Annotated in this window: 44 protein-coding genes and 1 pseudogene; 26 read left to right on the forward strand and 19 right to left on the reverse strand. The window is 56.4% G+C overall.

Annotated features, from left to right (window positions below):
* On the forward strand, positions 1-192 hold a 192-nt coding region (locus P3T17_RS36820; protein ID WP_429411878.1), incomplete at its 5' end, for an NAD(P)(+) transhydrogenase (Re/Si-specific) subunit beta.
* 13 nt (positions 193-205) lie between these two features.
* The gene (locus tag P3T17_RS36825; protein WP_429411880.1) at positions 206-406 is read left to right on the forward strand and encodes a hypothetical protein; all 201 of its coding nucleotides are present in this window, start codon (positions 206-208) and stop codon (positions 404-406) included.
* 457 nt (positions 407-863) lie between these two features.
* Here P3T17_RS36825 and P3T17_RS36830 read toward each other — a convergent pair whose 3' ends face one another.
* Complete coding sequence (locus P3T17_RS36830) at positions 864-2,024, reverse strand: porin (RefSeq protein WP_083611622.1); 1,161 nt, start codon at positions 2,022-2,024, stop codon at positions 864-866.
* Positions 2,025-3,029: 1,005 nt separating this feature from the next.
* Positions 3,030-3,869, reverse strand: coding sequence for an IclR family transcriptional regulator (locus tag P3T17_RS36835; protein WP_167379437.1), 840 nt, complete (start codon positions 3,867-3,869; stop codon positions 3,030-3,032).
* Positions 3,870-4,315: 446 nt separating this feature from the next.
* Between P3T17_RS36835 and P3T17_RS36840 the strand changes: the two genes are divergently transcribed.
* The 7 genes from P3T17_RS36840 to P3T17_RS36870 all read left to right on the forward strand — a co-directional run bounded on the left by P3T17_RS36840 (position 4,316) and on the right by P3T17_RS36870 (position 12,292).
* Entirely contained in the window at positions 4,316-5,182 is an 867-nt protein-coding gene (locus P3T17_RS36840) for an NmrA family NAD(P)-binding protein (protein WP_074296373.1), read from the forward strand.
* 456 nt (positions 5,183-5,638) lie between these two features.
* Complete coding sequence (locus P3T17_RS36845; protein ID WP_074267523.1) at positions 5,639-6,409, forward strand: SDR family NAD(P)-dependent oxidoreductase; 771 nt, start codon at positions 5,639-5,641, stop codon at positions 6,407-6,409.
* An 82-nt stretch (positions 6,410-6,491) separates the two neighbouring features.
* Positions 6,492-8,180: a thiamine pyrophosphate-binding protein gene (locus P3T17_RS36850; RefSeq protein WP_074296372.1), complete on the forward strand. Its 1,689-nt coding sequence runs from the start codon at positions 6,492-6,494 to the stop codon at positions 8,178-8,180.
* 206 nt (positions 8,181-8,386) lie between these two features.
* Positions 8,387-8,743 carry an AraC family ligand binding domain-containing protein gene (locus P3T17_RS36855; RefSeq protein WP_074267524.1) on the forward strand — a complete coding sequence of 119 codons (357 nt, stop codon included), beginning with the start codon at positions 8,387-8,389 and terminating at the stop codon, positions 8,741-8,743.
* 250 nt (positions 8,744-8,993) lie between these two features.
* Positions 8,994-9,125, forward strand: coding sequence for a hypothetical protein (locus P3T17_RS36860; protein WP_253190147.1), 132 nt, complete (start codon positions 8,994-8,996; stop codon positions 9,123-9,125).
* A 462-nt stretch (positions 9,126-9,587) separates the two neighbouring features.
* Positions 9,588-10,757: a branched-chain amino acid ABC transporter substrate-binding protein gene (locus tag P3T17_RS36865; protein ID WP_074267525.1), complete on the forward strand. Its 1,170-nt coding sequence runs from the start codon at positions 9,588-9,590 to the stop codon at positions 10,755-10,757.
* A 335-nt stretch (positions 10,758-11,092) separates the two neighbouring features.
* The gene (locus P3T17_RS36870) at positions 11,093-12,292 is read left to right on the forward strand and encodes a PLP-dependent aminotransferase family protein (RefSeq protein WP_429411895.1); all 1,200 of its coding nucleotides are present in this window, start codon (positions 11,093-11,095) and stop codon (positions 12,290-12,292) included.
* Positions 12,293-12,413: 121 nt separating this feature from the next.
* Here P3T17_RS36870 and P3T17_RS36875 read toward each other — a convergent pair whose 3' ends face one another.
* The 5 genes from P3T17_RS36875 to frmR all read right to left on the reverse strand — a co-directional run bounded on the left by P3T17_RS36875 (position 12,414) and on the right by frmR (position 16,687).
* Entirely contained in the window at positions 12,414-13,328 is a 915-nt protein-coding gene (locus P3T17_RS36875) for a LysR family transcriptional regulator (RefSeq protein ID WP_074267527.1), read from the reverse strand.
* Between the two features lie 367 nt (positions 13,329-13,695).
* Complete coding sequence (gene fghA / locus P3T17_RS36880) at positions 13,696-14,526, reverse strand: S-formylglutathione hydrolase (RefSeq protein WP_074267528.1); 831 nt, start codon at positions 14,524-14,526, stop codon at positions 13,696-13,698.
* A gap of 57 nt (positions 14,527-14,583) precedes the next feature.
* A complete protein-coding gene (gene gfa, locus P3T17_RS36885; protein WP_074267529.1) occupies positions 14,584-15,159 on the reverse strand; it encodes an S-(hydroxymethyl)glutathione synthase in 576 nt (191 codons plus the stop codon).
* A gap of 74 nt (positions 15,160-15,233) precedes the next feature.
* Positions 15,234-16,343 carry an S-(hydroxymethyl)glutathione dehydrogenase/class III alcohol dehydrogenase gene (locus P3T17_RS36890; RefSeq protein ID WP_074267530.1) on the reverse strand — a complete coding sequence of 370 codons (1,110 nt, stop codon included), beginning with the start codon at positions 16,341-16,343 and terminating at the stop codon, positions 15,234-15,236.
* A gap of 68 nt (positions 16,344-16,411) precedes the next feature.
* Positions 16,412-16,687 (reverse strand): formaldehyde-responsive transcriptional repressor FrmR, encoded by a 276-nt coding sequence (gene frmR, locus P3T17_RS36895; RefSeq protein WP_074267531.1) that lies wholly within the window; start codon positions 16,685-16,687, stop codon positions 16,412-16,414.
* A gap of 329 nt (positions 16,688-17,016) precedes the next feature.
* On the opposite strand from frmR, the gene P3T17_RS36900 reads away from it, so the two are divergent.
* Positions 17,017-18,150: an aromatic ring-hydroxylating dioxygenase subunit alpha gene (locus tag P3T17_RS36900; RefSeq protein ID WP_167379438.1), complete on the forward strand. Its 1,134-nt coding sequence runs from the start codon at positions 17,017-17,019 to the stop codon at positions 18,148-18,150.
* On the forward strand, positions 18,147-19,115 hold the full coding sequence (locus P3T17_RS36905; RefSeq protein ID WP_429411882.1) for a PDR/VanB family oxidoreductase: 969 nt from the start codon (positions 18,147-18,149) through the stop codon (positions 19,113-19,115). Before P3T17_RS36900 ends, P3T17_RS36905 begins: the two co-directional genes overlap by 4 nt.
* A 146-nt stretch (positions 19,116-19,261) precedes the next feature.
* Here P3T17_RS36905 and P3T17_RS36910 read toward each other — a convergent pair whose 3' ends face one another.
* Complete coding sequence (locus P3T17_RS36910; RefSeq protein WP_429411884.1) at positions 19,262-20,185, reverse strand: LysR substrate-binding domain-containing protein; 924 nt, start codon at positions 20,183-20,185, stop codon at positions 19,262-19,264.
* Positions 20,186-20,221: 36 nt separating this feature from the next.
* Entirely contained in the window at positions 20,222-21,127 is a 906-nt protein-coding gene (locus tag P3T17_RS36915; RefSeq protein WP_429411886.1) for an amidohydrolase family protein, read from the reverse strand.
* Between the two features lie 147 nt (positions 21,128-21,274).
* Between P3T17_RS36915 and P3T17_RS36920 the strand changes: the two genes are divergently transcribed.
* Both P3T17_RS36920 and P3T17_RS36925 read left to right on the forward strand, forming a co-directional pair.
* Positions 21,275-21,943 carry a glutathione S-transferase family protein gene (locus P3T17_RS36920; RefSeq protein ID WP_074267535.1) on the forward strand — a complete coding sequence of 223 codons (669 nt, stop codon included), beginning with the start codon at positions 21,275-21,277 and terminating at the stop codon, positions 21,941-21,943.
* Between the two features lie 134 nt (positions 21,944-22,077).
* Positions 22,078-22,995: a DMT family transporter gene (locus P3T17_RS36925; RefSeq protein WP_074267536.1), complete on the forward strand. Its 918-nt coding sequence runs from the start codon at positions 22,078-22,080 to the stop codon at positions 22,993-22,995.
* Positions 22,996-23,059: 64 nt separating this feature from the next.
* On the opposite strand, the gene P3T17_RS36930 is transcribed toward P3T17_RS36925, so the two are convergent.
* Positions 23,060-23,938, reverse strand: a complete 879-nt coding sequence (locus tag P3T17_RS36930) for a LysR family transcriptional regulator (protein ID WP_429411888.1) — start codon at positions 23,936-23,938, stop codon at positions 23,060-23,062.
* A gap of 281 nt (positions 23,939-24,219) precedes the next feature.
* Here P3T17_RS36930 and P3T17_RS36935 point away from each other — a divergent pair, with 281 nt between their 5' ends.
* Positions 24,220-29,778 carry a trifunctional serine/threonine-protein kinase/ATP-binding protein/sensor histidine kinase gene (locus tag P3T17_RS36935; protein WP_083611626.1) on the forward strand — a complete coding sequence of 1,853 codons (5,559 nt, stop codon included), beginning with the start codon at positions 24,220-24,222 and terminating at the stop codon, positions 29,776-29,778.
* An 84-nt stretch (positions 29,779-29,862) separates the two neighbouring features.
* Positions 29,863-30,543 (forward strand): response regulator transcription factor, encoded by a 681-nt coding sequence (locus P3T17_RS36940; RefSeq protein WP_074267538.1) that lies wholly within the window; start codon positions 29,863-29,865, stop codon positions 30,541-30,543.
* A 49-nt stretch (positions 30,544-30,592) separates the two neighbouring features.
* Here P3T17_RS36940 and P3T17_RS36945 read toward each other — a convergent pair whose 3' ends face one another.
* Positions 30,593-31,018: a response regulator transcription factor gene (locus P3T17_RS36945; protein WP_429411890.1), complete on the reverse strand. Its 426-nt coding sequence runs from the start codon at positions 31,016-31,018 to the stop codon at positions 30,593-30,595.
* Between the two features lie 580 nt (positions 31,019-31,598).
* On the opposite strand from P3T17_RS36945, the gene P3T17_RS36950 reads away from it, so the two are divergent.
* The 8 genes from P3T17_RS36950 (at position 31,599) to P3T17_RS36985 (ending at position 42,754) form a co-directional block, all read left to right on the forward strand.
* A complete protein-coding gene (locus P3T17_RS36950; protein ID WP_083640394.1) occupies positions 31,599-31,988 on the forward strand; it encodes a DUF3331 domain-containing protein in 390 nt (129 codons plus the stop codon).
* Between the two features lie 100 nt (positions 31,989-32,088).
* Complete coding sequence (locus tag P3T17_RS36955) at positions 32,089-32,295, forward strand: hypothetical protein (RefSeq protein WP_074296368.1); 207 nt, start codon at positions 32,089-32,091, stop codon at positions 32,293-32,295.
* Between the two features lie 1,326 nt (positions 32,296-33,621).
* Entirely contained in the window at positions 33,622-34,806 is a 1,185-nt protein-coding gene (locus tag P3T17_RS36960) for an efflux RND transporter periplasmic adaptor subunit (protein ID WP_074267542.1), read from the forward strand.
* A 22-nt stretch (positions 34,807-34,828) separates the two neighbouring features.
* The gene (locus P3T17_RS36965) at positions 34,829-38,014 is read left to right on the forward strand and encodes an efflux RND transporter permease subunit (RefSeq protein ID WP_074267543.1); all 3,186 of its coding nucleotides are present in this window, start codon (positions 34,829-34,831) and stop codon (positions 38,012-38,014) included.
* Position 38,015: 1 nt separating this feature from the next.
* A complete protein-coding gene (locus P3T17_RS36970) occupies positions 38,016-39,485 on the forward strand; it encodes an efflux transporter outer membrane subunit (RefSeq protein WP_429411892.1) in 1,470 nt (489 codons plus the stop codon).
* Positions 39,486-40,262: 777 nt separating this feature from the next.
* Positions 40,263-40,982: an SDR family oxidoreductase gene (locus tag P3T17_RS36975; RefSeq protein WP_074267545.1), complete on the forward strand. Its 720-nt coding sequence runs from the start codon at positions 40,263-40,265 to the stop codon at positions 40,980-40,982.
* A gap of 359 nt (positions 40,983-41,341) precedes the next feature.
* Complete coding sequence (locus P3T17_RS36980) at positions 41,342-41,665, forward strand: NIPSNAP family protein (protein WP_074267546.1); 324 nt, start codon at positions 41,342-41,344, stop codon at positions 41,663-41,665.
* A gap of 303 nt (positions 41,666-41,968) precedes the next feature.
* On the forward strand, positions 41,969-42,754 hold the full coding sequence (locus P3T17_RS36985; protein WP_074296366.1) for an SDR family NAD(P)-dependent oxidoreductase: 786 nt from the start codon (positions 41,969-41,971) through the stop codon (positions 42,752-42,754).
* A gap of 205 nt (positions 42,755-42,959) precedes the next feature.
* Here the strand turns inward: P3T17_RS36985 and P3T17_RS36990 are convergent, their stop codons facing one another.
* The 5 genes from P3T17_RS36990 to P3T17_RS37010 form a co-directional block, all read right to left on the reverse strand.
* On the reverse strand, positions 42,960-44,054 hold the full coding sequence (locus P3T17_RS36990; RefSeq protein WP_074296365.1) for a porin: 1,095 nt from the start codon (positions 44,052-44,054) through the stop codon (positions 42,960-42,962).
* Positions 44,055-44,187: 133 nt separating this feature from the next.
* Positions 44,188-45,162: an ABC transporter permease gene (locus tag P3T17_RS36995; protein ID WP_074267548.1), complete on the reverse strand. Its 975-nt coding sequence runs from the start codon at positions 45,160-45,162 to the stop codon at positions 44,188-44,190.
* A 4-nt stretch (positions 45,163-45,166) separates the two neighbouring features.
* Positions 45,167-46,096: an ABC transporter permease gene (locus P3T17_RS37000; RefSeq protein WP_074267549.1), complete on the reverse strand. Its 930-nt coding sequence runs from the start codon at positions 46,094-46,096 to the stop codon at positions 45,167-45,169.
* Positions 46,093-47,655: a sugar ABC transporter ATP-binding protein gene (locus P3T17_RS37005; RefSeq protein ID WP_074267550.1), complete on the reverse strand. Its 1,563-nt coding sequence runs from the start codon at positions 47,653-47,655 to the stop codon at positions 46,093-46,095. The genes P3T17_RS37000 and P3T17_RS37005 overlap by 4 nt, the downstream gene beginning before the upstream one ends.
* Positions 47,656-47,715: 60 nt before the next feature.
* Positions 47,716-48,792: an ABC transporter substrate-binding protein gene (locus P3T17_RS37010; protein WP_083611630.1), complete on the reverse strand. Its 1,077-nt coding sequence runs from the start codon at positions 48,790-48,792 to the stop codon at positions 47,716-47,718.
* A gap of 1,133 nt (positions 48,793-49,925) precedes the next feature.
* Between P3T17_RS37010 and P3T17_RS37015 the strand changes: the two genes are divergently transcribed.
* Entirely contained in the window at positions 49,926-50,174 is a 249-nt protein-coding gene (locus P3T17_RS37015; protein ID WP_074267552.1) for a hypothetical protein, read from the forward strand.
* Positions 50,175-51,441: 1,267 nt separating this feature from the next.
* On the opposite strand, the gene P3T17_RS37020 is transcribed toward P3T17_RS37015, so the two are convergent.
* Both P3T17_RS37020 and P3T17_RS37025 read right to left on the reverse strand, forming a co-directional pair.
* Positions 51,442-52,416: a quinone oxidoreductase family protein gene (locus P3T17_RS37020; protein WP_074267554.1), complete on the reverse strand. Its 975-nt coding sequence runs from the start codon at positions 52,414-52,416 to the stop codon at positions 51,442-51,444.
* Positions 52,417-52,703: 287 nt separating this feature from the next.
* Positions 52,704-53,522: pseudogene (locus P3T17_RS37025) on the reverse strand (EAL domain-containing protein); the annotation flags it as partial.
* Between the two features lie 1,016 nt (positions 53,523-54,538).
* Here P3T17_RS37025 and P3T17_RS37030 point away from each other — a divergent pair.
* The gene (locus P3T17_RS37030) at positions 54,539-54,769 is read left to right on the forward strand and encodes a hypothetical protein (protein ID WP_143787664.1); all 231 of its coding nucleotides are present in this window, start codon (positions 54,539-54,541) and stop codon (positions 54,767-54,769) included.
* A 249-nt stretch (positions 54,770-55,018) separates the two neighbouring features.
* Here P3T17_RS37030 and P3T17_RS37035 read toward each other — a convergent pair whose 3' ends face one another.
* A complete protein-coding gene (locus P3T17_RS37035) occupies positions 55,019-55,681 on the reverse strand; it encodes a FadR/GntR family transcriptional regulator (protein ID WP_074267555.1) in 663 nt (220 codons plus the stop codon).
* Between the two features lie 694 nt (positions 55,682-56,375).
* On the opposite strand from P3T17_RS37035, the gene P3T17_RS37040 reads away from it, so the two are divergent.
* A partial coding sequence (locus P3T17_RS37040) for an alpha/beta fold hydrolase (RefSeq protein WP_429289447.1) occupies positions 56,376-56,608 on the forward strand: 233 nt, incomplete at its 3' end.

Here is a 56,608-nt window from a genome sequence, read left to right on the forward strand (position 1 = left end):
GATCCGAAGTCGCCGATTGCGGGCATGCCGATTATCGAGGCGTACAAGGCGCGCACGGTGATCGTCAACAAGCGTTCGATGGCGGCCGGTTATGCAGGTCTCGACAACGATCTCTTCTACATGGACAAGACCATGATGGTCTTCGGCGATGCGAAGAAGGTGATCGAGGATATGGTGAAGAGTGCTGCTTAAAAGGAGTCCGGCTATGAATGAGAAGTCAATGACAATGCCGGTAAAGAATCTTGGTGAAAGCCGAGCGGGGTTAGGGGCAGATGAGCAACTGAGCGGAGAAGGGGATGTAGCTATGCCGGCTACCAAGGAATATTGTTCGACGTGGGCATGGGTCAATACAACGGGATGGTATGACTGGATGGACTGGCATCACCCGCATCTGCTAACTGAATGACCACTATCTTCGCATCTGTTTTGCGGTTTTACCGCTGCTGATTTCGAGTCCTGTTAGCGATTTCGACGGCGTGCTTCAGCGTTATCGCTCGCGATCCCGATCGACCGGGTGGCCTACCGGCCATTGAGCCGCGATGAGATTGTCGGAACCGAGATGATCTGTCAGTTGCTGTACGGTCTCGTGATGGTCCTCATCACGCAGTACCGCTCGGACGGCACATGTTTTGGTATCCATAATAAAGTTAGTCAAACGTGCAGGGTTTGATGGATCAGCTCGCCCACCGGTGTGCCCAATCTACCTGTTTAAACACAGCTGTGAACCGCGTTACAGACAACGGTTGGTTCTCCATCGCGACCCTGCTTTAAAGGGACTCGCGTCGAAACGCCGGCGTCGCTTCTGCTCGGGCTAAAGCAGATCCGCGACGTCGGTGCTGGGTTCAAGTTGAGAAATTTGTCTGTTAGAACAGGTGATAAATGCCGATTCGGACCACCGATTGGTGGTTGTTAGTTGATGCATCGCCAACTGCACCGTCGAGGATATCAGCCACGCCGGCGCCGCCAACTGCCTTCTGCCATACGGCCATCGCGTAGAGAGATGTGCTTTTCGAAAGTGCGTAAGACGTCGCAAGCCCGACTGATTGATAGATTGGAACCTGTCCGCTGTAGTTGACCTTGCCGTGGGTGTACGTATAGGCGCCACCAACAGAAAACGCCGGGCTGATCGCGTAGCGTACAAACGCTTCGTAATTGTCGAAGCGCACTGAGCTCGTCGTGCCGTTCGCATCTTTAAAATTCGTATCGCTGAAATCCAGGCCGAGCGTTGTGTTACCGATCAGATAGGACACCCCAGCGCCCACGATTTGTTGACTGGCCGGCTGTCCGACGTAGCTGAAGGGGCCGGTCGCACCGATCCCCGCCCCCGTTGTATTCGGTACGTAGTCACCGTCCGTGAGGAGGGCGCCTGGATCCTTGATGTATTCGTAAGCGCCGCCAAAATTAAATTGACCGAAAGAGTAGCTCGCTCCAAGGCCCCAGAGTCCGGTCGTGCTCCGCCCGACGGCATTGGTGTTTGAGAACGAATACATCCCGCCAAACGTTACGCCAGCGATCTTCGGGCTAGCATATTTGATTGCGTTGTCTACACGGAACGAGTTGTCCGTATTGTCGATATCGCCCGAATGGACGAACGGGCCGCCAAATTGGCCACCTGCTGTCATAGGCTGGAGGAAATCGACAACGGGATCGTACTGGCGCCCGAACGTAAGCGTGCCGTATTTGTCGTCTGACAATCCGACGTAAGCCTGCCGTCCGAATTCCAGTCCCCCCTGTCGCATCTGGCCATTTTCGACGCTGAAACCTGCCTCCAGCTTGAAAATGGCGCTGAGCCCTCCGCCGAGGTCTTCGCTCCCCTTCAGTCCCCATCGGCTGCCGTACACGCCATCGTATGTGCCGTCTCGCATGCGCCAAAGAGAATGCCCTCCGCTGTTGGTTACGTAGTCGAGACCTTCGTCGAGTGCGCCATAGAGAGTTACTGTGGACTGTGCCTGCGCACTGAGTGTGAAGAATGCGCACGAGAGCGCAATTGCAGAGATCTTTAAGTTGACTGAAGAATTACTCACAGCGGTCTCCTATTCCATGGTTGGTTTTCACTCAAACGACGATTTAATTTGTATAACTAATCAAAACTCTGACTGGACAGTGACTTCAATGCCCCGTGTCGGCATCTGTTCGTCAAGCCCGGTGCCTCCTGTCCATGTCGTCGATTCTGCATATCAATAGACCTCACCGGGTAACCAATTGTGAGGAGCGGCTTGCAATGCGGGAAACTCCGGACATTTTGCAAATCCTTCGCACGTCAATCCATGAACGGGAACCGTGACTTGAGCATTTAGCAAGGTGGCCTGTTCCTGGAGCCTCGATTTCATGGTCCGATATCAGAACACGCGTTCCATAGGAGACCTTGACTTGATTATAGCCATCGGTTTTTTGTGAAAACAAATAATTTCGTCGAACTGATCGCAAACCCTGATGCCGGTGTCTCTTATATGCAGCTTCGCGTGGGGCCATATGTGGTGATGAGCACAATCTCGGCACCCATCTCGCGCGCAATGCGCACTGACTGGATTGCCGGGTCGACCGGGGTTAGGGCGATTGGTATGAGCGTGAAGGTAGAGATGGCAGTGCTCGAACCGATCTTCGAAGAGCATCTTCTACCTGCGCAGTGCGCTTTAAATTTGGGCCGGGCTGCTCAGCGGGCGTCAATCAAGGTGGAGGAACGGCTGTACGGAGGGAAAACGGGACGTTGTTGACGCTGATATAGCGGACTACTTAGTAAGTGATCGGCCCGACGTGATGTTGTCGCTGACTAATGTGCTATCACGCCTGGAGATTGATCGGCTTTCTGGCGGGGGCGTAAAGGAGGCAGATGGTCACCAATGCGCTAAAACGGAGTCGGGTGCCCTTGGTCGGGCCGAGAGGTCTCGCATCCAAGCAAAATTCGCCCGCGGGCGACGTGGCTCGAATTTCTTAAAAAGTCGACTCTAAAGGGACACTGGACCCATCTGACTCAATCTGGATTGCAGGTTTACTTAAATGCCTCGAAGCTTTCCGGCGCAAGGGGCGACTTAAGCGTCAAGGCCGCGACGGCCAAGAAGCTCGGAAATTTCGTTCGCGGACTGGACTAACAGATTGGTGATGTTCTGTATGTCGGCAAGCATTCGAGCGTTTGGACCACCGACGACCAGCGCCGCCAAAACCTCACCACTTGACTCAAGGATCGGCGCAGCGATCCCATATACATCGTTGGCGGAGCCGAGGTCTGCTGTATCGAGTCCGGACTCAATAACCTTAGCGAGTAAGTCCTTTAGCATGGACTTGCTTGTAACCAATTTCGAGGCGGGGTCGATCCGGACAGTCTTTACGTAAGCGTCCTGCTCAACCCGAGCCATATTTGCCAGGAGCAATCGCCCCGCAGAGGACGAATAAAGTGGTCTTCTATCCCCAACCGACACCATAAATCGCACTTCCTTAGGGCTATCGGCCTTGGCGATATAAACAATGTGTTGCCGGTCTTGCGTGAAATGAGCGATCAGCACAGTCTCACCTGAAGCAGCGGCAAGCGCTTCAATTGTCGATTGAGCAACCTCGGGAAAGCGGCGGTGAGCGACAACCGCTGATGCAAGCTTGAACGCTTCCAAACCTAAAGTGTACGTTCCCTGGACGTTTTTTACGTAGCCGCTTTCGGTAAGAGCCCGCAACAGCGTCAGAAGGCTTGTCTTGGGGGTGGAAGTAAGTTCGCATAACTTACTTAAATTTGCACCTTCGCGCAAATCGGCCAAGAGTCGCAGGACGTGGACTATCCGCGCGGCAGCTCGCGGTGACGGGCGACGCTCCTTCACCGAGGTACTTCCAGTTGCTTTACTCATGCTGATAAATGAATTTTGACTTGGTGTGGATACTGGCATTGCACTCTGAAACCGATCGGGAGGCATACCGCTAAAGTCGCGTTTCCTCAAGGAAGCGAAGACGTCTTGTCGTTCAACGCCCCGCGCCGCTTCCCGTGCCCCTCTAAAGCTTCTGGATGCCTCAAGACTGGTTGAGTCTTATGACGAGATCCGAATGTTTCGGTTTCCATATAGCACATCTCTATCCGCTAAATGACCAATGCAATCCTTCCTCGCGTTGACATCAAAAGAATGCAGCAATAGAATTGTCCCAATTCAGACTATAGGTCACATATCGGACCTTGTCAACAAAAACGAACCAGGTATTTCACCTCGGACACTACGCTTCCAGCCCTCCAGATCTTTGCACGGTTCACTTCGGGGAGCCACGTCGGCGCGAAGGAACACCGGACGGCTTGTACTTCAGTGCGGCTCCATCATGATTATCCACGCGAGGAGGATGAGCAGTGTATGCAATCACGGGAATCACCGGTAAGGTCGGTAGCGCGCTGGCCCTCGAACTTATAGCGGCAGGTCTCCCCGTGCGAGGGATCGTGCGTGACATCGCACGAGCCGCTTCGTGGACGGAGCGCGGTTGCGAGCTTGCCACTGCCCGCATGGACGACGCTACCGCGCTCGCCGCCGCGTTCGATGGCGCGGTTGGCGTTTTCATCCTGCCCCCTTCGGAATTCGACCCCACACCGGGGTTCCCCGAGGCGCGCGCAGTTAGCGACGCCGTATCCGCCTCGATTCTGAAGGCGCGGCCCGAAAAAGTGGTTTGTCTGTCAACGATCGGTGCGCAAGCTAGTGAGAGCAATCTGCTCACACAACACACGATGATGGAGCAGGCGTTGCGCACCATGCCTGTGCCGGTAGCATTCCTGCGACCGTGCTGGTTCATGGAAAACGCCGCGCGGGATGTCGCGTCTGCTCGTGACGATGGCGTCATCGCCAGTTACCTGCAGCCGCTGGACAAGCCCTTGCCGATGGTCTCCATCAGAGATGTAGGCCGCGTTGCGGCTGAACTGCTCCAGCAAACATGGAGCGGCGTGCGTATCGTCGAACTCGAAGGTCCACGCCGAGTGAGCCCTAACGACCTCGCCTTGGCCTTTGCCCGCGTGCTTCACCGCCCGGTACGCGCCGAAGCCATCGGCCGGGACACCTGGGACGCGCTGTTCCGCTCGCAAGGCATGAAGCATCCGCTGTCACGGATACGCATGTTCGATGGACTCAACGAAGACTGGATTGATTTCGAAAATCACCCCGATGAAATCATCCGCGGTCAGATTGAACTGGATGCGGTTCTCGGCGCGCTTGTGCCACGTCCGGCGTGACTGAAACCAGCTGAGCGGCAAGGGTCGCGACACATTCCCCGTCAAAGCCACTTCTCGATAAGTGTTGCAAACGAACGTGAACGAGGTTGCACTGCACTCCAACCCGCTCAACACGAGTTCCGCCTTGGGTCTGCTTCCCTCTTCCCTCATTAACACCTCCTGAAATACCTGCCGTTCATCTCACGGTATTAGGTGACTTGAATAACCCAACGAAACCTGGACGCCCACCTCGCACGACTACCGTGGGCTGGCCAATCCCCACAGCCAGGTTTCGTTGACATCAAAGAGTTGGAACAATAGAATGGTCTTCATACGGACGTAATGTCCCATATCGGACCAATGCAGGGCGGCGTAGCGGAACGTAGGCTGCGGTCACTTTAGTATTGGTGGGCTTGCATCTTAAGTAGCGTCCGCGCGTAGGGTGCCAGCACTTCTCACGAATCGGGGAGTACGCAAATGAAACAGCTCGAAGGCAAGAAGGCACTCGTAGTTGCAGGTGCGAATGGCATCGCGCGAGCGTGCGTAGAGCGATTTGCTTTGGCAGGCGCTGAAGTCTGCTTTTCAGATATCAACGAGAATTCTGGTGAGGCTCTCGCAAACGAATTGCAGCGACAAGGTTTCAAGGCGACGTTTTTCCCCTCCGATGCGGGTGATGCGAAGCAGGTGCGGGCCTTGGTGCAGTCGTCGATAGATACCATGGGCGTAGTTGACATCTTGCTCAACAGCGCAGGGGTAGCAACACCGCAGGATCTGCTCGAAATCACCGAAGAGGTATTCGACCGCACCCTGAACATCAATCTCAAATCGGCGTTCATCGCGAGTCAGGAAGTGGCGCGCCACCTGCTTTCAAGAGAAAGCCCTGGTGTCATCATCAATATGTCATCAGTCAATTCCGTGATGACGATTCCTTCGTTACTTGCTTATAACGTTTCGAAGGGCGGAATTAACCAGTTGACCAGAAATATGGCGGTTACGCTCGCGTCTCACGGCATCCGCGTGAATGCGATTGGCCCTGGCACGATTGAAACTGAGCTGGTGCGAAACACGGTGCTGTCGTCCCCGGACGCCGCGGCAAAAATCATGTCTCGCACACCGATGGGCCGCCTTGGCAAGCCAGAGGAAATTGCATCTATTGCTCTATTTCTTGCGAGCAATGAGTCTTCGTACATTACAGGGCAAGTCATCTTTGCAGACGGTGGCCGAATGGGCCTCAACTATACCTGCTGAAGCAGCGCACTCCCGATCTCAAACACCCTGAAGCAGAACACGATCCCTAGCGTCTCACACAAACTGTATCGGACGGCAATTCATGCAATGTTCTCTTTCAACGCCGCGAACTGGCGGGCAAATCCTCATTGATCAGCTGGTACTTCACGGTGTCAAACACCTTTTTTGCGTTCCCGGCGAAAGCTATCTTGCCGCTCTTGATGCACTGCATGACGCGCCCATAGAGGTTACGGTTTGTCGGCAGGAGGGAGGTGCCGCCATGATGGCGGAGGCACATGGAAAACTTTCGGGACGACCCGGAATCTGTTTCGTTACACGTGGGCCAGGAGCCACTAACGCCGCGGCCGGCGTTCATATCGCGCAGCAGGACTCCACCCCGATGATCCTTTTCGTCGGCCAGGTCGAACGCAAAACCCGCGGCCGCGACGCTTTTCAGGAGGTTGATTATCGGGCGACGTTTGGACACCTTGCGAAATGGGCTACAGAAATCGACGATCCTTCCCGGATCCCCGAGATTGTGCTTCGTGCATTCCATGTAGCGACTTCTGGTCGGCCCGGACCTGTAGTGATCGCGCTGCCCGAAGATATGCTTGCAGAGACAGCCATCGCATTAGATCCTCAACCGTTCACGCCGGTCGAGACGTTGATCGGCGAAGCGAACGTTGCCACGCTCGATGCACATTTGCGGGCGGCCGAGCGCCCCGTCGCGATTCTCGGAGGCAGCGGTTGGGACGCCGAGGCTGTGTCCAACTTTGTCCGATTTAGCGAACGATATGGCCTCCCTGTAGCGGTTTCGTATCGTCGGCAGATGCTCTTTCCGGCAACACATCCCAATTTCATCGGCGATCTTAGCTTCGGAGCGAATCCAAAGCTGGTGGCCCGGATAGAAGAGGCAGATCTCGTATTGCTGATCGGCACCCGACTGTCCGAAGCAGCGAGTCAGGGTTATACGCTTTTACGAATTCCGACCCCTGCGCAAAATGTCATTCACGTGCATCCGGACACTAACGAACTGGGGCGCGTTTATCAGCCGACACTCTCCATCAACGCATCGCCGAGGTCCTTCGCCGCCGCGGTTGCAAGGCTGGCCACCCCTGAGCAGCCGTTATGGGCGTCTTCCACGCAGCTTGCGCGTACGAATTACGAAGGATGGAGTGACCTCAGCAGGATCCAGTCTCCGGGTGAACTCCAAATGGCGCGGATCATCGAGTTTCTCCAAAAAAGACTTCCCGCTGATGCGGTTATTTGCAACGGCGCGGGAAACTACTCGATCTGGGTGCATCGCTTTTACCGGTTCAGCGAGTTCGGAACGCAGCTCGCTCCTACATGCGGCTCCATGGGCTATGGCGTACCCGCAGCGGTCGCTGCGAAACGTGTTCACAGTAACAGAACCGTCGTTTCATTCGCTGGCGACGGTTGCTTTCTGATGCACGGGCAAGAATTTGCGACCGCGGTGCAATATGAACTTCCCATCATTTTTATCGTGGTGGATAACAGCATGTACGGCACGATTCGGATGCATCAGGAGAAAAACTATCCTGGCCGGGTTGTCGCCACCACATTACGTAACCCGGACTTCGCCGCATACGCGCAGGCTTTCGGAGGTTATGGCGAACGCATCGAAACCACCGAAGAATTTGAAGGCGCGTGGGATCGGGCATACGCCTCCGGAAAGCCCGCGATCCTGCACTGTCTGATTGATCCCGAAGCAATTACTCCTTTCGCAACTCTTAGCTCATTTCGCGAAGCTGCACTTGGTGCTTCAAAATAAAAGCAAGGTCGCAGAGCGAGAAGACATCGAATCGACAACAAAGGGGATGAAATGACAGGAGCACTATCCGTCAACAGCCCCAGGTATGAAGGCCGTTCGCGTTTCGCAATTACGGCACGGCTGTTTTGCTTCCACTGGAAGATGAAAAATCGTCCTTTTGCAAACCCTCGGCGACTGTGTACAGCCGCTCAACGATGGAGATGTCCATGTCCGAAGTCATTCATTTTCAACGTGACACTGTGTCCTTCGAACCGTTCGGCGAACAAGGTAGCGGATCCGCGTCGATCGCACGCCTGGTCGGTCCTGAACTAAGCAAAACCATGGGTGCGGGTCTCGCGCGTTTCGACAATGTCTCTGTCGAATGGACGGTCCACTACGACGAATTGATTTTTACGCTTGACGGGGCTTTTACGCTGCGCGTCGGTGAGCATGCCTATGAGACAAGACCGGGCGATGTGCTTTGGATTCCCGCAGGTACGTCAGTTCGTTACGAAGGCCGCGGCGCGACCATTTTCTACGCGCTTGCGCCGGTGGACTGGCGCGAGCGGAGCAACCTGACCTAAGCATCTGTCCACCGCTTTCAGATTTCAAAATATCATCGTCGCTGGTGATGTCGCGAGTGAGATTGCAGTCGCTTATTTTTTGGCGTGAGGCGAGGCTCTGGAGAGGTGGGGAAAATATAAAATGATATGCAGTACGTAGGAGTATTAATAATCAAAAAATAGCAAATAAATATGGTGAAAAATGTATGTCTCACACTATCTTTTTGCGGATGGAATGAGGAAGACACTCGGCGTTCTTTTGCCCGGATTAATGACGCTTCCGGCGACTGTTGACGATGTAATTGAGGTATTGGCTGGTCATTGCATGGTTAGGGCGGTCGGTAGAAATGATTGGAGCGAGTATCGCGCCGGGGGTTCGTTTAGTGTTCAACGCGAGAGCTAGATAGATGGGACGGTGTTTGAGACTGTCGATTATGTATGCAGCTACGATGATCGAAAGGTCTGACAGTACGGTCATGGTTCTGCCGCGACGGTGGAGTTCCACGGGAACGGCTGAGCCGTGACGGAATTGCGGAAGAGGACGCAATCAGGATTCCGTATGGAATACCTCCCGAAACGCTGCGTCGAAGCTTTCGGTGCGCCCCATGGTTCGTAGAGAACGCCACGCGTGATGCTAAGTCGACGGCAGAGACGTCCGGGCCAGTGCGAGGTGCAGCACTAGGGTTTGCGCTAAGTACGCAGATTTTTGTTCTTTCTAAAAAAGATCGGGGTCTATAATTAGGCTGTGCGTCCGATATGAAACCTAGGGTCGCATATGGGACCTTGAGCGGGTCCGTAGCCCCGTTTGCTCAATCTGAGACTCAAACGGACTTCCCATATTCAGGATCACCGAGGACTCGCAAAAATGTTCAAGTCGCTAAAATTTCGTATGCGGTGTCTTGCAGCCAGCTCCGCACTTCTTGCTCATTCTCTCTTTTTGTCCGCCTACGCGAACGCGCAAGAGACGGTTGTTCAGATCGGGTTAGTGGCGCCTATGACAGGCCCCTATGCTGGCTACGGCAAAGACTGTGAAAACTCCGCGCGGCTCGCTATCGACGAAGCCAACGCGAAGAAGCTGTCGATCAACGGGAAGCCCATCAAGCTGCAACTGGTCTCCGCTGATGATCAGGGCGATCCTCGTATTGCTGTTCAGGTCGCTCAACAATTGGTCGACGAGAAAGTTGTTGCTGTGATCGGGCACTTCACCTCTGACACTACACTTCCCGCTTCACGAATCTACTCAAAGGCTGGTATTCCAATGATCTCGCCAGCTGCGACTAACCCGAGCATTACCCAAGGGGGGTTGTCGACGGTGTATCGGGTTATGCCGACCGATGCACAAAATGCCGGCACGGCTGGTAGATGGGCCGCGACAGCGGGCAACGCGAAGCGGATTGCAATCTTGGACGACCGCACTGCCTTCGGGGCTGGGGAAGCTGACGAGTTTGAAAAGGCGGCGCGGGCTAGCGGCGCAACGATTGTCAGCCGCGAATACACAAACGATAAGGCAGTGGATTTCAGCGCCCAGTTGACGAGAATCAAGAGTACAGGTGCAGATCTGCTATTTTTCGCAGGAAGTGGTGACACGCCTTCTGCCATGGTCGTAAAGCGCATGCGTCAGCTTGGAATGAAGGCGACGTTCGTTGCGGGCGGCGGCGTCGCAGATGCAAACTTTATCAAGATCGCTGGCGATGCTGCGGAAGGCGCATTTGTTTGGGACTACGGTTTACCGCTGCAATCGCTGCCGAACGGCAAAGAGTTTGTTGCGAAATACCGAAAAACCTATGATATTGACCTGCTCCCCTATGGCCCGTTTAGCTATGACGCAGCCAGCGTGCTGATTCACGCCATAGAAGCAGCCAATTCGACGGAGCCGGCCGATATCAACGCAGCAATCAAGAAAATCCAGTTCACTGGGATCACCGGTCCTATTGCCTTCCTTGCCAATGGCGATATCAAAACAGCAATTTCAACACTTTACCAAGTGAAGCAAGGTCAATGGGTCGTTGTGACATCAACCAACAAAGGTGTATGAAATTTAACAGTATGGGGCCATGATCCGGCGGCTGGCAGGGACAGTTTCTTATGAGCTGTAGCAGGTCAGTGAAAACCTGTCGGTCTATCAAGTAGTGGACGCGTGATTGAGATAGGGCAGCGGCCATTGCTTGTGTAGGTCTCGTTACGCGTATTGCTGTGGTCTCAGATTGCAGACCTGGCCGCGCCATAAGCGAAGTTGGTTTTGAATGGGCGTTTTGAAACACTGGACCTGACTTCGCCTGGATAGCCACGTGTGTTGAACAACAAGCCAACCGTTGAGAAGAACTTGATCTCATTCTTCAGTGATCGCGATGCATGGCTTCGAGGAAAAAAATGTACGATTTTGCGCCAGTTTTTAAACAACCAACGGGTTCCCCCATCCGCGAGCTTTCAAGATATCTGAACCAACCGGGAATGATTTCGTTTGCAGGCGGAGTTCCAGCGAGTGATTTGTTCGACGTCCACGGATTTAAACGCGCGAGTGAAATAGCGTTCGAAAATCCAGTGGCGTGCCTGCAGTATGGTGCGACCGAAGGAATGCCCGCGTTAAAGGAACAAATTCTCCGGTTTGTGGAAGAAGATGATATTAGACGCGACGATTCGGAGGTTATAGTCACCACGGGGTCTCAACAAGGGTTCGATCTCCTGTTGCGAGCATTTGTGTCGTCTGGTGATGTGGTTTTTGTCGAAGAGCGTACCTATCCCGCCACGTTGCAAGCACTAAGGCTGCAACAGGCCTCGGTCACCGGAGTCGCTGTGGACAGCGACGGACTGGATACGGTTGCGCTAAAACTACTCCTCGAATCGGATACTCTAAAGGCAAAGCCGAAATTGCTCTACGTCGTGCCTTCGTTTTCGAATCCAAGCGGACTTACGCTGAGCCTGGAGAGAAGGATCGAACTGCTTGAACTGGCTGTTAAGCATCAGTTCGTAATCGTGGAAGATGATCCGTATCACGGGTTGCGTTTTTATGGTGAGCCTATCCCTTCCTTGCTCAGTCTCTCAGGTCGCGTCGAAGGTGCTCGAGACTGGGTGGTCCATCTGGGGAGTCTGTCTAAGATATCGGCGCCAGGCTTGCGGGTGGGATGGACAATCGGACCGGCTGATATCGTGCGCAGATGTGTCATTGCGAAGCAGACCGCCGATCTATGCAGCTCCACCTGGATGCAGGCCGTTGCAGCCGAGTATCTAAAAAGTGGGGCCCTCAGACCTCATCTGAAAAAAATTGCTGACGAGTACGGGAAGAAGTGTGATGTGCTGTGTGACTTACTAAAGCAGGAATTTAGTGACGGCATCGTCTTTGATCGCCCAATGGGCGGAATGTTTCTGTGGGCACGCTTGCGATCCGGAAGTGATACCTCGGCGCTTCTTTCTAAGGCGATTGCAAATGACGTTGTTTACGTTCCAGGAAGGGTGTTTTTTGCTGACCAGCCCGACATTTCGTCACTGCGTTTGTCGTATGCCGCTCCGGGCGAAGTACTGATCAGGGAGGGGGTGCGGCGGCTCAGGCGCGCTTTCGAAGGTTCGCTTTAACACGCACGCAAGCCTCGTAGTCGTAGGTCTGGCCGAGTGCGAGGAACAAATGAGCCTGCTGGCAGACGTTAGTGAGGCAGGGATAGCAGCTCTGCTCAAAGCGCCGTACAGACATGGCGGTTCAACGAGGGTTACCGACGATCGACGAGATAAAGTCGAGGAACGCATTCGTCTTCGCGGGCATATGATTTCGAGAGGGATACAGCACATAGAGAGGCCAGCGTTCGTCGCACCAGTCGGGGAACAGATTGACAAGTCGCCCACTTGCAATCAAGCCTTCAATGCCCAGCTCCATGACCTGGGCGATACAGTATCCAGCCAAACATACCGCATGCATCGTACCTGCATCATTAACCATTAATTGGCCTTCGGGATAAAGCTCCATTTGCGTGCCATTGCGATGGAACTCCCATTTAAATGGCAGGCCTGTCTCAGGATTCCGATATCTCAGGCAAATATGTGAGGAGCCACGCAACTCATCGGGGCTACGCGGGCGGCCGTGCTCTTTCAGGTAAGAAGGCGACGCCACCGTGAGTATTCGTGTTTCGAGCAACTTGCGAGCTATCATGGACGAGGACTTCGGCTCGCCGAAACGGATGGCGAGATCGAAGCCCTCAGAGACGGTGTCGCCGAGTTGGTCGCGTGTGACCAGGTCAAGCTTGAGTTCGGGATGGGCTTTGAGGAACTCGCTTAGGCGTGGTCCAAGAATAAGGTTTGAGAAGAAAGGGTGAACGTTCACTCGCAGACGTCCACGCACGGTCTCCTTGCTGCAGGCAGCTGACTCAGCGGCCTCCTCCAGTGCGGTGAGCAGCGGCACCACCTGTTCGTAAAGGCGACGTCCCTCGTCCGTAAGGGTTACGGAACGAGGATGACGGTCGAACAGACGCGCGTCAAGCCGACCCTCGAGTCGCGCGATCGCACGGCTGACGCCGGGCTGCGACATATTTAGCGCCTCAGCGGCGGCAGCAAAGCTGCCGCTATTGGCCACTGCAGCAAGTACGCTCATCCCATTGAGGGTTCGCTCGTCGAAAGCCATATGGCTTCTCCTGTCGGTGGTATCTTTTCGCAACAGCGATGGTAGCGAAAAGCGAAGGCCTATTGATAACGCATTCCAAGAGACAAGACGGAAGTGTTGTCATTGCCATATCGTGCCGCGCTTGCACTACGTGCCGGTATGCAGATACGGGAGCGAGTGAAACGCGCCTTAATGCCGTCTGAACTACCTATAGCCTCAAAGTATCGGAAATGAGACCGCCGCAAAAGTCCGGTGCGACTTTGACCGAGGGATCACGATGAAAAGGTAACTCATCGGTGCCATAACATGTCAATAATGTGTTGGGTCGTACTACGACCAGCATCGTCTCCATGTGTCAGCGTCCGACAATTCTGCGGGTGTAAATCGACTATCCATGGAGAGCTTTAGCATGAAACGCAATATGATTGCCAATGAAGGTAGTGATGAAGTAGTAGCTATGATCGAATCCAGGATAGAGCCTAAGTGTCAGGGGATGGCCGACTGCTTCACAGGAAGCCTTTAACAGATGAGGTTTGAGCTGAGTCTCAAGAAATTCATCTGCAGCGCCTTGATCAACCAGTAGCGGAAGCTTCTCTGCCGCGGACCTGACGAGGTCGCACGCATCGTATTGCCTCCATGCTGTACGGTCTGGACCCAGGTACGCCTCGAATGCTTTCTTGCCCCATGGCACCTGGGCGGGAGCGACGATCGGCGAGAATGCCGAAACGCTGCGATAGCGGCCCGGATTGCGCAGCGCCACGACGATTGCACCATGGCCGCCCATCGAGTGTCCGCTTATGGAGCGGGCTTCTGAAGCAGGGAATTCCGATTCGATCAATTCGGGAAGTTCCGTGACAACGTAGTCGTACATCCGGTAGTGGGCTGCCCAAGGTTTCTGGGTTGCATTGACGTAAAAGCCTGCACCTTTTCCAAGGTCATAACCCATATCGTCAGCAACCTGTTGCCCGCGAGGGCTGGTGTCCGGAGCGACTATGATGACGCCATGGCGACTCGCGTATTGTTGAGCTCCGGCCTTCGTGGTGAAATTCTGCTCGGTGCAAGTCAAACCGGAGAGCCAGTACAGTACGGGTAGTTTTTTCCTGGATGCCAGCGCCGGGAGAAACACCGAGAAGTTCATTGAACAGTTGAGCGAGGCCGACTCATGCCGGTATACGTCCTGCCATCCGTCAAAACAGGCACGGTGTTCTATCCGTTCCATTGCGACTCCTATAAATAGCGGACGGATCGGTATGAACGATCCGCCCTGGCTTTTTTGCTACTTCAGCACACCACTGCGCTTTGCGATGTGCGCGGCTATCGCGTCCATTAGCGGAGGATTGAGTGCGTCGTGCGGTGCGAGCCCAAGCTCGGTAAGTCTGGCTCGAACGTCATCCATTTGTTCCGGCTTTGCGCCGCCACCTTCGATCACCGACGAGACGAATGCCGCAAAACGTGGCTCCTCCCAACCTTTGTCGTTGGACAGTTCGGTGTGCACGAAGTCGAGACCGTAGAAAGGATGGTCGCGGTTCTCGATCCGACCATACATGTGAGTTCCGCACGCCTTGCAGGCATGGCGCTGGATAGCGGCGTTCTCGTCGACTACCTGCAGCTTTTCCGGGTGAGCCGTGACTTCGACCTTGTCTCTCGGGACGACTCCCACTACCGAAAAAGCGGCGCCAGCGGGTTTCCAGCACTTGGTGCAACCACAAGCATGGTTGTGTGCCACGTTACTGGTTATCCGGACTTCGACTTTGTCCTTCTGACAATTGCAATGGAGGGTACCGCCGGCGAAGCCGGGTGTACCCTTCTTGATACCGGTATCGACTGATGGGTGGATTGCCACAGTGCTCATTTTGAATTCTCCAATGTTTTCAGAATAGGAATCGGCGCAACAACGCTACGCCAATGACTGCGCACGGTCGTGTCCTAATAGTTGATCACGGTGCGAATCGACATGCCGTCGTGCATCAGGTTGAATGCTTCGTTTATCTGATCAAGCGGCAATCTGTGCGTGACAAATGGGGCGAGCTGGATGTCACCTCGCATGGCGTCTTCCACCATGCCTGGTAGTTGTGAGCGCCCCTTTACGCCACCAAATGCTGTGCCTTTCCATGTACGGCCTGTCACCAGTTGAAACGGACGCGTCGAGATTTCCTGACCGGCCCCCGCGACGCCGATGACTATGGACTGTCCCCAGCCACGGTGCGCGCACTCCAGCGCGGCACGCATGACCTTGACGTTGCCGATGCATTCGAACGAATGATCGACGCCCCAGCCGGTCATTTCGACGATCACCTGCTGAATCGGCCTTTCATGGTCTTTCGGGTTGACACAATCGGTAGCGCCGAAGGCTTTCGCGAGATCGAACTTCGAGGGGTTGGTGTCGATCGCAAAGATGCGCCCGGCCTTGGCCTGACGCGCTCCCTGAATTACTGCAAGGCCGATTCCACCAAGTCCGAACACGGCGACACTGTCACCCGGTTGAACCTTCGCGGTGTTGTGCACCGCGCCGATACCCGTCGTTACACCGCACCCCAGCAGACAAACCTGTTCATGGTTGGCAGCGGGGTTAACCTTCGCCAGCGAGACCTCGGCGACTACGGTGTATTCGCTGAAGGTTGAGCAGCCCATGTAGTGGTAGATCGGCTGGCCGTTATAGGAGAAGCGGGTTGTACCGTCGGGCATCACACCTTTGCCTTGGGTCGCACGCACGGCGACACACAGGTTCGTCTTTCCGGATTTACAGAACAGGCATTCGCCGCATTCGGCCGTGTACAGCGGAATCACGTGATCGCCAGGTTTGACAGATGTGACGCCTTCGCCGATTTCCACGACGACGCCTGCACCTTCATGCCCGAGCACGCAGGGGAACAGGCCTTCTGGGTCGTCGCCCGACAAGGTGAAGGAGTCTGTATGGCATACACCCGTGTGAGTGATCTTTACTAATACTTCGCGTTTCTTTGGCGGTGCAACATCGATCTCGACGATCTCAAGGGGTTTTCCTGGCGCGAATGCAACTGCAGCACGTGATTTCATGACAGCTCTCTCAATTGGACGACGAAGACAGGCGATATGAGTATCTGGACGGACTGGGCTGCACATCATCACCGCAGGTAGGTGCGAACGAGATTGATAACGCCGTTGATCGATGCATTGGCGCCGTCCTGGCGGTTGGTCGCGTTAGAAAACTCCTCGCGCAAATGGCTTTCAAGCACGCAGGCCATCAGGCCATTGATCGCGCCGCGCGCTGCGGCGATCTGCTGCAGAATCGCCGCGCACTCAGCACTCGCCTCCAACGCCCGCTCAAGCGCTTCGACCTGCCCACGCAAGCGTCTGACGCGGGTAAGCAGAAAATTTTTTTCCTGGGGTGAATGCGGCACATGACCTCCGTTAGATACTGGGCGTGAGTATGTGGTATTGCCACCGTCTTTCTTTATCTCAACGTCCAGCTTTCTAAGGACGTAAGTGAAAACTCCAGGCTCGTGACGACTAACAGGTTTGTTGCTGAGACCTATGCGGAGAGCACGGTGTAAAACATAACGGACTTCGGGAAAGACCTGGGCAACGCGTTAGACGATCCGATAAGCGTTCGGCCGGACGCAGGTCTAGTATTGATACATAGGATTAACCGGCGAAATTTGTCCGGACAATGCTTGAAACGCGAGGGGCGCTTCCTCGCACGAATAGATCAAATACAGGAGATAGCGTGATGTCGACCGTACAAAAGAACCCTGTCCAACTCGAAGTTGTCGGTTCTGATTCGAAGGAGAACGGGCAGCCGAATACGCGGTTTTTGCAGAACGTCTGGTACTTTGCCGCGTGGTCTGCGGATGTCTTGCAAGAGCCTCTCGAACGGCTCATCATCGACCAACCCGTCGTTTTGTTTCGTACCTCCGAGGGTGAGGTGGCGGCTCTGCGAAACGTGTGCCCGCACCGCTTTACTCCGCTTAGCATGGGCACAGTGGTTGGCGACACCATCGAATGCCTCTATCACGGTCTGCGATTCGCACCTTCGGGGCAATGTGTTCACAATCCCCACAGTGCGACCATTCCCAAAGCGGCTTGTGTCAGGCGCTACCCGGTGGCGGAGCGCGACGGGATCGTGTGGATCTGGATGGGCGCAGCCGAACTCGCCGATGAGTCCACCATTGTTCGTTATCCGGAGTTGAATCAACCCGAAAAGTTTACGTACACCCGTGGGCAAACGATGGAGATGCCCTTGAATTATGAGTTGATGACAGACAACCTGATGGATTTGAGTCACGTTGCCTTTACGCACAAGAATACCTTGGGTTCTGATGGGCTCGTCCCTGGTCAGACGGAAGTACGTGAGGATGGCAACTCGATATGGAGCATGCGGATGGCGCCAAACACAAAGCCCGCGCCATCCTTTTCGATGTCAGGTGGGTGCTCGAAGGACGACGTCGTAGATTACTGGCTGGACATCCGTTGGGATGCGCCAGCGAACTTCTATCTCACATCTGGGCACGCACCGGCCGGACAGGGACGTTATCACGGAGCTCAGATTGATTCCTTGCAGGTAGTGACGCCGTCGAGCGCTAACCGGTGTTACTACTTCTTTATACATCTGCGTAACTATCGTCGCGACGATGATGCCATGACGCACGAACTGGCGGAGTTTATCCGTCAGGCGTTCGCCACGGAGGATGAGCCAATGATCGCGAGCGTCCAGAGGAATATGGACGGTCGCACGCTAGAAGAAATGAAGCCGGTGCTGCTGACATGTGACGCAGCTGCAATGCGGGTCCGCAGGGCGCGCGAGCGGCTTCTGGACCTTGAGGCGAAGAGTGATAGTGATGGGATGGTGGAGCGTCGTAAATGAATGAGTCGTGGATTGAAGTAGAAGTTTCGGCCAAGGAACTCGAGGCGGATGGCGTTGTCCGTCTTGAGCTGGTGGACAGGGAGGGCGGGGAGCTCCCCGGGTTCACGGCTGGCGCACACATCGATGTCGAAGTCGCACCTGACCTGATAAGACAATATTCGCTTTGCAACAGTCCGCTCGAGCGCCATCGCTACGTGATCGGTGTGCTGCGGGAGCCGTCATCGCGTGGCGGCTCACAAGCTGTGCACGACAGCATTCAGGCCGGTCACACAATCCGGATCAGAGCGCCGCGTAACCACTTCGCGCTTGATCCCACTGCAAGCCGCTACATCCTGTTTGCAGGCGGAATCGGCGTGACGCCGATACTGGCCATGGCCGAACATCTCAGTGATTCGGGAAAGCCCTTTGAGTTGCACTATTGCGTGCGCACGGCAGCTCGTGCCGCCTTTGTCCGGCGCATGACGAAATCGTCATTTTCGGCTCATGTGCATCTTCATTTTGATGACGGGCTTCCAGAACAACGGCTTGAGATCCGGCAGGCATTGGGGAGTTCGGACGACGACGCGCACGTGTATGTTTGCGGACCTGCGCCGTTCATTGGATATGTTCTGGAGAATGCGCGCGAACGGGGTTGGCCAGAAGCGCGGCTGCATCGAGAGTTCTTCGCTGCATCGACATCAACCGCCGCGTCTGCAGAGGAATCCTTCGAGGTACAACTAAGCAGCACGGGGCAGATCCTCACGGTTCCTGCGGATCGAAGTATCGTGGAGGTTCTGGGCGAAGCCGGTGTCGCTCTGGAAGTCAGCTGCGAGCAGGGGGTCTGCGGAACGTGTCTGACGCGGGTGTTGCAGGGCGAACCCGATCATCGGGATGTGTATTTGACGGATGCGGAACATCTTCGCAACGACTGTATGACAGTCTGTTGCTCCCGCTCGAAAAGCGCGAGACTCGTTCTCGACTTGTAGGCACCGGACCGGCACGTCATCGGGTGTATTGATTGATGGTCAGACGCGTCAACCAGCGTCGCTATGAACGCGGCGCGGGTCTCATGAATCCACCCTGGAATGGGAGCCACACGACCCTCGTCGCCGACGCTAGCCGTGTCCGATTGTCATCTGTCCACTCGCATTCGACTATTGGCCTTCGCATATCCGACCAGGTGCTCCGACAAGTTTTTCACCAGCGTCGGCAGCGTGTCGGGCGGTTGCGTCACCAGGCTTACCTCGCGTATGGCCCAGGGATCTTCGAGCGCGATATAACGTATGTTCATGCTCTTCACGTAGCGCTCCACTGAGGAAATCGGCGCGATGCCGATTCCGACGCCCGCCTCGACCATGCGGCACATGGCCTCGAAGTTGCTGACCTGCACTCGAGGCCGGAAATTCCCGCCGGATTGCGTTGCCACGCGCGCCATGAACCGGTGTAGGGCTGTGTCGCCCGGCAAAGCGATGCAGGAAAGCCTGAGCGTCTCGGTGAAAGAGATCGAAGAGACGCGCGCCAGTTCGGAAGAAGGCGGCAAGATGACGACCAGCCTGTTACTGCCGAAAGGGCGGGCCCACAATTCGCCCGTTCCGACCGGACTGGACACGACGCCGATATCCGCCTCGCCGGCAGCGACCGCCCGTACGATATCGTCGCTGAGTGCCTCTCTGAGCTCGATCTCCACGTCCTGGTGCTGCGCTAGGAATCCGCTGAGCGCCTGGGGCATGAATTCGGTCATCGAAGTCGTGTGCGCGTAGACTTTCACCTGACCCCGCAAGCCACGGCTGAAATCGCGCATGTCGAAGCTTAGGTGCTCCATCTGCTGCATGATCTGCTGCGCATGCGCAAGCAGTGCCCGGCCAGCCGCAGTCAGCGTGGCCCCCTGAGGCGTGCGATTGAGCAGCCGCGCACCAACCGTGGCCTCCATGTTCCTGATCCGCGTGGACGCGGCGGCGGCGGAAATGGCGCTGCGGCTGGCACCTTGAGTCAGGCTGCTAGCATCGGCGATATGGATGAAGAGTTGTAGATCGAACAGATCCAGACGTAGGTTCATGGCGCGTCATGATACCGCGGTGAATGAATCATTCGCCTACATGTCGCCATTCAGTTCCAACCGATAAAGGCGTCGCGCGTTTCCACGGAAGAGGCCTTCCACCTCGTCGGCGCTGTAATCTTCGAAATATCGGACATAGTCTTGCCAGACTTCCCGATAGGGCGTGACGATACTCTCCACGGGGTAGTTGCTGGCAAGCGCACACCGGCCAGAGCCAAAAAGATCAACGGTATAGTCCAAAATGGGACGTATCGAATCCAGCGTCCATGCGGTGTCGAACATGCCGAACCCGGATATTTTCACCGCGACATTAGGTAGCTGGGACAGCTTCCGCATGTTCTTGCGCCAGAGCGCATGGCGTTCGGCTTGGTTTGCATAGGGCATGCCGACGTGCGTAAGAATAAATTGCGTGTCTGGGTGCGCGCGCACCAGCCGGACCACGTCTGCTCCCTGTTCGGGGAAGAATTGCAGATCGAAGGTCAGATCGAATTCCTTGATCAACCGAAAATTGCGTTGCCATACCGGGTCGTGCAGTGGGTCGTAGGCGGGCGACGCGTCGAGCCGCCGATGCAAGGCCTGGCGGACGCCCCTGGTATTCCTGAATGCACGATGGCCTTCGAGGACTGCACGCACATCAGGCGCCGCCAGATCGACATTGCCCACGATGACCTGAGGGACCCCTCCGGAACGAACGACATCGTCGGCTACACCTTGCAGCCAGCGGGTTTCGCGGACATGGTCAGAAGGATCTTGCTCTGCCTGGATATGCACCGCAGCAAGCAATTCGAAATCCTCTGAGTCCAAAAGAAAATCCGTCACCAGATAGTTACGCCGTAACGAGCAGTAGTCCGGCACGACCGAAGATCGATTGCCGTCGTTTAGCCACGGGTAATAGTTTTCCTTCAAATCCCACAAATGGAAATGTGCATCGATGATTTTCATTCGAGCCAGCTCGTATGTTGAACACCCGAACATTGTGCGGACAGGTCGCTGCGGCTGGCAATCAGGATTGCATTAACACCGTGTTAGGGATGCGTTGACGGGGGCTTTTAAAAATACTGATAGTCACTTTTCCTCTGGAGCTACATCATGCGTGTTCGATTTCGTTCGCGCCAAGGCATCATGCAGCTATTCGCAACCCCCGCATCGCCCTGGGTCCGCCGGGTCATGATTTGCATCATCGAACTGGGCATCCAGGACAAAGTCACCACGATCCAAACCCGATGGCCGCACTCGTGGGGAACGCACACCGTGCCATTCACGCCCGAATTCGGCCAGGCTACACCGGTTGGCCGCATCCCCGCGCTGGTGACGGATCAAGGGCTGAGCCTCGCGGATTCGATGGTGATCTGCGATTACCTGAACGCTGAGTATGGTCAATACCGGCTGCTTCCTCAGGCAGGCGAACGCCGGTGGCGCATCCTGTCCCAAGTCGCCATCGCGAACGGCATACTCGAAGCGCACATCAGCCGGCGCGCGGAACTGCTCCGCGATCCGGCGGGACGATCCGCCGCTTTCCTCGAAAAGATGAAGGTCCGGGCACAGCGCTGCTTCGTGGCGCTGAATGAAGACGCGGTGGATTTCGCGCCAGAACCGGATCTTGCCCAGATAACCATTGCCGCTGCTTGCGGGTTTTCCGATTTCCGCTATCAAGGCGATCAATGGCGCGCGACATCTCCCCACCTTGCGTACTGGTATGAAAACTTCTCACAGCGTTCTTCCATGGTGCTGACAAGACCCGCGGAGACCCCGCAATAGCCCTCCCGAGTCTCCGATAAAAAATGGCAGCAAGGTTCTACATCAGGAAATTCTAAACAGTCACGATGCCTCGCGAGCTCTCGTTCGCCGCGGACACCATTTTCCAATTTCCTTATTTCAGGAGACGTTCCGCCATGTCTGCCCCGTATTTCCTGTTTCCTTTCGTCGCGATACTGCTATGGGCTGGTAACGTGATGGTTACGAAGCTGGCGGTCAACGCCATCGATCCGACGGCTATCACGTTCTGGCGACTTGCTTTTGCTGTTGCATTGATGAGCACGTTTGTTCAGAAGCCGGTGTGGCGCAGCCGCGCCGTGATCGTGCCGCAATTGCCAAGACTTGCGATTCTAGGTTTTCTCGGCATGGCGCTGTTTCAATGCCTGGCATATCAGGCAGCGAAAACCACCACCGCGACCAGCATGGCGGTTATCACCTCGCTTGTGCCACTTCTGACTATGCTTCTCTCTGTGCTGTTTTTGCGCGAAGCCCCGACGGTGGGCATGCTATGCGGCGGCCTTCTATCCTTGGTTGGTCTTGTCTACCTGGTCAGTTCAGGAAACCCGGCGGCGCTTCTCTCAGGCGGCGGCCACGTGGGTGATCTGCTGATGCTGATTGCGGCTCTTGCTTACGCACTGTACGGCGTGTTGCTCCGACGCTGGAACGTCGGCCTACCGTCATGGCAGTCGACCTATTTGCAGGCAATCGCCGCGCTGGGCTTCATGCTGGTTTTCGAATTTCGGCTACCGCTGCACGCGGCGCTCCCGAATCGGGCGAGCGTACCGTTGATCGTATATGCAGGCATGTCTGCTTCCGTCGTACTGCCGTATTTGTGGATGCAGGGAGTCAAACATCTAGGCGCTAACCGCTGCAGTATGTTTATTAACCTGCTACCTGTCGCGACAGCCGTCATCGCGGTTGGCTGGTTCAGAGAGCATTTGCATGCATATCACCTCCTCGGCGGCGGAGTCACTCTTTTGGGCGTATTGCTGGCACAGATGATTCGCCGACCGTTGCTGATCGGCTGCCGCGCGACTCACAGGCCAGCGAAATGAGGTAAGTGGGAATCCGTAGACCTGGCGCGAATGCATGCTGGACACGCAATCGCCGGACGCGATATCAAGGCCTAAAACGTTGGATGAACTGATCGAGTGCGGGGTTTTTAGCGTCCGCGCTCCATACGAATTCAACTTCATAGGTGCTGGACAGGTCTGGATGACTGATCAGTTGAGCATCAGGCGGGCAGCTGTACTCTGATACATCCGGCACAATCGAATATCCCATGCCCGCAGCGACGAACCCCAAGATGGTGGAAGTATCGACCGCCACTTCTACCAGGCGCGGCACGAACCCCGCTCGCTGGCACTGATCAATCCAAAAATCGTAGTGCGACGGTGCGTTTTCGCGAGCGAACCAGATACAGGGTTCATCTTTGAGTTCGGCAAGTGTAGCTGGCGGCTTACGGGCAAGATTGCTTTGGCGCGGCACCGCGAGCATCAGCCTGCCGCCAAATATGGTGTGCCCAAAAAATGCTTTATCGCTTCGATCCCTAAGCGCGAGAAATCCGCCGTCGAGACTGCCATCAGCAATTTCCTCGATCTGTTTCATAGCGAGTACCGGCTCAAGCGTAACGGCTATATTGGGATGAGTCGTTCTGAACTCGCGTAGTAGTCGCAAGATTGAAGGGTGCCAACTGTAGCTGGCAGATACCCCGATTCGGAGAGCGCCAAGTTGACCGCTTGCTATTCGCGAGACCCGCTCAGTCGCCATCTGTAGGTCATCAAGCAGGCGTGTTGCGTCTACGACAAGCTGTCGTCCCGCCGCAGTGAGTTCAACACCTCGAATGCTGCGGACAAAGAGAAAGGCTCCTAATTCTTCTTCCAGATCCCTGATTTGGCGGCTCAAGGCTGGCTGAACGACGTGCAAGTGTCTCGCGGCCTCGGCAACGCTGCGATGCTCGGCGACGGCGAGAAAATATCGTAAATGGCGAAATTCCATGAGGGACCTCGTTCCCCTATACCTCAAAAGCATAGCATCAATTTTTAAATAGTATTTTTGTTGCTTTTGTCATCCGGTTACCCTAGTGCAGATCAGAAATTTTCCACAGAAATCTACCATCGTCGACGTCGAACCCGCGCGTCGATTGGGCTATGCACCTCCCTGGGTGATTGGCCCCCTCACGATGCTCACACTGGTTTCTCTGTGCCTGTGTTTCGGGCACTAAGGGAAAACGCAACGTACCGGTGTAGGCAAGTCGCTGGCGTCACAAAGGAGAGGGTGTGGCCATCGCGAACTGTCAGATCCTTGAGCGGGTCTGCGCGACAGCGGGCTCCGACCTCTTCCGTGGACGCTCCGCGGATGGGTCGACGGTACTGTTGAAGTTGCCTGCGGAAAACGCCGACCCAGTCCAATTCGCTCTGCTGAAACGCGAACACCTCCTGCTGCAATCTTTAAACGTCGCGGGGATTGCGAAACCGCTCACGTTAATCGATGAGCGAATCGGCCCGGTGCTGGTGCTCGAAGACTTCGCCGGCGAGTCGCTCGAAGCCGTTTTGGGTCGTGCGCCGCGAATGGACCTGCCTGTTTGCCTGCGTATCGGCCGTCATCTGGCGGATACGTTCGCGGGTATCGATGCCGCGCAGGTTATCCACCGCGATATCCGACCCGCCAATCTCCTCGTCGAGCCTGGCACTGGCCGGGTTCTACTGGTGGATTTCAGTATGGCGACGGCAAAGGAAGCCAGCACCGTCCCGACGAGGGAGGTCACCGCCCCCGCTGGAGATTGGGCTTACGTGTCCCCCGAGCAAACGGGCCGCATGAATCGTCCGGTTGATTATCGGACCGACTGCTATTCGATGGGTGTAATGCTCTATCGGATGCTGACCGGCCAGCTGCCATTTCAGGCGAACGACCCGCTGGAATGGACGCATTGCCATATCGCCCGTATGCCGATACCACCGACGGGGATCACGCCCGAGGTGCCACAGCCGGTGTCGGATATCGTGATGAAGATGCTGGCCAAGCTACCAGAAGACCGCTACCAAAGCGCGCAAGGCCTGAAGGCCGATCTCGATCGGTGTCTGGTGCAATGGCGGACCTCGGGTCAGATCGAGCCGTTCCCGCTCGGCAGGGAAGATATCCCGGTACGTTTCCATGCCCCGCACAAGCTCTACGGGCGGCGCCACGAAGCAGCGAGGCTGCTAGGCGCCTTCGAGCGGACGGCGGCCACCGGCGAGGCCATGCTGGCGATCGTCTCCGGGTACTCCGGCATCGGCAAGTCGACGCTGGTCGAGGCGTTGCGCAGGCCGATTGTGGCGAACCGTGGTTACTTCATTTCGGGCAAGTTCGATCAGGGCCAGCGCTATTTTCCTTATGCTGCCATCATCAAGGCGTTTCGCGAACTGGTGCAACAACTACTGGCGGAAAGCGAAGCGCGCGTCGCCGGCTGGCGGCAACGGATCCAGGCCGCGGTCGGCACCAATGGCCAGCTTATTGTCGATGTGCTGCCCCAGGTCGAGTTGATTATCGGCGCGCAATTGCCGGTGTCGGCGTTGCCGCCGACCAAGGCACAAAACCGGTTCCGCGTGGTGTTCCGGCAATTCGTCATGGGGTTCGCGAGCGAGGCACATCCTCTGGTTCTCTTCCTGGACGATCTGCAGTGGATCGATCCGGCTAGCCTGACGCTCGTCGAGGACCTGATCACACACCCGGACACACGCTATCTGCTGCTAGTGGGTGCTTTTCGTGATAACGAAGTGAGTGCCACGCACCCGTTGATGACGAGCGTCGAGAGGATCCGCCAGAATGGCACATCGGTGAACGAGCTTCAGCTCGCGCCGCTGTCGGTCGTGGATCTGAACCGGCTGGTGGCCGACACGCTCCGTGCACCATCTGCTGCCGCCTGCGAACCGCTCACGCGGCTTGTTCGCGAGCGCACAGGGGGCAATCCGTTCTTCTTTATCCAGTTCCTGGATGTGCTGCACCAGGAGGGGTTGCTGCGGCACGATGCGCAACACCGGGCCTGGCGGTGGAACCTGGATCAGATCAGGGCTAAAAATTTTGCCGGCAACGCCGTCGACCTGACGGTGGGTAAGTTGCGACAATTGAGGGTCGCGGCACAGGAAACCTTGCGACTGGCGGCATGCCTCGGCAACACTTTCGACCTTCGCCATGTCGCGCTGGTCAGCGGCAATTTGGCGTTCGCTGCATGGCAAGGCGTGAGGGAGGTCAAGGTCGAGGTCGAGCAAGCCCTCGCGGCCGCGGCGCGCGAAAATCTGATTGTGCTTGCCGACGGCACCGGCAAGTTCCTGCATGATCGGATCCAGCAGGCCGCCTACGCGCTGATTCCCGACGCGGAGCGCGCCGGCGTCCACCTAAGCATCGGTCGCGTGCTGCTGGCCAACCTGACTGCAGACGAACTTGCAGAGCATGTGTTCGATGTCGCGAACCAGTTCAATCGGGGCGCAACCCTGCTCACCGGGCATGATGAGAAAGTGCAGATCGCGGCGCTCGACCTGAGTGCCGGGCGCCGGGCTAAGTCCTCGGCAGCTTATGCGTCTGCGTGCGTGTACCTGGCGGCCGGCATGGACCTGCTCGACGACGGCAACTGGGTCAGCCACCGTGACCTGATGTTCAGTCTGCGGCTCGAACGCGCGGAGTGTGAGTATCTGACAGGTCGCGCCGACAAGGCTGAGCAACTCATCGAGGAGCTATTGCGGCGATGCGTGTCGAGAGTCGATCATGCGGCCGTCTGCCATATGAAGGTGCGGCTGCATATCGTCAAGTCGGAGAACCGGCAGGCCGTCGACAGCGTGCTCACCTGCCTGCGCCTGTTCGGCATCGATCTCCCGGCGCACCCGTCTCAGGAACAGGTCGAGGCCGAATACGAAGCGGTCTGGCGCAACCTGGCGGGTCGCCCGGTCGAGAGCTTAATAGACGTGCCGCTGATGACCGATCCGGAACTGCAGGTCGCGATGCGTCTTCTCTCGACCCTGTATGAATCCGCCTACTTTATCGATTTCCAGTTGTTGTGCCTGCACCTGTGCCGCATGGTGAACATCAGCCTGCTGCACGGCTCGAGTGGTGCGTCCGCGTACGCCTGCTTCGGGTTTATCCTTGGCCCGGTGTTTCGCCGCTACCGCGACGGTTACCGTTTCGCCAGGCTTGCATGCGACCTGGTCGGCGAGGGCGGTTTCCCTGTCGATAAGGCATTAGTCTATATCGCAACGGGACACGTTGCTTTCTGGACCCAGCCGATCGAAACCGTGATTGACTTCCATCGGGCAGCGTTTCGCACCGCGACCGAGACGGGCGATCTGACGACGGCTTGCTACAGTGCGTTCCATTGCACCAGCGACCTTCTACTGCGGGGCGATCCGCTCGAAACGGTCTGGCGCGAGTCGCAGCGGAGCCTCGACTTCGTGCGCAAGGCCGGGTACCTCGACGCGGCGGACGCCATAGTGTGCAACCAACGCTTCATTGCGACCATGCAGGGTCATACCGCGAAATTATCCACGTTTAGCGACTCGCAGTTCGACGAAGCGGCGTTTGAGGCGCAACTGACGGACGACCGGATGAGCTCGATGGTCTGCACGTACTGGATCTTCAAACTGCACGCGAGATTTCTGGCAGGCGACTACGTAGCGGCCCTCGACGCCGCCCAACGGGCGCAACCGCAATTGTGGGTCCTGGTCGGCCTCTTTCAGTCACTTGACTATTTTTACTACACGGCGCTGACGTTGGCTGCACTCTATGAGAACGGGTCCGCTGGCGAGCAGGTCGCGTGGCACGCCCTCCTCGACGAGCACCGGGAGCAATTGCGCGAGTGGGCTGACACCTATCCGCCTACGTTCGCGGACAAGCACGCCTTGGTGTCGGCTGAGATCGCCCGGATCGAAGGGCGGAACCTCGATGCGATGTGTCTGTACGAAGTGGCCATTCAAGCGGCCAGCGATCAAGGGTTTGTCCAAAACGAAGGCATCGCTCATGAACTGGCCGCCGGATTTTGCCGTGCCCGCGGATGGGCGAGCGCCGGCCGCGCCCATCTGAACGAAGCGCGCAGCTGTTTTGAGCGCTGGGGCGCACACGGCAAAGTCAGGCAGCTCGACGCGCGCATATCGCCAATACGCGAAGTAGCAACGTCTCGGCTCGCCACGCCTGTTGGCAATGTGGTGCAACTCGATCTGCTGTCGGTCGCCAAAGCCTCGCAGGCCATATCTAGCCATATCGTGCTTGACGATCTTGTCGACACGCTAATGCACATCCTGCTCGAAAGTGCCGGCGCGCAAACCGGCCGGCTGTTGCTAGCCCACAATGCCAGCTTGGCACTCGTGGCCGAAGCGAGCCTCGCGCAGCAGACCGTTCACGTCCGGCGGCACTTGGGCGACGTGTCGCACGGCTCGGCCCCGCCGGAGTCAGCCGCGCGCGAAGCGGCGTTGCCGGACTCCATCGTCAACTATGTCCAGCGCTGCCAGGAGCGGGTGCTGCTGGATGATGCGACGCAAGCGAACCCCTTTTCGGCAGACGAATACCTTACCCGCCGCCAACCGAAGTCCGTGTTGTGTCTGCCTCTCATGCGCCGTTCCGAATTGATCGGCTTGCTGTATCTGGAGAACAACCTGGCCATCCAGGCGTTCACGCCTGAGCGCATAACCGTCCTCGAATTGCTGGCCTCGCAGGCCGCGATTACCCTCGAGAACGCTCGTCTGTACCGCGATCTGGCGGAACGCGAAGCAAGGATCCGACGTCTCGTCGAGGCCAACATTGTGGGTATTTTCACTTTCCATCTCGATGGCCAGATTCTCGAGGCCAATGAAGCGTTTCTCCGGATCGTGGGATACGACCGCGAGGACCTCGAGTCGGGACGGATGTGCTGGACCGACATGACCCCACCCGAGTGGCTCGAGCGCGACAACCAGCGAATCGCGGAGCTCACGACGACAGGGACATTACAGCCCTTTGAGAAGGAATATTTCAGAAAGGATGGCAGCCGTGCGCCCGTGCTGATCGGCGTGGCGACGTTCGAAGTAGGGCAGCACCAAGGTGTCGGTTTCGCACTTGATTTGACCGTGTGCAAGCGGGCGGAAGCCGAAGTGCGGGAGAGCGAGGAGCGCTACCGTGAAGTGCAGATGGCGCTCGCGCACTCTAACCGGGCCGCGACGATGGGGCAGCTCACAGCCTCGATTGCCCATGAGGTCAGGCAGCCGATCACTGCGGTAGCGACCTATGCTTCGGCCGCCTCGCGCTGGCTGGACGCGAGGCCCGCTAACCTTAATGAGGTCAGGCAGGCGCTCGATGGCATCGTCTATGAGGCAACACGCGCTGGCGGCATCATTAGCGGGATTCGCGACCTGGTCAGAAAAGCGCCTCCACGCAAGGACCGAGTAGACATTAACGAGGCGGTCGTCGAGGTGATCGAACTGACGCGGGGCGAAGCGGCGAAGTACGACGTCTCAGTGCTGACGGCACTCGGCGATGCCTTGCCTCTCGTCCTGGGTGATCGCGTTCAGTTGCAACAGGTGATGCTCAACCTGATCGTCAACGCCCTTGAGGCGATGGGCTCAACGAGCACGGGTCCCCGTGAGCTACTGATCAGCACAACTGCAGATTTATCGGATGGCGTGTCTATCGTCGTGCGGGATTCTGGTCCGGGGCTCCCTCCAGATGAGTTCAGTCGCGTCTTCGATCCGTTCTACACGACGAAGGAGAATGGCCTAGGCATGGGCCTGTCGATCTGCCGTTCAATCGTCGAGACGCACGGGGGGCGGTTGTGGGCTTGCAAGAATGAACCGCGAGGGGCTGTCTTTCAGTTCACGTTGCCTGCTGGGGGGGGAGAGTAGAAGTGGTACCTGCTTCGCTCGGGGGCGTAGAATAATTGCATGCCAACGGGACGCGGCCGCGTTCCGGTTTCGCGAGGTGGCCGAATGACTACTGGAACGAACTCCCGTAAAACAGCCGAAACCGCAGCAACCGAAGGCTCCGTCGTCTACATCGTCGATGATGACAAGGGAATCCGGCTTTCCCTTAGCACCCTTATGCGCTCAGTCGGCCTGCGGGTCGAAGCGTTCGAATCCCCGGACGAATTTCTACGGTGCCCGCCTGCCGCCGGACCAAGTTGCCTCATCCTCGACGTGCGACTCCGCGGAAAGAGCGGCATGGCGATTCACGAAGATATCGTGAATCGCGGCATGCGTATTCCCGTTGTATTCATGACCGGTCACGGAGACATCGAGATGGGCGTGAAGGCAATGAAGGCCGGCGCGCAGGACTTCTTTGCGAAACCGTTTAAGGACCAGGACATGCTCGACGCCGTTGCTCAGGCTCTGGCGCGAGACAACGAGCGGCTTGCGGCAGAAGCCGCGCTGGCCGATCTGCGTGCGTTATACCAGTCCCTTTCGCCGCGCGAGAAAGAAGTGATGGGCTTTGTGCTTTCCGGTCTTCTGAACAAGCAGATTGCCTATGAGATGAACCTGAGTGCGATCACGGTTAAGGTTCACCGTGGACACGTCATGCGTAAAATGAACGCGTGCTCGATGCCGGATCTGGTCCGCAAGGCCGAATCGCTCGGTATAGGGCCCTCTCTGCCTCGCGGCGATCATCATTGAGCGTCATCGTGTCAGGTAATTCGGACTTCTTCTCAGCGCCGTTCCATCGCTAAGGACTACAAAGTGCTACCGAGAGCCAGTGAGTCAAAGTGGCTGTGTCATAAGGTTTCGGCAGCAACACGAGTGCGCCGGCACTCACGACTTGCGCCCGTAGAGGTGAGCTCGGACAGGCGGTGATAAATATGGTCGGTGGATTATGCCCCTGAGCACGAAGGTGCTTATACATCTCGATACCGGACATTCCTGGCATCAAAACATCGGAAATCAGGCAGGCGGTGTGAGCAGCCTCCCCTGACGAAAAAAATTCCTCCGCCGACTTATACATGCGCACCTGCCAACCCAGCGACCGGATCAGGCTGTCCAGGGCATGACGAACCGCTTGGTCATCATCGACAATCGAAACAACAGGCGAAATTTGCAAAATGCCCTCTCGACCTCTCGTTTTAAGGGACGGCGTGAGGCCGGTGCAGTCCATCTCTTTTTCATCTGCAGATTAGCTTATAACCATGTGCGGCGACATGATACGAACGTATATGCGAATCGAACCAACTCTGCGGCAGTCTCGTCTTTGCGCAGATCGGCGCCGCGCATGAAGCTTCCTTGCCGCGCTTATACCCTCGTATATGCGACTTACCTCAATGCGGCGTCAGAATATCCTACCGGGGAATAGATTCGCTCTTCCGCAAGAGCTACTCTTCTCACATTGAGGCCACACACCGTTACGACAGCGCAAAGCGTGCGGCGCGGCTTGGGCCAACATTGCTGCGGAACTGCCGCCCACCCCGTTTGAGCGTTTAACTTCTTCGAAGAGTCATCTCAATATGTGTCCAGTAGCCGTAAGTTAGTGGTCATTCGACCGTACTGCTAAATTTGATTGATCTTCACTCGTCGCTAAAGAGAGGAACGCGATGTTGAACGCTGAGTGCGATTCGCCCCTTGAGACATTCTTAAACAATGATTCTTACCATGCGTCTATTGGCCCCATGCTGCTAACGGCCGACCTCCTATCATCGCATCGGCCAGCCGGTCATACTTCAGCGGACCCTTGGACTTCGATGCTCGCAACCATCCGTGAGTTTTCTTCACCGCCAGATCCGAAGCGACAGCCTCCGCATTTGTCTAGGCGTTCCTGGTCCGATGGCGGCCAGCGCCTTCCACGCAAGAGCGACCGCGGGGAAGTGCGGCCTTATACGGTAAGGGTTGTGGAGGCATTGTCCAATTCGCGCTTCTCCCTGTGCTGGCACGATCCGACGCTTTGCAACTACGAGGAGCAGGTCTGGGTGCCGTGCCGCGCTCGCTCGTCCGGGCGTTGTGCCTTGTCTGGCAAACGTATTGGCCGCGGCGATTGCGTCTATCGACCCCGAGGCCGCGGACCATCGAGGCCACTCAACGGCGACGCCATGATTCTGGCCAGCGAGCTGGCCACGCACCGCGCAATCGCTTGAGACGCTGTGGGGAGGGGCGATTCGCGCTTACTGGTGAAGCATTGCCAGGGTGTTGCCACTGCAGTCGTGTGCTCCAATATCAGGCCGCACGAGGTTTAGCATGAAGCTAGAGTCCGCCAAGTTTTTGCAACTGCGCCGTCTCGCTCCCGTTCTCGATGACGTATTAAGCGCGGGCGAGGTTGAGTACGCGGAGCAGGCCTTGGGACTTGCTTCACTCGCCCAGCTGTGTTTACAGTTGTTCGACGCGTACCAGCGCCAATACCCAGACGAGATCGCGCAAGCGCGGCTTGACGCTCTCCATCTGTAGTAGCGCGTCAGCGCGAGAGAGGCAGCCTACGTGGTCATTCCTTTGTGTGACCGTGCTTGCGTTCGCCTTGAGATTGGCAGACTTATTATCTCCACTTGTTCGTCGTATGAAGGACCGGACACTAACTTCGGTACGCGGTCAGTTCACCAATCCCTTCCTGCATTGCCGTTACCACACCGACGCAAAAAGAAGCGGCCTCTTCGCGCCGAGGCATTCCAGGCGTGGGAAAGCGTGACGCGCGCTCCGGTGCTGTAGCGATACTCTGATTAGAGTCGGCGTCTTTATACACAGTGTGTTCGAGAGCGTGCCGTTCGATAACGTGACAATGCCAGGGGTTGACCGACGGCGCGTCTTTGGAGGGTGTGCCGTTCCGTTTCCATTCAGAGGAAGGCATGGGAATACCAGATGCTCTTCGGATAGAACTGCGGGAGCGACTGTGGCAACTAGCGTAGTGACGGAATTTCGGAAAGGGCAACGATCGTGACAGACCCAAAATTGACGTGAGACGTTTCTTTGCTCGCCTGCGCGAAATGTCGAAATTGAACCTCGAAAAAGTCACGTTCGAGGTTAGCTATGCCATACCGTTATTAAAGACATGACGAAACGGGGGTCCTAATTTGATGCAAGAAGAACGAGAATGATTAGACACCGTATTTGATTCGGCTCTAGCAATATAGGATCCTTTATGTTCTCGGTTGTTGGAGTCGTCAACTAGGTAAGAGGCGGTGGCGCCCGATCGACTCTAGTGAACGGATGTGACGTTCGCGCTGTTATTCTAAATCCCGAGAAGGTGTCTTCGTTGGTGCCAGGTGTGATGACGCGAATACCATTCGCAGCGAATGCCGTATCGATGTTGAAGATCGCAATGATAAACGTCGTGGCGTATCGGAAGTGACTCTTCAGCCAGAGACTGTACAGAAACATTGAGCGGTTCGCCAGACGACAGGCGAGCGTAGCTTTCGTGTCGGTCGTCCGTCTTTATTTTGATTTCGCACGAGATGCACATGGGCTTGTGACGCGCATCGGCGCTGCCATGACGAAACTGCATCTGAAAGATGCCATCTTTGCTGTCGGAAAAGCGGACTTGCTGGGCCAGAATGCGTGTGATGTCGTGATGGCATTCAATCGCTTTTTTTTACTTCGATGTGAGCGAAAAACTTTACACGCATCAGGTACAGGACGGGGTGACCGGGGCGCAGCGGGGCAGTGTCTCAGGAACCGAGGATCAGGCAAACGAAGTAGCGATACTTTCAAATCGACGAGGGTCAAGTAATGTCTCAACCAACGACACAATTCTTTAAACGAAAGCGAATCGTACTCCAGATAATGACGCTGGCGGTCGTCGTGGGCAGTAGTCTGCTGCTTAAAACGCATGCATCCGCTTCGGCCGATTCGGTGAACGCCGCGCCAGCACCTCAGGTGACAGTAGCGCAGGCCCGTACGTTTCAGGTGGATGACCGTCAGGTATTCACCGGCAGATTACAGGCCGTCGACACGATTGACGTACGACCACGAGTGAGCGGATACGTGGATGAGGTGCTGTTCAAGGAGGGCACCCGGGTACACAAGGGCGACGTACTGTTCCGGATCGATCCGCGACCTTATCGCGCCGAGGTAGACCGTCTGACAGCGGAACTCGCGCAAGCTCAGGCGGAGGCGGTGCAAGCCCGGTCCGATTCGGATCGAGGTAAGCGATTGCTGATGCAGAGTGCCATTTCGCGCGAAGCGTCGGAGCAACTTGACACCGCGGCAAGCACATCGCATTCGAAGGCGCTTGCGACCGGCGCCCAGCTCGACGCGGCGCAACTGAATCTCAGCTTCACAGACGTGCGTGCGCCGATCGACGGGAAGGTCAGCTATGCGATGATCACTGCCGGCAACCTGGTCACGCCAGATGCGGTCCTGACCCGCGTCGTCAGCGTCGACCCCATCTACGGATATTTCGACGTCGACGAACAGAGCTACCTTACGCTCCAGCATTTTCGCGATGACGGTCATAGCGTGCCCGAAGTTGCAATGGCCCTCGCGGACGAGCACGACTTCACGCACGTCGGTCATCTGGATTTCGTTGACAATCAACTCGACTCTGGTTCGGGAACCATTCGCCTTCGAGCTGTATTTCCCAACGCGCAAGGTGCGTACACGCCAGGACTCTATGCACAGATCCGCCTTCAGGAGAGCCATCCGGTGCCGCGCATCCTCCTGAGGGACACGGCAGTGGGAACTGATCTGGGGGATCAGTTTGTTTACGTGGTCGGGCCAGATAGCAAGATCATCTACCGCAAGGTGTCGACAGGTCCGGTCTTTGCCGGCTTGCGCGTCGTCGAAAGCGGTATTCAGCCAGGCGAGCGGGTGGTCGTTGATGGCCTGCAACATGTTCAACCGGGCATGGTGGTACTGCCGATCACCGTCTCAATGGATGCGCAGCTCAACGACCGCCAAAAGGCTGAGCTCGCAAGTGTAACCAGACCGGTTGCCGGATCTGGCACAACCGCACTGGCTGCACGATAGCCGCTTCATCGAGACTCAAGTCATGAAAGGTATAGCTAATTATTTTATCGACCGACCGATCTTCGCTGGTGTTTTGTCGGTTCTGTTCGTGATCGCTGGTGCCATTGCGCTAGTGATGCTGCCAGTCAGTCAATATCCGGACATCGTACCGCCGACTGTTGTCGTGCAGGCGAACTACCCGGGGGCAAGTCCCGAGACGATTGTGCAGACCGTGGCCACACCTCTTGAGGAGCAGATCAACGGCGTCGAACACATGCTGTACACATCGTCGCAGGCGACGAGTGACGGACGGCTTGCGCTGACAGTTACCTTCGCACTCGGCACCAACCTCGATACGGCGCAGGTTCAAGTGCAGAACCGGGTGGCGCAGGTGTTATCGCGCCTGCCCGATGAGGTTCAGCGCCTCGGCGTGACGACCCAGAAGAGTTCGCCGGAGGTCACACTGGTAGTGCATCTGGTGTCGACGAACCATCGCTATGATGGTCTCTATCTCTCGAACTACGCCCGCACACACATTCGCGATGAATTGTCTCGTCTCGATGGCGTCGGTGACGTGCAGATCTTCGGTGCGGGTGAATACAGCATGCGCGTGTGGCTGGATCCGCAACGTATGGCACAACGCGGACTGACGGCACCTGACGTTATAAAGGCGATTCGGGAACAGAACGTTGAGGTGGCAGCAGGCACGCTTGGCGCTCCCCCGATGCATACGGACGACGCATTTCAATTGAATGTGAATACTCAGGGGCGTCTCGTTTCCGAAGACCAGTTCCGCCGAATTATTTTGCGCAGCAGTGGCGACACGGGTGTCGTGCATCTTGGCGATGTCGCGCGCGTCGAACTCGGCGCGGACCTGTACGCGCAGCGTAGCCTGCTGAACAACGATCCGGCTGTTGGTATTGTGTTGTTCCAGCGCCCAGGCAGCAACGCGATCCAGACGTCGAACGAGGTCATGACGACAATGAAACGCCTGAAGGCGAATTTTCCGGAGGGTCTGGACTTTCGAATCATCCGCGACGATACGCAGTTCGAGCGGGCGTCCATCGAAGCGGTCGTTCATACGCTTTTCGATGCAATTGCGCTTGTGGTGCTGGTCGTTATTCTTTTCCTGCAGACGTGGCGTGCATCGATCATTCCACTTATTGCGGTGCCCGTGTCGCTGATCGGCACGTTCGCTGTTATGGATGCAGTCGGCTTCTCGCTCAATACGCTGTCGTTGTTCGGGCTCGTGCTGGCGATCGGAATTGTTGTCGACGACGCAATCGTCGTGGTTGAAAACGTTGAGCGGCATATCGAGCTGGGACAGAGTCCGAAGGAGGCGAGCCGACGTGCGATGCGGGAAGTCACTAGCCCAATCGTTGCCACGGCACTGGTACTGTGTGCAGTGTTCATACCGGCTGCTTTTATCAGTGGGCTCACCGGCGCGTTCTATCGCCAGTTCGCGCTAACGATCGCAATCTCGACGGTGATCTCCGCGTTCAACTCCCTGACGCTGAGCCCGGCGCTTGCCGCAATACTGCTCAAGTCTCACGACGCGCCTAAAGATGCGCTGACAGTATGGATCGACCGCCTGTTCGGCTGGTTATTCAGACCCTTCAACCGGCTGTTCGTGACTGGCGCGGGTCGTTACGTCGGCGGTGTGAGTCGGGTGTTGGGCCGTTCGTCGGTTGCGCTTGTGGTGTATGGCGGTCTGATTGTGCTCGCGGCGGTCGGCTTTATGCGAGTACCGACTGGTTTCGTGCCGACGCTCGACAAGCAACTCATTCTCGCATTTGTCCAGTTACCGAGCGGCGCGTCACTCGACCGCACGGAAGGCGTCGTGCGCGAGATGACTGACATCGCAGCTCATCAGCCTGGCGTCTGGCGCTCCGCGTCATTTCCGGGTCTGTCGATCAATGGCCTCACGAATAGCAGCGATTCGGGTGTGATCTTCCTTCTTCTCAAGCCGTTTGAGGAACGGAGGGATCCGTCGCTGTCGGCCGACGCGATCATTGCTGCGTTGAACAAGAAGTATGCGGCTATCTCTGGCGCCAGCATTGGCGTCGTGCCCGCGCCGCCGGTGGACGGCATGGGCGAGACGGGCGGGTTCCGGATGCAGATTGAAGACCGTGCTGGCTATGGTTCGATGGAAATGCAACGCCAGATTGATAAACTCATTGCGCTAGGCGCGAAAGAGCCCGCATTGAGCCCGCTCTATTCGAGCTTCGACGCACGCGTACCGCAAGTCCGCGTGGACATAGACCGCGAGAAGGCGAAGCTTGAGGGTCTCGACATGACCGACGTCGCCGACACGCTTCAGGCGTTCACGGGCACCTTCTACGTGAATGACTTTAACCGCTTCGGTCGCACGTACCAGGTGAATCTCTCCGCTGAACCGGACTTCAGGCGCACGCTTGACAACATCGGGCAACTGAAGGTCCGTAACTCTTCGGGGGTCATGGTGCCACTAGGCTCGTTCGTGTCAGTGCAGCGCACCGTCGGGACGGAGCGTTCGATGCACTACAACGGTTATCCCACGGCGGAAATCAACGGCGGCGCCGCGCCGGGTTACAGCACCGGACAGGCACAGGAAGCGATGGAGCGCATTGCGCGCGAGAATCTGCCGAGAGGGATGACGTTCGAATGGACCGATCTGACGTACCAGCAGATCCTTGCGGGTAATACGGCTGTACTCGTATTTCCTTTGTCCGTGCTGCTGGTGTTCCTCGTGCTCGCCTCCCTGTATGAGAGTGTTTCGCTCCCGCTGGCGGTCATCCTGATTGTACCGATGGTACTTTTGTCAGCTATTGGTGGCGTGTGGCTCACACATGGCGACAACAATATATTCACGCAGATCGGTTTGATCGTGCTGGTAGGCCTCGCGTGCAAGAACGCAATTCTTATCGTGGAATTTGCACGCGACGCACAAGGACGCGGTATGGATCGCAAGCAGGCAGTCCTTCAGGCAGCGCACCTGCGTCTGAGGCCGATCCTGATGACATCGGTGGCATTCATCATGGGTGTTGTTCCACTGGTGTTGGCTCACGGCGCGGGGGCGGAGATGCGACACGCGATCGGTGTGGCGGTGTTCGCTGGGATGTTAGGCGTGACGGCGTTCGGATTGGTGTACACGCCTCTTTTCTATGTGTTGGTACGCGGGTTCGTGGAACGGCGTGAGGCGCGCCGCAGTAAGGCTATCCAAAGCGCGCCGGTTCTCGGGGAGCACTGAAATGAATAGGCTGAATCCTTTCTCGGCTGTTGCAGCAATCCTGTCTGCGCTGGCGCTCGCTGGGTGCGTGTCCGTCGGGCCCGATTACCACGCCGCCGCCCCAGCGGTACCGAAGCTGCTCAACGTCGATCCGATGCGTGAGAACAACGGGAGCTTCCAGGCACAATGGTGGAAGCAGTTTGGAGATCCGACGCTTGATGCCCTTATACAGATGGCGGCGCTCGATAACCTCGATCTACGCGTTGCACAGGCACGCCTCCGTGAGTCGCGGGCCTTCGTAAGCGGCGCGGAGTCGGCGGAGATTCCAACCGTTTCGGCTGGGACCAGTTTTGCGCGCACCTATGGTCAGTATCCGGGAATAACCACGGACCAGGTTAGCTACGACGAGTATCGCGCTGGGTTCGATGCCAGTTGGGAACTTGATCTGTTCGGTGGCATCCGACGCGAAGTGGAATCGTCGAAGGATGAACGCGATGCACGGCGGGCGGCATTGCGCGGCGCCCAGGTTTCCGTCATTGGCGAAGTGGCCCGTAATTACTTCATGATGCGCGGTTCACAGGCACGAATCGCCATTGTCCAGAACGACATCAAGACGCTCCAGGAGACGCTGCGTCTCGTGCAGGCGCAGGCGAATGTTGGCACGGGCTCGGAGCAGGATGTCGCAAGCGCGGGCGCTCGGTTGAGTGCAGTGGAGGCGCAGTTGCCCAATCTCAGGATAGACGAGCAGACCGCACAGTTCCGGCTTGCGGTGCTGCTTGGCAAGCGCCCCGGCGAACTTGACGTCGATTTGTCGCCGCGCACTTCCGAGCCAATCGCCGTGAGCCTACCCATGGGGTCAATAGGCGATGTGCTTGCGCGTCGACCTGACGTGCAGGAAGCGGAGCGTCGACTGGCGGCATCGACCGCGCGTATCGGCGTTGCGGAGGCCGACTTCTATCCGCATGTTTCACTGGTCGGATTTCTCGGCTTTCTCTCGAGCCAGGGCACGGATTTCTTGACGGCGGGTTCGCAGGCATGGTCGATCATGCCGGGTATTACCTGGGATGGTTTGAATGTACAGCGCGTGCGTGCAAACCTTCATGCGGCGCAAGCCCGCTCGGACGCTGCGCAAGCCGCTTACGAGCAAAGCATTCTTCTCGCTATCGAGGACGTTGACAGCGCGCTCACGTCTTACAACGAAACTCATGCTCGGGTCGGCAAACTGATCGATCAGTTTTCGCAGAGTCACCGCGCAGCTGATCTCGCGCGCGTCCGCTACCGGGAGGGATCGACAGGTTTTCTGGAACTGCTCGATGCCGAGCGGGTAGAGCTCGCTGCGGGGGATGATCTGGCGCAGGCCGAGTCGGATATTAACGTACGCGCTGTGGCACTGTACAAGTCACTCGGCGGAGGGTGGGAAGCCTGTGGGGGTGATCGTTGCGATGCACTTGCGCTGACCCAGACCTCAACACAACCCTCTACGGCGCGCTGATCTGGCCGCCTTAACCTCAGCGGCGGTATCAACGTTGAGAGCATTCCGTACATTGATCGCCTCGTTTTCTGTGCCGGAGGTCGCTGGTTGAGACTGGCGGCCTCGATTTTTTTTGCATTTTCAGGTTTTTGCGCAAAGCTCTGCGCGCCATCCATAGATCGTTCGGCGCCTACCTGATCTCCTCGTGACAGGCCAGCGCACCGCCTTAGCATCATGCGCCTTCCGATACCCGATATCCGGCGTGCGCCGTGACAACGTGGGTTGTTGCTTCCCCGCGATTGTCGTCGCATCGCCCTCAATCTGCCAATACCTCTGAAAGATCGCTGGCAGCACCACGGAGCGTTCGAATTGCAAAGGACCTCGGGAAAGACCTGATCACGCAACTGGATTCTTCGATACGCCATGAGACGATACGATAAGCCAGTAGTCAATTACACACCTAAAGTTGCTTCGCAGGGCTCACGGGCGGATGTGATCTAAGCGAAGTACGAAGACCGAGGGAAGTGACGTCTTCTACTAGATGAAACTGGGAGGTGGTGTCAGGTTGGCCGCATACCGGCGGCTGGTACAACTCGGGACCTTTGGGGCAGATATGAACGAGCGCGGCTCCGGTTCCAGTCGGGACCAGACGATAACCCATCGGTTGTTGCCAGCCTCAAGCGAAGAGTAATGGAGCCTGACGTCACAGTGCGGAGCAATGTGGAATGGACAAATCTATTGTGATGGCAATGATTCAAAAAGTCAGACTGGAGTTTTTCTAACGTATCGGAGGAAACGGTGTCGCTTAAAGATAAACGGATTGTGATTCTCGGTGGATCGTCGGGACTCGGTTTCGCGACGGCGAAAGCAGCGGCAGATGAAGGTGCACTCGTGGTCATTGCATCTAATAGTCAGGCGCAGATAGAGCAGGCGAAGGACAAACTCCCCTCGAGTGCTGAAGGGCACGTGATCAACCTGCTGGATGAGGACAGCATCAAGTCATACTTTGAAAAGATCGGAGCATATGATCACCTCGTGTATACCGCCGGCGATCCTTTGCGAGCGGTCAATCAGAAAGACATGAGCTTTGAGGAAGCGCAAAGGTTTTTTGGAGTTCGCTACTGGGGCGCCTTTCTGGCCACAAAATACGGTGCAGGAAAAATTCGCGAGGGTGGCTCGATCGTCCTTACTTCGGGGATGACATCGCAACGCCCTCTTAAGAGCATGTCGGTGGTTTCGAGCGTCTGTGGGGCGGTTGAAGCGCTCGCGCGTGCCCTTTCAGTAGAACTGGCGCCGCTGCGGGTCAATGTAGTTTGCCCAGGAACGGTCAAGACTGAACTTTGGAATACCTTTCCCGAGGCCGCCCGTGAAGCGATATTCCAAAGTGCGGAACAGAGTCTGCTCGTTAAGCATGCCGGTGAACCTCATGAAGTCGCCGAAGCTTACCTCTATCTGATGCGAGGCGGCTTCACGACCGGTCAGGTAGTGGTAGCCGATGGAGGGTTAGCAGTAGGCTGAGGCATTGTCGCCATGTAAATGTACCGAGTGGCTTTGCGGTGACTTGCCGCTCGGCTCAGTCGAAACAGGGGGGCATCCACGGAAAAGTAGCTAACGACGATGGATGTTTGATGCATCAATCACCACAACTTACATAGGACTATTTAGGAAATGACTATTGCGAAAGATTCTGTGTAGCCCATCCGTTTGAAGCGGACGAAGTGGTGGCAGCCCATCTGTAATTGATTCGCAATGGCGGACGTCGATCGTAGACGCCGCGTTAGAGTGGAGTCAGGAAGGCGAAAATCCCTGCACTGACAGTCGTAATAAAATTAGTTATCCAAATGTGTTTTCCACATGAAGAAGGGAGGTTGATTGAGATGTTCTACGAACTGCGCACCTATATCTGTACGCCCGGTCGGCTCCACGCTGTCGCGGAACGATTCGAACATCCGGTACTGGGTATCTTTCATGAACTGGGCATCCAGACAATCGGATTCTGGACCACCGAAGCAGACAGTAAGTCCGAACTGATTTATCTGCTGAAGTGGAACAGCGAGGCCGAACGCGCCGAAAAGATGGGGGCGTTTCTGAAAGACCCACGCTGGCTGGAAGCGAAGCTGAGTTCCGAGCGTGACGGCCCGATCGTCGAATCGTTCTCGGCGAAAACATTGACGCCCACTACGTTTTCCGCGCTGCGATGAGAAAACGCGGGACGCCTCAATCCGAATCTCAGGTAACGGACATTCGAACGAAAGAGACATCCCTGAGTGAAGTCAACACGCAAGATGTGAGCTTTCTCGAGCATGAATGAGGGCTGAGCTTCGCTTACATCGTCGCTAACTGGTCCATTGGACTTTGTCTTGTTTTTGGGTTAGGTCCGCTCGCCATTACCGGCGAGCTGGCCAGCAAACACGTGGGTCTTGAGAAGGAATTACGTAGTCACCTTCGCGTCTTGGTGCCGCTTACGGCTCTGGACGCTAACGATACTTAAATGGAGATATGTTATGAACAGGCTTTCGAACAAGGTGTGTCTGGTTACCGGCGGGGGAGGAGCGATTGGACATGCGACAGCCAAGGCCTTCAAGGACGAGGGCGCAACGGTCATCATTTCGGATATCAGCGAGCGTCTGTTGGATGAATCCGCTGAAGAAATCGGGTGTTCGTCGGTGGTTCAGGATGTCACGAGCGAGGAGCAATGGACGCAGGTCATCGATGAAATCGAAAAGAAGCATGGTCGCATCGATGTTCTTGTGAACAATGCAGGCATTCTGGGGTCCACGGAGAACGTAAACCCGGAGACCACGCAGGTCGACGAATTCCGTCGCATCCAACTGGTCAACGTCGAGTCGGTGATGCTTGGGTGCCGTAGCGTAATTCCTGCAATGAAGCGTGCGGGCGGAGGGTCCATCGTCAACATCTCCTCGATTGCCGCAGTACTCGCAACGCCGTTTGAGGTCGCATATGGTGTGAGCAAAGCAGCGGTTCGCCACCTTAGTTGGTCTGTAGCGGCGCACGGCGCTCCGTTCGGCATTCGCTGCAACAGCATCATGCCGGGCCAGATTGAGACGGGTGACGGCGGCATGATGGATTCGATTTTAAAGGGTGCTGCGCGTCGTGGCGAGTTTTCGGACCCGGAAGCAGCACGAGCCACGTTCACGGCGCTCATTCCGCTCGGTGCGCTTGGGACGCCACACGACGTTGCGATGGGGGCGGTCTACCTGGCCTCAGACGAGAGCCGGTATGTCAGTTCAATTTCGCTGCAAATTAGTGGAGGCTGGCTGGTGCTGTAACGGCGGATTCCGGCGTACTGAAAGCGTTCGAAACCGGTCGGAGACGGCGGTTGTTCTGCAAAGCGCGGGGCGAACCGCCGGCAACCGGAAAAGGCACACTCCGACCGTTCCCATTCATAGTAGTGTTGTCGCGTTGGTGGCAAGTTGAGGGTGACGCGGCGACAACTGCGGGCACGAAACGGACCACGTTGCCGCGGCGCCACCTTCAAAATGAGTGTGTGATGCCGACGCGAGTGACAACCTGGTTTTGCGTGCTGGATGGGTTGAAGGACGTTATCTGCGCGTATTGGGCGGCCCCAGCGGCGTGTTGGTAGATTCCCATTACGTAGACGGACGTGCGCTTCGAGAGACTGTATTGCGCAATCAGGTTAACCTGGTGGTACTTCGGCGACGTGTCGGTTGCATGCTCGAGGCCGGTCGTGAATGTATATCCAGCCCCGATGATCAACGCGGAGTTGACCGAGTAGATACCCGATACCTCATAGTTTTGGAAGTGCAGGTCATGTCCTCCAGGGCCCGCGGCAAAATCGACGTTCGAATAGTCGGCCCCGACCTTGAGCGAACCAAGCACGTAGGCGGCGCCGGCCGACAGAGCACCCTGATAACGCGCGTTCGCGAGTGCGTCGCCGTAGATCGTGTTGACGTAGCCGCCGCCGCTGCCATAGCCGGCGACCGCCGTGATCGGATCGTTGATGCGAAGGTAGCTGACGCCCGCACTGAACGTGCCATGCGAGTAACCCGCGGCCGCACTGTACGAAGAGTTATTGGAGAACTGGCCGGCAACACCCCCGAACGAGTAGTGACCCTCGAACGTAAAACCCACGAGATTGGGGCTCACATACTTGACCGAGTTGTTGATTGGGAATCCGTTGTCTAGATTGTCCATATCGTTCGGGTGTGCGAAGTACCAGCCGCCATACTGGCCGTTCAGCGTGAACGGCTCGACGATGTCGACGGATGCATCCCATTGCTTGCCAAACGTTAGCTGACCGTATTGATTGGACTTGATGCCGACATAAGCATTACGGGAAAACGCCAGACCACCGCCCAAACCTCCCGTCGCCGCGTCAAAGCCGCTTTCGAGCCGAAAGATCGCCTGATTGCCACCACCAAGGTCTTCCGTGCCGAGAAGGCCCCACCGGCTACCGAGGGGAACGCCGCTTTGCATCTGCGTGAGCTTGCCACCGCTGCCGGGCACAACGTTCCCGTTTGAGCCGCTGACAACGTTGTTCGCGTAATCGATGCCGACGTCGATTACGCCGTAGAGCGTGACGGTGCTTTGGGCATGAGCGCCTGCCATTGCGAGCGCCAGCGGCAGTGCCGCAAGAGTGTTTCTTTTCACTACTGTCTCCTTGTAATGAGGCCGCGAGCGGCGGCCAGGTCTTCTTCGTGTCGAACTTCATGCGCTATGTCGCTTTGCGCAAGGCGACGTATCACCGGCTTCGAAATGTGAAGACAAGTGCGGCTAGCGCAATAATTGCTCCTTGGACCATGGCTTGACCGGCGGCGCCGAGTCCAAAACCGATTAACAGGCTAAAAAGGTAGGTAAGCATGAATGCGCCGACAGCCGGCCCCAGCATGCGTCCCTTACCGCTGCCGAAACTCACGCCACCGAGAATGACTGCCGCCAGCGAGTTAAGTACCAGGTCCTGACCGATGTTCGTGTTGCCCACCGAGACTGAGCCAACGAGCAAAAGAGCGGCCAATGCGGTTGTCAGTCCAGAGAAGATATGGGTAATCGACATGACGCGAAGGCTTGGTATGCCGGACACGGTTGCGGCGGTCGGGTTGGATCCAACCGCGTCTAGATAGCGACCGAACACGCACGTGCGCAAGCTAAGGGCGAATGGGATGAGCACTGCGACCCACACAATCGCCGCGATCGGAAGCGACCCGATGCGACCCGAACCCACGATCCGCAGAAGGTCGGGTGTTTCGCCGGGTTGATGGTATTGGCTCGCTGCAACGACGGAGCCTGTTAGGACGATGGCCATCGCGAGCGTGACGACTACCGCCGACGCCCGGAGGCGAGTGATGATCAGGCCGTTGATGGTTCCGATGAGTGCCCCCGCAAGCAGCGCCAGGAAGACCAGAGCGGGAACCGGCAGCGGGATTGCCCCGCTGGTGACTATCCAGATGACGACTACGACGACCCCACTGATTGAAAGGTCGATGGAACGACTCCGGACCACCAGAGACTGTCCTATGGTGACTACACCCAGGATCGCACCCTGCTTCAGGATTGCAAGAAGCAGCAACGGGGAGAGCAGGGCCGGGCGCGTTGCCCAGGCCACTAGCAGCAGAATTCCGAGGCCATACCAGGATGGCGGTTGATTAGAGAGAAAGCCATAGAGTCTGCGAGCGGCGCGTTGGCTATCGGGAGTTTGTTGGACTGTGATTGCTGGCATGGTATTAAAACCCTATGATCGTTCGACGCTGAAAGCTGATAGCAATGAGCAATAGCACCCCAGTAGCGGCAGATTGCAGGAACGCGTCGATACCAACAAGGTTCATTCCATTGCGCATCAGGCCCAAGGTGAGAACGCCGCAAAATGCTCCCACGGCACTGCCGATTCCGCCGGAGAATTGGACTCCGCCAAGCGCGACGGCTGTAATCGTTGCGAGTGCGAACTGCGCTCCTATGACGGGGTCGCCAGCGCCGATTCGACCTGTAAGTACAACACCAGCACAAGCGGCAAACAGACCTCCGGCAGCGTACGCTGCAACGATGATCTGACGGTCCGTTACGCCGTTAAGCGATGCGTTGCGCGGGTGTGCGCCGACCGCATAAAGGCGTAGACCAAAACGCGTACGGGCGAGAAGCCACCCTACGACGATCACGCAGCCTAGTAGCAGCAATATGCTGACCGGCAGGCCGGCGATAGTCGAGTTGATGAAGGCCGGTAAGAACGGAGGAGCAAGCCCTCCGGCCGTTGGGAGCCAGTACAACGCCAGTCCCTGGACGAACGTCATGGAGCTGAGCGTGGCGATAATCGGATGCATACGGGCCACGGACACCGCGAGACCGTTGGCGATACCGATGACACAACCCAATAAAAGAGCGAGTGCGATACCCGCGGTTGACCCGACAGAAGCGGAGGCGACGCAGGTAGTCAGACTGATTACTGAACCAACGGACAGGTCGATTCCGCCCACCAGGGCGACCAGCAACTGGCCCAATGTAGCAATTGCAAGCGGTGCGATCTGGGCCGAGAGATTAGAAAGATTGCCGCGATTCAGGAAATCGGTGGCGGCAAAGGAAAGCCCAACGATAAGCGCGATCGGCATCGACACGACGTAGGGTTTAAGGCCGGAGCGGGAGTTGGGACCGAATGGGTTCATTGCGTCTTCTCCGTTGATTGTCGCTGTGAGACGCCGAGCGCGTGCGACATGACAGTTTCTTCTGATGCTTGAGTGCCATCAATTTCAGCGACAATAGTGCCTGCCCGCACGACAAGAATACGGTCACACAGCCCGATGAGTTCTGTCAGTTCGCTGGAGCCGACGAGTACCGCTCCACCCTCGTCGGCAAATCCGCGTAGTAGCCGATAGATATCTGCCTTGGCGCCTACGTCTACGCCGCGGGTTGGCTCCTCGATGAGCAGGATGTCGATGTCAGCGATTAGCGCTCGTGCCAGTAGAACCTTTTGCTGATTCCCGCCAGAAAGGGTTGTGACAGACTGCTTTGGATGCTTTACCTTGAGACCGATCCGCGCAATGACGTCTTCTACAAGCGAAGATTGGGCTGAAGCGTGGCCGTATAGCGCACTATCCCGATAGGTGCCTATAACGACGTTTTCCGCAACCGAGAGATCCAGGTACAGGCCTTCCGCTTTGCGGTCGCCGGGTACGAAGGCTATCCCGTGGGCGAGGCGCCGCGCCACGCCGGCACTCGGGTCGACTGGATGGGCTTTGCCGACGCTATTGAATTTTTCAATCGTCGCATGCGGTGTTTGCATGAGACCTGCTGCGGCCCGGATGATTTCCCGCTGCCCTTGTCCCTCCAGTCCAACGAGTCCGACAATCTCTCGTCGGTTCAGATTCAAATTCACGGCGCTGCGTCCAGGACCGGAATTCAGGCGTTCACATCGCAACGCACTGGATAGCTGGCCAGACGACCTGTGCGGGAAGAGGTCCTCGATAGGGCGACCGACCATCAGCGTGACGAGTGTGTGTTCATCCAGTTCGCTGCAAGGAGTCGTAAGAACATGCTGCCCATCCTTCAGCACGGTGACGGTGTCGCACAATCGAAAGATTTCATCGAGTCGGTGGCTAATATAGAAGATGGATTTGCCTCTTGCCTGCAGGTCCTTGATGAGTGTCTCAAGCTTTTTCACCTCGGGACCATTTAGTGCTGCCGTAGGTTCATCAAAAATGAATACCGACGCATCTGTCGTGATGCCCTTGGCGATCTCCACGAGTTGCTGTTCGCTCACGGAAAGGCTGCCTGCGAGCGTCCCAGGATCGATGTCTACGCCGAGGGAGTTCAATGTACGACTCGCACGTTCATGCATTTGCTTCCTGTTGATCCATCCGCGCCTGCCAGACTCGCGTCCGATGAAAATGTTTTCGGCGATAGTCAGATTGGGCAGCAGAGTGAATTCCTGGAATATCGTGGAAATGCCATGCTCTCGGGCACTGCGTGGATTGCGCAGCGTTATGGTTTTGCCATGCATGCGCAATTCGCCGGCGCTCGGCCGATACACACCAGCGAGAATCTTCATGAAGGTCGACTTGCCAGCACCATTTTCGCCAGTCACGGCATGAACGGAGCCAGCGTGGCCGGCTATTGAAACACGAGAAACCGCGCGCGTATTTCCAAAATTCATGGAAATGTCGATGCCTTCGATAAGCGGTGGCCACGCCTTCCGATGCGGGGCTTTTTCAGCTTGATACAGCATGTTTGACTCCGTGTGTCAGGGACAGAATGCACATGGGAGGGACGCCTGCCGGGTTGGAGACTATTTGTTTTGATAGAGGTGCTTAAGCGTTGCATCCGGAAGCAACGAACCCACCCAGTAGGAGTCGTTCAGGTCGGGACGGTAATACTTGGTCAGGTTCTCGCGTGTGATGACTTCTCCCCCGTCGCTCCAGTAGCTTCGATACATCTGGTCACCTTCAAGGAGCAACAATGCCGCTCGAAGTGCGACCGGTCCCAGGGACGGAGGGTAGATATATGCTACAAACGGTCCCCCCGACTTCTGGGCGGCTCTGAGAAAGCCATTGTTGCCCTCACCCGTCACAGGAACTGGAGCTTTTCCGACTTCCTGGAAAACCTCCAGGCATCCTCGCGACATCTCACCTCCGGAGGCCCAGATGCCGTCGACCGGCTTTCCTGAAAGAAGCAGGCTTTCACATGCCTGTTTGCCCTTGGCATAGTTCCAGTCGGCATAGACTTCGGCAGAGACCGGCAACCTGGTTACTTTCAACGACTGAGCGAGTCCCGCGTAGCGGTCAGTGTCTTCTGTGTTTCCGGCGATGCCACGAAACGCCCAAATGCTACCTTTGCCACCCAGTTGCTTTGCAAGCCAGTCGGCCATGATCTTTCCTTCAGGAGCCCCGCCGGATAACACGGCGACCGCGACCTGGTCTGAACTGGCGGTGGCCGTGAAGGTAACAACTGGAATCCCTTTCGCGGCCGCTTTGGCGATCTGCGCATTAATGGCGGTCGAGGAAACCGGCGATACTACGATGGCGTCGACGCCCTTCGTTATCTGATCTTCGAGGTCTGCAGCCTGTCTGGCGGCATTCGAATCACTCGATATCACCGTGAGTTTCCCGATTTCGGGATGCAACGTTGCCTCGTGGCGCACCTCCTCGGTTTCCTGGATTAACCATGTCGTAAAAAGACCAGGCATAGCCAAAACGACGTTGTAGGGAGGGCTTTTCTTGAATGCGCCAGCCTTGGTCAGTTGTGCGGAGGTCGGCTTGTATTGTGGATCCTTGAGATCGCCGACCTGCGCGGACGATGGCTGTGCAGCCGTTGCCGTCGAAATTAGTATAACTAATGAAATAAGAGGTGTTTTGAGAGAAATCACGATCTTGTCTCCTTGTTTGAAATTTAATCGTCAGCTATAGCAGCGTTGCGGGATGCTCGTCACGCATCAAGATGGACTCCATACATCAGCACTTCGCATTACGAGTGCGTACGTGGACATCGGGAGAATCTGGTGTCCGGCGGTCGTAGCGTGGCTTGGATCTCCATGCTGTCAGCGTCCTCTCAACCTTAAGCAAACCCAGCGAAAAGCGAAAATCGGCTGGTTGCGTTCACGCATCCCGGTCTGATGGTTTCGAGTTGTATTGCGTTCTCTTGTGGGGTGAGCATGACGTCGACTCCTGGTTTCATCTATTGGAGGAAGGAACAGACCTCTCGTGTTCTAGATCATTCGGACAACGCTTGCCGACTGCTCCTGCGCTTCCGGCAACTGCTCATGTGAAGCAAGTGTAAGGATGTGTTCGATTTCAGACTTATCGGATCGTCTTGTGACGTATCGGATCGTCCAGTTCCGTCATGAGGTATTTCCCGGAGTTCCATGTGTTGCAATCGTCCGACGACGCTTGTAATTACGCACTTCCTCGTCGAGAGATCTGGTGGCGTGGCATGCACCAATACCAGGTTATAGAGGGAGGGGCGGCAGATGCGGATAGTGTCTAGGCTTGGAGCATCAACGCGCGCGATTCCCTGGATGAGCGCTGGCGTATGCGTTCCTGAGGGCTTCCGCAAAGGGTGCGGGACAGCCTGGGTCAAAGCATTGTGCCTGCTCGTCAGGATCGGCCCGCAACTATGGCCTCCATTCAGCCTTCGACTGGCACCACGCGAAACGCAGAGGACTTCGGGAAAATCCTGACTACGAAGCTGGATTCATGGATATACGACGGGACGTTCCGATAAGAAATAGGACCAACGTGCATCTACGATTGATTTACAGGATCGGCTGGTGCGAGCTTACTAAACCGACTGCACCGAACAATTTATATTTCGTTTAACGAATGTTTCCACCATGAGAAAACGTTGAGCGGATTGGTGTGAAGGTGGGTAACTGCGAGATGGGGACATTGAAGTTCGAGACCGGTTTCTGTGAAGGGAAGCGTAGGGCATGGCGGTGCGGAAGGAAAGGTCCTGTTGGGATATCCGTGCACGCATCAGATTTTTTCTTGAAAGGAGACATCAATGAAGCGAACGCGTCACCCTCTCATGACTGTCCAACTGGACGGCACAGAACTGCGTGCCGATTATTGCGAGCAGACCGGGCGTCTGCGGATTCTTCAGGGAGAGACTGTAGTTCGGAAGTGGCTTCCGCCCAATTCGTGGATTGCCATCGCATCAGTGGTCGGCTCCCGAAACTGGGGGACACGGCCGGACTGCAACGAACTGCAGACTGTGCTGGAGAGCCAGGCATCGCTGCTGCAGATCGGTTAGGCGCGTTGTGGCGCGCCTGGGTCCGAATTTCCGTTGAAGTGCTGAAAATTAGCTGCGTGGGCTGATAATCCAGTTGCTCGTTTTTAGTTTCGAAAGTGTTCTTGGTTGCGGGCTGGCGAACTGTGAGAGCGCGCAGTTTGGCGTACCTGTATCGATCGCCGCCGGTATCGACGTTACGAAAAACTCATGCTCGGACGCTCGATCTCCTGTGGATAAACGCTCCACATGCCGTCATCGTGAAGGAAGAAATAAATTGTCAACGCGCCTGTCGGCCGTAATGTCTCAACGCACACATATCGGCGCCGATTTGGACGTATGTGACCGAACCGGACTACCCGAGTCAGTGTTGCGGGATTCGCTCCAAGCCATCTAGCGACCAGGGAACGCAAAGAACGGTCCATCGTACTCATTGCTTTCTCCTTCAAGTTCGCATCGCGTAAACGCGATAATCCCATTAAAAGTTAAGGATTGCGAATTGTTTGTCATAAGGAGCGCGGTTATCTTGTCAGAGTTGTAGAGGCTCGTTGCAAATCAGGTTAAATTGCTACGAACTTAAGCGCGTTCGAGTGAGAATATATAAATTTCGTCGCCAAATGTCTGATCGTTGTTAAGATGACTTGGCGAATCCTGAGATTCAACTCTAGGCGTAGACTTGATTTTAGGGTTACCAGATCGTCTCGTCGTTTATCGAGGAATCCAGTTCTGTTATTAGGTATTACCCGGGGACAGAGGTGATTCATCCGGCTGGGATGCATGGTCGTGCGGTGAGAACGAGTGGTCGAGCGGCAAGTCAGGCGTCTCTCCCTGACATTGTGCTCGATGAAAGAAAAATAAATTTCGACACGCGTTGATATCGAGATTGTTGACAGGCGCTATAGACTGCGTGGATCGGTCGGCGTGGTGGGCGCGTCGACCGATCCACGCGACCCGATGTTGTTTTTTTAACGGGTCTTCCCACGGGCGGTGTCAATTGACCGCCCGTTTTTTTCTCACTAATCAAAAGATGCCCCTGTCCCTGGCTCGACAAGGGATGCTAGATGCGCGCTATGCGTGGCAGGCGCGCGGCCAAGGTTGTGTCAGAGGTGAACTAGGGCGTGTTGTGTAGCCTTGGCGAGGGTATGTACGACCAATAGAACGTTATACCGATCGGCATGGCGCGTTCGCTCGAGGGTGCTCGAGGGAACATAAAAATGTTTGATTGAAAGAGACCGTTCAGTGCTGGACGGAACGGTCCGATGATTCCACCTTGGTGTCCCTCTTGGCGCGCTTACGGCAAGAGAACGGTCGAACCGGTGGTGCGGCGGCTTTCAAGTTCGATGTGTGCCTTCGCAACTTCGGACAGCAAGTAGCGCTGGTTGATGCTGGTCTTGACCTTGCCAGACACCAAAACTTCAAACAACTCGGTCGACATCGCCTCGTAGTCACTGCGCTTGGCGATGTGTGTAAACAAGGTCGGCCGGGTAAAGAAGAGCGAGCCGCGTCCGACGAATTCGGAGGAGTCGATCGGTGGCAGCGGACCGGATGCATTGCCGAAGCTCACGAACAGGCCAAGCGGCGCGAGGCAGTCGAGCGAACCCGCAAACGTGTCCTTGCCTATCGAATCATAGACGACGGGCACGCCTGCGCCGTTTGTAATCTCGCGCACGCGCTTGGTGAAGTTCTCGCGCGTGTAGACGATGGCGTGATCGCAACCATGTGCCCTGGCGATTTCCGCCTTTTCGTCCGAGCCAACTGTGCCGATCACCGTCGCGCCCAGCGCCTTGGCCCATTGAGACACCAACAGGCCAACGCCGCCTGCAGCTGCCTGGATCAGGATCGTGTCACCCGCCTTGACAGGGTAAGTGCGTCGCAACAGGTATTGCGCGGTGAGCCCTTGCAGCATCACTGAAGCGGCCTGCTCATAGCTCAGTGCATCCGGCAGCTTGACGACCTGAACGGCCGGCAGCACCCGTTCTTGAGCATAAGCGCCTGGAGGGCGCGCCACATACGCAACCCGGTCGCCAATCTTCAGACCTGTCACGCCGGCGCCCACCGCCGTGATCTCACCCGCCGCTTCCATGCCGAGGCCGCCCGGCAGCGGCAACGGGTACGAACCGGTGCGGACGTACACGTCGATGTAATTGAGACCGACCGCATGCTGCTTGATGCGGATCTCGCAGTTACCCGGCTCGCCTACCTCGACATCGACCCACTTCATCACCTCGGGGCCGCCTGTCTTATCGAAACGAACTGCTTTGACCATGGTGTTTCCTATATCGACCAGAGTTAGACGGTGCCACGTTCAGCCCAGAAATGGCTCAGGCAAGAGACGCGAACACGAAACGGCTGTCATCCAGCTCGTCATATCGGAGACCGGAGCGACATCGTTTTGTTTATTCTCTCGCTAATTGCGAGCGACATAGCATCATGTCAGTAATGCCAAAATGGCATGAACCGGCTTTGCCGAAAGATTTTGCTGGATTGGATCGGCTTGACAAACCGTCTGTTGCGTAGGGCCTGAGATTGTGCGGCTCACCACGGGATTCGACATGAGCGTGATCTATCACAAGAAACCGCGATGTGGCCCGCGCGAATCGCCAGGCGGACCTCGTCCGCCACCATGCGAGCCGGTTGCGCGGTGGGTCGACCGAAGAAATAGCCTTGGCCGCAAGCAATCCCCAAGTCGCGCACGACGATCAGGTCCGCTTCGTTTTCGATTCCCTCTGCAACCAATTTGGCGCCGCTCGCGTGTGCGAAGTGCTGTATGGCACGAACAGCTTCGAGCTTAAGAAGATTGCTCGCGATGTTATGGATGAAGAACCGGTCGATTTTCACAATGTCCGGTTGCAATTGCACCCACAGATTCATGCTGGCGTTGGCGGTACCATAGTCATCAAGTGCGAATTGCGCACCAGCGGTACGCAAAGTCGTAAGCACCTGCAACAAGCTGTCGATGTCACGAATCGTGCTTTGTTCGGTCAACTCGATCACGATTCGCTCAGGGCTGATGCCTGACTCGCGCAGCAATGTGAGCACGTCGTCACTGGCCTCAGCGAATCGACGTATCGTATCCGCGCTGAAGTTGAGGAAGAGCTTGCCCGCACACGCGAGCTTAGCGAAGGTCTCAATGCAGGTACGTGCGGCAGCCTGCTCGAGTTCAATCACGCAACCTTCGGTGCTAGCCTGTGCGAAAAGGTCGTACGGGCTCTCGAGCGGGGAACCCGCTGGCCCCCGAATCAGCCCCTCGTAACCGAGAATCGCCCCGTCGTCGAAATTCATGATGGGTTGGAACACGGCAGACAACTGACCCCGATCGATAAGGTCCACGATACTGATCGCGTCGAATCCTGGGGATGGGCGAAGTGACATGGTAGTTGTCCGAAGCGGAGGGGTGTGGGTTGGTCGGAAGTTCTTCGAAAAGATTTAAATGAAATATTCGTGATACACGCGTGCCTGAGAGAACTCCGGATCAAGTAGTGGACCTGCGCAAGATACCTAAATTGCGATTTCCATGTAACGACTCTCCAATAGATGAGCTAGGCAACACGTGCTCCGCGAATCGTACTGGAGGTGCCGGAAAAATTTAACACGTATTTCATCATGGGCAGTCATTTTCCGGATTAGAACTACCTCGATGGCATACCTAAAATGACAGCCCTGCATGGCGATCGCGAACGGATAGGTCCTTGCCGGTGGATCATGTTATCAGCCGGTCCCAGATTTTTCACCAACGTCGATTTTCTGTATCGTCTCATCCGGCGGCAAAGGGTTTTGGTTTCCTGTCCGAGAAAATTCCGGCTCGCGTCGTTCTATCTGTCCCGCAAGGTCGTTGATATTTGTCGTAGTCGCCATCGCGCTGGATTCGGATGTGATTTTTTTAAATGGTTAGCAAACCGAAGGAAATGTGAGTGTTTTTAATACGTCCGCAGTCATAGCTTGATCTACGGGAGCTGTATTTCGCAAAAGATAATTGCTAGTGAGACAACCCGAGGGGCGAAGCGCCGCGACCTTAAGAGCAGCAAGAATACGGAGTTGGATTTCCAGATATGCGACGGGACGCTCCGATAAGCCCGGAGCCATACATTCACCTAGAATCAATGCACAGGATTTTCGGACGGTCGTTGCCGGACGGCGTTGAGAGAAGCGATGTCGGAAATTGATCGGATTGCAGATTAAACGCAGCAACGATCGGAAGGTGCGGTCTAGTTAATCGGTGCAGTTGGTCTTGGCGTCGTCCGTCGACCATGAGCCGCTGCATGTGAAGATCCGACAGATGACTCTGTAGATTGATTTTTTGTCGGGTTCGTCAGGCAAGCAGCGGCTTTGCTTATCGGGAGCGAGCGATTGGCCGTGCATATCGGAAGCATTGATAGGAGTAGAAAGCAATGAAACTCAACAACAAAGCTGGGTCGAAGGTTGAAAACCTCGGTGCCGACCGGCGAGATCCAAATGCGGATCCAGAAACACTGGAAGGTGCGAGTAGTGAAGCTGCAGCTCAGTCACCCAGGTCGACGCAAAATTGGGCATGGCTTGCGGACAGTAGTCGTTATGATTGGATGGATTCGCATACCCCATCATTCGACCCCGAAAGTTGGAACGACACGTCTTTCGATTAGCAATGACCGGTTACAAGGCAGCCCCATTTCCGCGAGGCAGAGGCCAGTGTCCGCCGCGGGCATCAGATGCACCTTCCGACCGCCTCCGGAGCGGTACAGTGCCGACACCGCACGAAGCAATCATGCCGGAGCGAATGAGAAACGTCTTATGTAGTCCCGCATCTGGAAATACGGACGCTGCCGCGGGTATCAAAGAAAATGGTCGGGTGCACAGGCCCCGACCTGATTGCGTGGATTTGCTACGCGAGTCTAGTCGCGATTGGCAATGTATTTGCCAATCTGCTCGATATGGGTTTCCATTGCACGACGAGCTGCTGCAGCATCTCGTCGAAGAATACTGCTCACGATTGCGCGATGCGCAGCAACTGTGACCTCAAATCGTTCGGGCGTAACTGCGAAGTACTTGACCTGGCTCCAGGACGGTGACTGCCTGACCTGATGCAAAGCCTTGAACGTGAAAGCAATGAAGCTGTTGTGAGTTGCCTTCGCGATCGCCATGTGCAGGTTCGCATCCCAAAAGTCGACCGATTTGACATCTTTAGCGTTCTCGCACTCAAGCATGCATTTCTCGATCGATGCGAGATCGGCCGCTGTTGCGTGAAGCGCCGCATGCTCTGCTACACCAGGTTCAAGTAGAAGGCGAGCCAGGTTCAGGTCGGCCGGACTGATGTCGGCAAGATCCTCTTGCTCGAAGCTGGGTGGCAAACTGCCGGCAACAAAGGTTCCCCGTCCCACACTGCGGACGATCATCCCTTCGCGCTCAATGTTGGCAAGCGCCTTTCGAACGCCGCTTCGAGGGATTCTGTACTCGACAGCGAGTTCTCGCTCTGTAGGCAAGCGCCCCTCCGGAAGAAAGGCACCGTCCGCAATGCGCTGCGACAATGCAGCCGCGACAGCTTCAAAGTCTTCCATATCAGACCTTCACCATAGTTGTCATTCCTCTCGCGTTTTGTTCGATTATAAGGCACTTAGCCCGTCGTAAACCAATTTTTCAACCGGTTTGCGGAAAGGTTCACTCGTGTTGGTAGAGCCTAGCACGCGCAATAGGGGCGTGGGATTGGTCGGGCATCTGGATTGCATGCATGGGCGCTGAAAAATGGACTTTCTGATAACGGAGCGCCGACGGGTCATCGGGCATCTGAAATGTTAGGGACTCCCGCAGAAATTCAGACACTGAGCTAGATTGCCGGATACGCGACTGGACAATCCGATAAGCGTCCGATTGGACACCCTCCTAGAATTTGTTCACGGGATTCACGGTGCCTGGATGTTTAACGACGGTTCAGGCACCTTGGGACAGTTCCCTCCTCGAAAAGATAAAACCAGGAGACGGTGTCATGCTCATCGCACACGAGAGCCCAACGCAATGTCGATCGTCAGTCAGGATATGAGCGAGCACGGCCGTTCGACGACCGTCGCGACAGGCTGCACCTGCCCGAGAGACCGACAGGCGATGTCGGGTGACGTGCCCGTCACTACGTTTTCGACGCTGTTGCAAAGACAGGTCATTGCGACTTCGCCGGAACAGCGAAGTCACACTTCATAAAAAGCGGCGCCCTGACGCACCGATCACCTTCGATTCACAAAACCTATTCAGGAATGACATATGAAACTCAAATACGATGACGTAGGAGCAGGTACGCCGGTCGTGCTCGTGCACGGACTCGGCGGCACGGGTAACGTTTTCGGAGCCCAGGTTGCGGCACTCTCGCCCAGCTTCCGGGTTGTGGTTCCGGACGTCCGCGGCTGCGGCCGCAGCGACAAGGCACCGATTTCCATCGATGCGCTGGTCGCCGATGTCGTGGAGCTGATCGACGGTGCGGGTTTTGAAAGTGTCCA

It is taken from the genome of Paraburkholderia sp. GAS82, from assembly GCF_050436285.1.
Lineage (GTDB): Bacteria > Pseudomonadota > Gammaproteobacteria > Burkholderiales > Burkholderiaceae > Paraburkholderia > Paraburkholderia phenazinium_B.

What these genes read in the sequence shown, in the direction of transcription:
- P3T17_RS36825 (WP_429411880.1), top strand. Translation starts at nt 206, where the DNA reads ATGAATGAGAAGTCAATGACAATGCCGGTAAAGAATCTTGGTGAAAGC.
- P3T17_RS36835 (WP_167379437.1), bottom strand. Translation starts at nt 3,869, where the DNA reads ATGCCAGTATCCACACCAAGTCAAAATTCATTTATCAGCATGAGTAAA.
- P3T17_RS36845 (WP_074267523.1), top strand. Translation starts at nt 5,639, where the DNA reads ATGAAACAGCTCGAAGGCAAGAAGGCACTCGTAGTTGCAGGTGCGAAT.
- P3T17_RS36850 (WP_074296372.1), top strand. Translation starts at nt 6,492, where the DNA reads ATGCAATGTTCTCTTTCAACGCCGCGAACTGGCGGGCAAATCCTCATT.
- P3T17_RS36855 (WP_074267524.1), top strand. Translation starts at nt 8,387, where the DNA reads ATGTCCGAAGTCATTCATTTTCAACGTGACACTGTGTCCTTCGAACCG.
- P3T17_RS36860 (WP_253190147.1), top strand. Translation starts at nt 8,994, where the DNA reads ATGACGCTTCCGGCGACTGTTGACGATGTAATTGAGGTATTGGCTGGT.
- P3T17_RS36865 (WP_074267525.1), top strand. Translation starts at nt 9,588, where the DNA reads ATGTTCAAGTCGCTAAAATTTCGTATGCGGTGTCTTGCAGCCAGCTCC.
- P3T17_RS36870 (WP_429411895.1), top strand. Translation starts at nt 11,093, where the DNA reads ATGTACGATTTTGCGCCAGTTTTTAAACAACCAACGGGTTCCCCCATC.
- P3T17_RS36875 (WP_074267527.1), bottom strand. Translation starts at nt 13,328, where the DNA reads ATGGCTTTCGACGAGCGAACCCTCAATGGGATGAGCGTACTTGCTGCA.
- fghA (WP_074267528.1), bottom strand. Translation starts at nt 14,526, where the DNA reads ATGGAACGGATAGAACACCGTGCCTGTTTTGACGGATGGCAGGACGTA.
- gfa (WP_074267529.1), bottom strand. Translation starts at nt 15,159, where the DNA reads ATGAGCACTGTGGCAATCCACCCATCAGTCGATACCGGTATCAAGAAG.
- P3T17_RS36890 (WP_074267530.1), bottom strand. Translation starts at nt 16,343, where the DNA reads ATGAAATCACGTGCTGCAGTTGCATTCGCGCCAGGAAAACCCCTTGAG.
- P3T17_RS36900 (WP_167379438.1), top strand. Translation starts at nt 17,017, where the DNA reads ATGTCGACCGTACAAAAGAACCCTGTCCAACTCGAAGTTGTCGGTTCT.
- P3T17_RS36905 (WP_429411882.1), top strand. Translation starts at nt 18,147, where the DNA reads ATGAATGAGTCGTGGATTGAAGTAGAAGTTTCGGCCAAGGAACTCGAG.
- P3T17_RS36910 (WP_429411884.1), bottom strand. Translation starts at nt 20,185, where the DNA reads ATGAACCTACGTCTGGATCTGTTCGATCTACAACTCTTCATCCATATC.
- P3T17_RS36915 (WP_429411886.1), bottom strand. Translation starts at nt 21,127, where the DNA reads ATGAAAATCATCGATGCACATTTCCATTTGTGGGATTTGAAGGAAAAC.
- P3T17_RS36920 (WP_074267535.1), top strand. Translation starts at nt 21,275, where the DNA reads ATGCGTGTTCGATTTCGTTCGCGCCAAGGCATCATGCAGCTATTCGCA.
- P3T17_RS36925 (WP_074267536.1), top strand. Translation starts at nt 22,078, where the DNA reads ATGTCTGCCCCGTATTTCCTGTTTCCTTTCGTCGCGATACTGCTATGG.
- P3T17_RS36930 (WP_429411888.1), bottom strand. Translation starts at nt 23,938, where the DNA reads ATGGAATTTCGCCATTTACGATATTTTCTCGCCGTCGCCGAGCATCGC.
- P3T17_RS36940 (WP_074267538.1), top strand. Translation starts at nt 29,863, where the DNA reads ATGACTACTGGAACGAACTCCCGTAAAACAGCCGAAACCGCAGCAACC.
- P3T17_RS36945 (WP_429411890.1), bottom strand. Translation starts at nt 31,018, where the DNA reads ATGGACTGCACCGGCCTCACGCCGTCCCTTAAAACGAGAGGTCGAGAG.
- P3T17_RS36950 (WP_083640394.1), top strand. Translation starts at nt 31,599, where the DNA reads ATGCTCGCAACCATCCGTGAGTTTTCTTCACCGCCAGATCCGAAGCGA.
- P3T17_RS36955 (WP_074296368.1), top strand. Translation starts at nt 32,089, where the DNA reads ATGAAGCTAGAGTCCGCCAAGTTTTTGCAACTGCGCCGTCTCGCTCCC.
- P3T17_RS36960 (WP_074267542.1), top strand. Translation starts at nt 33,622, where the DNA reads ATGACGCTGGCGGTCGTCGTGGGCAGTAGTCTGCTGCTTAAAACGCAT.
- P3T17_RS36965 (WP_074267543.1), top strand. Translation starts at nt 34,829, where the DNA reads ATGAAAGGTATAGCTAATTATTTTATCGACCGACCGATCTTCGCTGGT.
- P3T17_RS36970 (WP_429411892.1), top strand. Translation starts at nt 38,016, where the DNA reads ATGAATAGGCTGAATCCTTTCTCGGCTGTTGCAGCAATCCTGTCTGCG.
- P3T17_RS36980 (WP_074267546.1), top strand. Translation starts at nt 41,342, where the DNA reads ATGTTCTACGAACTGCGCACCTATATCTGTACGCCCGGTCGGCTCCAC.
- P3T17_RS36985 (WP_074296366.1), top strand. Translation starts at nt 41,969, where the DNA reads ATGAACAGGCTTTCGAACAAGGTGTGTCTGGTTACCGGCGGGGGAGGA.
- P3T17_RS36990 (WP_074296365.1), bottom strand. Translation starts at nt 44,054, where the DNA reads ATGGCAGGCGCTCATGCCCAAAGCACCGTCACGCTCTACGGCGTAATC.
- P3T17_RS36995 (WP_074267548.1), bottom strand. Translation starts at nt 45,162, where the DNA reads ATGCCAGCAATCACAGTCCAACAAACTCCCGATAGCCAACGCGCCGCT.
- P3T17_RS37000 (WP_074267549.1), bottom strand. Translation starts at nt 46,096, where the DNA reads ATGAACCCATTCGGTCCCAACTCCCGCTCCGGCCTTAAACCCTACGTC.
- P3T17_RS37005 (WP_074267550.1), bottom strand. Translation starts at nt 47,655, where the DNA reads ATGCTGTATCAAGCTGAAAAAGCCCCGCATCGGAAGGCGTGGCCACCG.
- P3T17_RS37015 (WP_074267552.1), top strand. Translation starts at nt 49,926, where the DNA reads ATGAAGCGAACGCGTCACCCTCTCATGACTGTCCAACTGGACGGCACA.
- P3T17_RS37020 (WP_074267554.1), bottom strand. Translation starts at nt 52,416, where the DNA reads ATGGTCAAAGCAGTTCGTTTCGATAAGACAGGCGGCCCCGAGGTGATG.
- P3T17_RS37030 (WP_143787664.1), top strand. Translation starts at nt 54,539, where the DNA reads ATGAAACTCAACAACAAAGCTGGGTCGAAGGTTGAAAACCTCGGTGCC.
- P3T17_RS37035 (WP_074267555.1), bottom strand. Translation starts at nt 55,681, where the DNA reads ATGGAAGACTTTGAAGCTGTCGCGGCTGCATTGTCGCAGCGCATTGCG.